This window comes from Comamonas sp. 4034 (assembly GCF_050434545.1).
Taxonomy (GTDB): Bacteria; Pseudomonadota; Gammaproteobacteria; order Burkholderiales; family Burkholderiaceae_C; genus Comamonas; species Comamonas odontotermitis.
Window position 1 is genome coordinate 1 of the sequence record NZ_JBNDIT010000004.1, and the last position, 56,831, is coordinate 56,831.

Here is a 56,831-nt window from a genome sequence, read left to right on the forward strand (position 1 = left end):
TCCAGTTTGTGGTGCGGTACTTGCGCCGACCCCAGTTCGTCTCACTCATCATCCGAGCCTACTACCGCTGCGGCCCGGATTTGTGCAACAAAGCCTCGAATTTCTATTGAATATTGCGAGCCTCATTCCCTGTATCACCGTTCAGAGCGCGCTCAATGTTCACCTGGGCGCAAAGTGCGGCGACTTTGGCGTCTCGCCGCTTGGAGCCGCTAACACAACCCAGCAAATCGTAGATTTGCGGTTAAGACGAGGCGCGAAGCCGCAGACAGTACAGACGTACGACAAGGCTGGGCGCCCCCGGCGAAGCAACGACGTATCAAGGGTTGTGTTAGCGACTCTTAAGAGTGCCTCCGATTTCTGCGACCACCCCGACGCCTTCTGTAAGCTGGCGGTCGAGGGCTGAGGCAATATCCGCGAGAGCGCTGCGGACAATGGAGTCGGATTCGGCTTGCGCGCGATAAGTGGCGGCTCGGCTGTCGGCGCTGAGTTGCAGGTGGTGAGCGCGCTCAAGCTCAGAGCGCACATCAACAGCAATGCCGGTCTTGGGGGCTATCAGGCGGTCGGCGTTGTAGATCGTGTCTTTTGCATGTTTGCTCTCCAGTTGGGCGACTTGGATTTCGTCATCTCTGGCAGCCCCTGCGCGGTTGACCACGTCCTGTGCCTGGGCGATCTCGCACTTGCCTACCTGAGCGGTCATGCCTCACCCGTTCACCAGCGCACTGGGGGCAAACAGGGCAATGCAGGCCAAATTCGCAGAATCAGATTGCAGGCCCTGCTCTATCCGCCCAGCGTTGATGCTATGGACGGCCTCGGGCTGGATCGCCGCACATGACGTGATCGAGGTGGATTTTGATCGCCGCAGCATCAAGGGCGATGCTGAATACCTGAACCCCGCCTACATTGCGCGGCAGATAGGGCACAAAACGCGAAGATGCTTTTCACGGTCTACGCCAAGTGGATTATCGGAGCCGACCTAGGCCGGGAAAAGGCGAAGATGGAGCGGATGCTTGGAAACGAAAAAACCGCCCTGAAAGGCGGCTTGATCTATGGAGAACATTCTGAATGTCCCCCCAATGTCCCTGAAGTTTCCGGAAGCTGGTCTCTTCCGAATGGGAACATTGGTAGGCGCGATTGGACTCGAACCAACGACCCCCACCATGTCAAGGTGGTGCTCTAACCAGCTGAGCTACGCGCCTGTCGTTGAAGACTTGAATTATAGACCGAAAAATTCAGCGTTCTGGTAAACATGGCTACTTTTTCCAAAATCTGCGTTTTTAGCGGCCGGACACACCCGAGGTTACCGCCGCCGCGCCGAACGCACGCCGGAAACTGTGGCTACTGCAGCCAGCACCTTGGCCAGCCGGCCCGAATCCGAGATCTCCACGGTGAAAGTCATCCAGGCCGTTCCTTTGACAGACTGGGTCTGCACGCCGATCACATTCGTCTTGTCTCTGGCAAAGACTTCGGAAATATCGCGCAGCAGGCCCTGGCGGTCGTGCGCCTCCACCGCCACATCCACGGGATACACGGCTTCGCTGGCCGCCTGGCGTCCACCATAGCCCCACTCGACTTCGATCACGCGCTCCGGATTGCGCGCGCGCATCTCCCGGAAATTGCTGCAGTCGCAGCGGTGCACGCTCACACCCTTGCCCCGGGTGACAAAACCGCCAATCACATCCGGAGGCGCGGGCTTGCAGCATTTGGCCAGCTGGGTCATCAGTGAATCGACACCCACCACCAACACCCCGCCCTTGCCAGAGCCATCGCTCGCCTTGCGCGGGCGGTTGAGCAGAAATTCGTCCTGCGGCGCCTGAGGTTCAGGTGGGCGCAGTATGTTTTCGATGGCACGCAGCGATAGCTCGTCTTTGCCGACCACCTCGAACAACGCCTCGGCAGTCTTGAAGCCCAGTTGCTCCGCCAGGTCATCGTGCTTGAGAGACGTCTTGCCCTCCCGCTGCAGCAGTTTTTCCACCAGTTCGCGACCCCGGCTCACGTTCTCGTGGGTGATCTGTGCATTGAACCAGGCGCGCACCTTTGCCTTGGCGCGCGAGCTGACCAGGTAGCCCAGCTCGGCATTGAGCCAGTCACGCGACGGCCGCCCTTCCTTGACAGCAACCACCTCCACCGTCTGGCCGTTCTGCAGCGCGGTGTTGAGCGGCACCATCTGCCCATCGACCTTGGCACCGCGGCAGCGGTGGCCCAGCTCGGTGTGGACGGAGTAGGCGAAATCGACCGGGGTGGCACCCTGGGGCAGCTCAATCACAGCTGCGTCCGGAGTCAGCACGTAGATATGGTCATCAAACAGGCCACTGTCCTGCGTCTGCCCGACCAGATCCTTGCGCCATGCCAGCAGCTGGCGCAGCACGGCAATCTTGGCGTCGTAATCACTGCTGGCAGTGACACCCGCGTAGCCCTTGGCCCCGGCTTCCTTGTAGGCCCAGTGCGCTGCCACACCATTTTCGGCATGGTCATGCATGGCCTGGGTGCGGATCTGGATTTCAATGGCTTTGCCATTGTCATCGCGCACCACGGTGTGCAGCGATTGGTAGCCGTTGGGCTTGGGCTTGGCAATGTAGTCGTCGAATTCAGACTCGATGGGCGCGAATGTTTCGTGCACAAACGACAAGGCTGCGTAGCAATCTTTCACCGTGGGCACCACCACACGCAAAGCGCGGATGTCGAACAATTGCTCGAAATCCAGCGACTTGCCTCGCATCTTCTTGATGATGCTGTAGATGTGCTTGGGCCTGCCCGCCACGGTGGCGCTGATGCTGTGGGAACGCAGCGCCGATTCGAGCCGCTCGCGCAGGGTCACCATGTACAGCTCTCGCTCCACACGGGTCTCGTCCAGCAGCTTTGCTATCTTCTTGTAGGTGTCGGGCTCCAGAAAGCGGAAGGACAGGTCTTCCAGCTCCCATTTGATCTGCCAGATGCCCAGCCGGTTGGCCAGTGGCGCAAACACCTGCAGGCTCTCGCGCGCAATGGCCGGCGACACCGGTCTTTTGCTGGCGGCGTACCAGCGCAGGGTCTGCAGGCGTGAGGTGAGCCGCAGCATCACCACCCGCAGGTCGCGCGAAAACGCCAACAGCATCTTGCGGATGTTCTCGGTCTGGGTGGCAGGGTCGTCCACCAGATGGCCGGCATCGGCCTGGCGTGCCTGAGCCTGCACCTTCATCAGCGCAACGGTCTCGACTGCCAGCGATGCATAGCTTTCGCCAAACACCTTGCCAATGACTTCGCGCGGCTTGTTCAGCTGTTCGCTGGCATGCACCAGATAGGCTGCCGCCTGCATTGCTTCGGAGCCACCAATGTGCTTGAGGATCGCTGCCACCGCATCGGCGTGCTGCAACGCGTTTTCACCCGTATCCAGGGTTTCCTCGGCAATCAGGGGCAACGCGAAGGAGCGCGCCCGGGCCAGCACATCGTCCTGTGCAGGCAGTGCATGGGCGGTTGCAGCCACCAGAGGAGAAACCGGCTCTGCCGGAAGATGTTCTGCGCCGGGCGCAGGCTGAGCGACTGCCGTCAAACTTTTCATGTTGTCACCACACTCTTGCACTCCCCCGCCAGGAATGCACTACGAACCGCACAAAAAGGCCAGCACCGCAGCTACTTGATCAAAAGATACCAGGGTGGGCGCATGGCCGACCCCCGCAAATTCAATGACGCGGGCTCTGGGCCCGCGTTCCGCCATAGATTGGGCTGTTTTGGCAGAAAGCAAGTCCGATTCTGCACCACGCAGCACCAAGGTATCGGCACCAATGCTGTCATACAGTTGCCAGAGAAGCTGCTCACCTGCGGCTGCCATCTCCGACGTCATGGCCCGCATGGGCTCACCAATGGCCGGGTCGTAATGCAGGCGCACTGCCAGGCCGCTTTCAGGCCGAAGCATCGGACGCGACAGCGCGAGCCACTCATCCGGCGTATGCGGACCAAAACCCCGGGACAGTTGCCACAGCGCCTCCACCGCCTGCGCTTCGCTGGCATATACCATGTTCTTTCCGACATAGCCACCGATACGGACGAGCGATGCCGGCTCGATAACCGGCCCCACATCGTTCAGCACCAGGCGCCGGATCGGCACAGGCAGCACCGGCTGAATGCTTTTTTCTCCCGCCAGCCCCATGCCGATCAGGCCACCCATACTCGTGCCGACCCAATCGAGACTGCCAATGGGTGCCGCCTTGTGCACCTGCTGCAGCAGCGCCAGCATATCGGCCACATACAAGGGCACCTGGTAGCCCTGGGGATTGTCGAGCCAGTCGCTGTAGCCCCGCCCTACCACATCAGGGCAGATCACCCGCGCATGCAGCGCCAGTTGGCTGGCCAGTGCATCGAAATCGCGTCCCTGCCGCGTGAGCCCATGCACGCAGACGATGACATGCGGATGCCGCAGATCGCCGGTATGGTTCCATTCCCAATAGGCCATGCGGTGGGTGGCATTGCTCCGCCCTGCCTCCGTATTGCCAGCGACCGCACAGGTGACATATTGCAAGCGTGGTTGTTCAAGCATGGTTTTCCAAGTGGCAGGCCACCCTTGCATTTGGTTTAGGATGGCCGGTGGGAATGAACCAATAGTAACTGGAGATACTGAATGCTGAAAGGTAAAACCGCGCTGGTCACCGGATCGACAAGCGGCATCGGCCTGGGAATTGCGAAGGCACTGGCGCGCCAGGGCGCCCACATCATCCTCAATGGCTTTGGCGACGCCGAAGGCCCGAAGGCCGAAGTACGCGACGCCATGGCCGGGTCTGGCGCTCGCATTGGCTACCATGGCGCCGACATGAGCAAGGCCGCTGACATCGAAGCCATGTTTGCCTACGCCGCGCAGGAGTTTGGCCAGGTGGACATTCTGGTCAACAACGCTGGTATCCAGCATGTGGCCAATGTGCAGGATTTTCCTGTGGAACGCTGGGACGCCGTCATCGCCATCAACCTGACAAGCGCCTTCCACACCAGCCGGCTCGCGCTGCCTGCCATGCAAAAAAGCGGCTGGGGCCGCATCATCAATGTGGCATCGGTGCACGGCTTGGTGGGTTCTGCCGGTAAATCGGCCTACGTGGCGGCCAAGCACGGCATTGTGGGCCTGACCAAGGTGACCGCACTGGAAAACGCAGCCTCGGGCATCACCTGTAACGCCATCTGCCCCGGCTGGGTGCTGACCCCCCTGGTGCAAAAGCAGGTAGACGCCAAAGCCGAACAACTCAAGATCAGCAACGAAGAAGCCAAAAAGCTGCTACTGGGAGAGAAAGAGCCTTCGATGCAGTTCACCACCCCGGAAGAACTGGGCGAGCTTGCGGTGTTCTTCTGCTCCCCCGCTGCCAACAATGTGCGCGGCGTCGCCTGGAACATGGACGGCGGCTGGGTAGCCCAATAAAAACGGTTTCAATCCTGCACACCAACGGCGCGCATTGCGCCGTTTTTTTCACTCTTTTCATGTAATGCATTAATTGCATAACTAATGAAACATTTTTCGCAGACCCATAGCAATCTGAAAAATGAATGAAATTTCACGAAAAATAGAGATAGAAAACGAAAATTGAGAACTTGATAGCCTTTACAGCCATGCATATGTAACGCAAACTTTGTAACTTAGCGTCAAATTTTGGTCCAAAAACGCCTTTTTTCTAAAAAAGAGGTCAAAATGTAAAAGTTACAAATCAGCTGGAGGAAATCACCCATGGTGACTGCAACCAACCGTGTAGACAAAATTCTGGTCGTGGATGACGACGCCCGTATCCGCGACCTGCTGCGCCGCTACCTGTCGCATGAAGGTTTCGAGGTCATGATTGCCGAAGACGGCAAGGGCCTGCAGCGCATCCTGCTGCGCGAAACCGTCGATCTGATCGTGCTGGATCTGATGATGCCCGGTGAAGACGGCCTGTCGATCTGCCGCCGCCTGCGCGCCAGCAACGACCGCACCCCCATCATCATGCTGACCGCCAAGGGCGAAGACGTGGACCGCATCGTTGGCCTGGAAGTGGGCGCAGATGACTACATCGGCAAGCCTTTCAACCCGCGTGAACTGCTGGCCCGTATCCACGCCGTGTTGCGCCGTCGCCCACCCCAGGAAGCGCCTGGTGCACCTTCCGGCGAAAACGAAGTGGTCAACTTCGGCCCCTTCACATTTGACATGAGCACCCGGGTGCTGACCAAGGATGGCGAAGAGCTACCCCTGACCACGGGCGAATTCGCCATGCTCAAGACCCTGGTACGCCACCCCCGCCAACCGCTGTCGCGCGAAAAGCTGGCCCTGCTGGCACGTGGCCGCGAGTTCGAACCCTTTGACCGCAGCCTGGACGTGCAGGTCTCGCGGCTGCGCAAGCTGGTCGAAGTCGACCCCGCAGCGCCGCGCTACATCCAGACCGTGTGGGGCGTAGGCTATGTGTTCGTGCCAGACGGCGCCAACTGATCACGCTCTTCATAGAGAACGAGTTGCCAACCGCCCCCAGAGCCCCTGCGGGCGGTTTTTCTTTGCCGGTGCCCAGATTTTCAGCGTCATCTGCTCCGTTTGCGCATGGCGCACAATGCTGGAAGACTGCACAGCCCTTTTGAATTGATTTCCCTCATGGCATCCAACCCCGCTCACGACGCAGACCACTCCGGCCTGACACCGCTGGAAGGCACGGCCGGTGCCCGAGCACGCGCCAGCAAGCGCACCCGCGTGGGCCTCAACCTGTTCTGGCGCACTTTCTTCCTGCTGGCCATTCTGCTGACCGGCAGCATTCTGGCCTGGGTGCAGACCCTGCGCTCCCTGGAGACCGAGCCGCGCGCCATCCAGACGGCGCAGCAGATTGCCTCGCTCGTCAACCTCAGCCGAGCGGCGCTGCTGCACTCAGACGCGATTGCCCGCGTATCCCTCGTCAAGACCATGGCCGACCAGGAAGGCGTGCGCATCGTGCCGCGCGAGCCCAAGGACACCTACGAGCCCATGGATACCTCCACGCCGCTGGGCGCGCGCCTGACGCAGGAGCTGACACGTCGCCTGGGCCCGGGAACCGTGGTGGCCAGCAGCGTCAACCACGAAGAAGGCCTGTGGGTGGGCTTTACCATCGATGGCGACCAGAACTGGTTCCTCATCGAGCCCTCGCGCTTCAACCCTGCGGGCGGCAAGACCTGGCTGATCTGGGTGCTGACGGCTGCAGCCCTGTCGCTGGCGGGTGCTGCTGTGATCGCAGGCCTCATCAACCGGCCGCTCAAGCAACTGTCAAGCGCCACCAACCGCCTGCGCGAGGGCGATTTCGCCGCGCAGCTGGACGAAGACGCGGTCACCAGCGAAATCCGTGAAGTGAACATCGGCTTCAACCGCATGAGCGAACGCCTGGCCAAGCTGGAGCAGGACCGGGCGGTCATGCTGGCGGGTATCTCGCACGACCTGCGCACGCCGCTGGCGCGGCTGCGGCTGGAGACCGAAATGAGCGTGTTCGACGATGTGGCCCGCGAGCACATGGTGGCCGACATCGTGCAACTCGATGCCACCATCGACAAATTCCTGGATTACGCGCGGCCCGATCACGCTGCCAAGCTCACCCCCGTCAACGTCTATGGCGTCGTGTCGTCCTGCGTCTATGCCGTGCAGGACCACCAGGAGCTGCAGATCAACATGACCGTGCCAGAAGAGCTGATGGCCAGCGCCGATGAGATCGAACTCTCGCGCGTGCTCTCCAACGTGCTGGAAAATGCGCGCCGCTATGGCAAATCGCCCGGCACCAACTACACACGGGTGGACATCACCGTCAAGTTCAGCGATACCACCGTCACCATCCGCATGCGCGACCATGGCCCCGGCGTATCCGCAGACCAGCTGACCAACCTCACCAAGCCCTTCTTCCGGGGCGACACCGCCCGCACCGCTGCAGCGGGTGCAGGCCTGGGTCTTTCCATCGTCGAAAAAACCGTGCAACGCATGGGCGGACGCCTCACCATGGCCAATGCATCCGATGGCAGCACCGGCCTGGTCACCAGCATCTATCTGCGCCGCGCACCTGACCAGCCCCAGGGCAAGGAGCCCAAGCGCCGCCTGCAGCGTCCGCAGATCAAGCGCCATCTGCCCGGCCAGCCCACCAACCTGGGAGACCTGCAGTAACACGGGCACTGCGGGTTGGAGTGAAATCGGGCGATTTCTGTGCGCCCGCCCTTGCTTGCCACCCCGGTGCAAGCTGCGGCCCAACGCATCGAACCCATCCCGATTGCACTCCAACCCGGCTGCGCAGAGATCGCAAACACATTCTTAAGCACCGGCACTCGGGCACCATTCTCATTTGAACAGTTGTGCCGAGCGGCCGACCATGTCTAGAATGCGGGCACACTCCCATTCTCCAAGGAAGCTGCCATGCAAGCCCAGTGCCTCTGTGGCGCCGTTCATGTGACTGCGCCCACCTTTCTCCAGGTTCATGTCTGCCATTGCACCATGTGCCAGCGCTGGAATGGAGGCCCGGGCTTCAGTCTCGAAGGCGGTACCGAAGTGGAAGTGAGCGGCCCCGTCACCCGCTACGCCTCGTCGGAATGGGCAGAGCGCGCCTTCTGCAGCCGCTGCGGCACCCACCTGTTCTACCGCCTGGTGGAGAACAATGCGCACTACCTGTCTGCGGGCCTTTTCCAGGACGAAGACGGCTTGCAGCTCACCCAGCAGATCTACATCGACGAGAAGCCCGCCTACTACGCGCTGGCCAATGAAGTGTGCACCCTGACGGGCGCGCAGTTCATGGCCCGGCATGAGGGCGGCGAGGCTTGAGCAGAACATTCAAGGAAGTGCCCCGCTCCCCACAATAGGATCAGTTGCCGCCAAACCTGATCCACAAGCCGCCAGGGCCTTTCCGGAAAACGCCTCCAGCCACCAAAGCCCTACGATCCCGCGCGCACCAGCAGCACCACGGCACGTGCTTCCATGGCGGCGCCCTGCCCCACCGGCCCCATTTTCTCTGCGGTCTTGGCTTTGACGTTGACCTGGGCCTCGTCGATACCCAAGGCCCTGGCGATGCTGGCACGCATGGCGGGAATGTGTGGCGCCAGCTTGGGGGCTTGCGCAATCACCGTGCTGTCGACGTTGTTCACCACCCAGCCCTGCTCGCCCACGCGGCGCATGGCCTCGGTCAGCAACACGGCCGAATTGGCGCCGCAAAAGCGTTCATCCGTGTCCGGAAAGTGTGTACCGATATCACCCAGGCCCGCAGCGCCCACCAGCGCATCGGTAATCGCATGCAGCAGGGCATCGGCATCCGAATGCCCCAGCAAGCCCGCCGTATGTGGAATGGTGACGCCTCCCAGCACCAGATCGCGCCCTGGTACCAGCGCATGAATATCCCAGCCTTCACCAATCCGCATTGCCAACATCACGCACCTTTTTCATTCAAGTTTCAGTTAAATATTCCATGCATGCCCATCCCATGCGGGGCTTGCTTTCGAAGGCCTCATTGCCTGCAGCACGCCCCAGACAACTCAGCAATCAGCCTCCAGCCCTTATTCATCGCGCGCCGCCTTGCCAAAAATGATAGCAATCTGGCTTTCTCCTGCGGCCATGCGCTGTGTCAACAAGGCTTCTGCCAGCGCAAAATCGTCTGGATAGGTGATCTTGAAATTGAAACTGCTGCCCGCCACCAGGCGCGGGTGCAGGCCGGCGGCTTCAATGGCGCTTGCCTCGTCCGTTACATCCTGGCATTGTGCCAAGGCATCCAGCAAGGTGCCAATCCGGAACATCTGCGGCGTCTGCGCCAGCCACTTGTCGACACGCGGCAAGGTCGTGCTGACACGGCTTTGTCCATGCGCGTCAATTTTTGCGGCTTTGAGCGTGTCGGGCAGCGGCAGGGCCAGCAGGCCACCCACGGCATCGCTTGCACATTCCTGCATCAGCTGCTCGATCTGGCCGGGCTTGATGAGGCAACGCGCCGCATCGTGCACCAGAACCCAGTCATGGCGCTGTGCGCCTTGATCGAGCAGGCTGCGCAGGCCGCCCGCCACCGTATCGGCACGCGTGGGCCCTCCACAGGGGCTGATCGCAAAGCCAGCGTGCGCGTAGCGCTGCAGAAAATCATCACCACTGCTCACACCCACCAGCACGCCGGCGAGCGGCTTGACCGCCATGAAGGCAGCCAGGGTATGCAACACCAGGGGCCAGCCCGCCACCTTCTGGTATTGCTTGGGCACGTGGGCCGGACGCGTGGCATCCACCGCTCGCGCGCCCACACCGGCGCAGGGCAGAAAAGCCCAATACCGGGCAATCACGTCACGGCTTGCCTCGTCCAGCGTCTGCGTGGCCGCACCCGTGTCTGCGGGCAATGGCGCAGGCTGCGGAATCGCTGCAGCAGGTGCGGCTGCGGGCACCACAGGGATCAAATCATTGCGGACAGACTGGTTCATGCGTCTATTTTAGAATGGTCCGGACTTTTGATTTGACGCACGGAGCCTGGGAAGGCTCTGCAAAACCCTCACCGGATGGAATGGACGCGGATCGCCCGAGACCGCGCTCAGGCCATGGCAGCGAGGTTTGCAGAGGCCCCCTTGGGCTTTCCGTGCTTTTGTTGTTCTGCTTCCCGCTGCTAGCCCGCTACCAGCGGGCTCAGCTGTTGTGAAGGTAGCCCATTCGCCAAGATGGGTTGTTGATACCATGGATCTCCCCAAACTCACCGCCGGCAAACGCTTCCAGTCCCCGATGCCGCCCGGCAGCGCCGACGCATTGCTGCTGGCGCGCCTGGCCGAGCGCGAAGCCTCGGGCAAGCGTGTCACCGCCATCGTCACGGCCGATGCGAGCGACGCGCATCGCCTGCAGGACGAGGTGGCCTTTTTTGCGCCCGAGCTGCGCACCGCCCTTTTCCCGGATTGGGAAACGCTGCCGTACGACACCTTTTCGCCGCACCAGGATCTGATCAGCGAACGCCTGGCCACGCTGTGGCGCATCAGCCAGGGCGAGGCGGACGTGGTGCTGATCCCCGCCACCACGGCCCTGTACCGCCTGGCGCCGCCATCCTTCCTGGCAAGCTATACCTTCGCCTTCCAGGCCGGGCAGAAGCTCGACGAGGCCAAGCTCAAGGCGCAGCTCACGCTGGCGGGCTACAACCATGTGTCGCAGGTGGTCAGCCATGGTGAATACTCCGTGCGGGGCGGGCTGATCGATCTGTTTCCCATGGGCTCGCTCGTGCCCTACCGGGTCGATCTGTTTGACGACGAGATCGACTCCATCCGCACCTTCGACCCCGATACGCAACGCAGCCTGTACCCGGTCAAGGACGTGCGCCTGCTGCCTGGGCGCGAGTTTCCCATGGATGACGAGGCGCGTGCGCGCTTTCGCAACCGCTGGCGGGAGCTGCTGGAAGGCGACCCGACCAAGAGCCGCATCTACAAGGACATGGGCAACGGCGTGGCCACGGCCGGCATCGAATACTACCTGCCGCTGTTCTTTGACAGCACCGCCACCGTGTTTGATTACCTGGGGGCGCACGCCACCTTGGTGCTGCATGGCGATCTGGAGCCCGCTTTCCAGCGCTTCTGGCAAGACACCAAGGACCGCTACCGGCTGGTGCAGGGTGACCCGGAGCGCCCGGCGCTGCCGCCTGAAACCCTGTTCCTGACCGCAGACCAGTTCTACACCACCGCCAGGGAAACAGCCCAGTTTGCGCTGCGCCCGCAGGTGGAGGATGTGGAGGACGCAGCCGTTTTCCAGAAACTGGAAGACCTGGCCGTGGTGCGTGGCGCCGAAGACCCGCTTGCCAAACTGCAGCGGCACATTGCATCCGGCAAGGCACGCACGCTGCTCCTGGCGGAAAGCGATGGCAGGCGGGAGAGCCTGCTCGATTTCTTCCGTGCGAGCGGCCTGAACCCGCCAGCCTTTGATTCGCTGGCCGAGTTCCAGCAGACCACGGACGAGAAAATCGGCATCGCCACTGCTGCGCTTGCCAAGGGCTTTCGCTGGGCCGAGCAAGGGATCGACTTCGTCACCGAGACCGAACTGTTCGCCGCCACCGGCAGCGCACGCCGCCGCCGCAGGCAGGAACAGGCCAGCGATGTCGAGGCGCTGATCAAGGACCTGTCGGAGCTCAAGGTCGGCGACCCGGTGGTCCATGCCCAGCACGGCATTGGCCGCTACCATGGACTCATCAACATGGATGTGGGCCAGAAGAACCCCGACGGCTCGCCCGCGCTGCAGGAGTTTCTGCACCTCGAATACGCAGACAAGGCGGTGCTGTATGTACCGGTAAGCCAGCTCGCGCAGATCAGCCGCTACACCGGGGTATCGGCAGACGAAGCCCCATTGCACAAACTGGGCAGCGGCCAGTGGGAAAAAGCCCGGCGCAAGGCCGCAGAACAGGTGCGCGACACGGCCGCCGAGCTGCTCAACATCTACGCCCGCCGCGCCGCGCGCGAGGGCCACGCCTTCCGCTACAGCCCGCAGGACTATGAGCAGTTCGCCAACGACTTCGGCTTTGATGAAACCGCCGACCAGCGCGCGGCCATCCACGCGGTGATTCAGGACATGATCTCGCCCCGCCCCATGGACCGGCTGGTGTGCGGCGACGTGGGCTTTGGCAAGACCGAGGTTGCGCTGCGCGCAGCCTTTGTCGCAGTGACCGGCGGCAAGCAGGTCGCACTGCTGGCGCCCACCACCTTGCTGGCCGAGCAGCATTACCAGACACTGGTAGACCGTTTTTCCAAGTGGCCGATCAAGGTGGCGCTGGTGTCGCGCTTCCGCTCAGGCAAGGAAGTCAATGCCACCATCAAGGGGCTGGATGACGGCACGGTCGACATCGTGGTGGGTACGCACAAGCTCCTGTCGGAGAAGACCCAGTTCAAGAACCTGGGCCTGCTCATCATCGACGAAGAGCATCGTTTCGGCGTGCGCCACAAGGAAGCCATGAAGGCCATGCGCGCCGAGGTGGACGTGCTCACGCTCACCGCCACCCCCATTCCGCGCACCATGGGCATGGCGCTCGACGGGCTGCGCGATCTGTCCGTCATTGCCACGGCGCCGCAGCGGCGCCTGGCCATCAAGACCTTTGTGCGCAACGAAGGCACCGGTGTCATCCGCGAAGCCGTGCTGCGCGAATTGAAGCGCGGCGGCCAGGTCTACTTTCTGCACAACGAGGTCGAGACCATCGAGAACCGGCGCCAGAAGCTGGAAGAAATTCTGCCCGAAGCACGCATCGCCGTGGCCCACGGCCAGATGCCCGAGCGCGAGCTCGAACGCGTGATGCGCGACTTCGTCGCCCAGCGCTACAACATCCTGCTGTGCTCGACCATCATCGAGACCGGCATCGACGTGCCCAGCGCCAACACCATCATCATCAGCCGCGCCGACAAGTTTGGCCTGGCCCAGTTGCACCAGTTGCGTGGCCGCGTAGGCCGCAGCTATCACCAGGCCTACGCCTACCTGATGGTGCCGGACATGGAAGGCCTGACCAAGCAGGCGGCGCAGCGGCTCGAAGCCATTCAGCAGATGGAAGAACTGGGCAGCGGCTTCTACCTCGCCATGCATGACCTGGAAATCCGGGGCGCGGGCGAAGTGCTGGGCGACAACCAGAGCGGCAACATGATGGAGATCGGCTACCAGCTGTACAACGAGATGCTGTCCGAAGCCGTGCGCAGCCTGAAAAACGGCAAGGAGCCCGATCTGCTCTCGCCGATGGCCGCCACCACCGACATCAACCTGCACGCCCCGGCCCTGCTGCCCAACGACTACTGCGGCGATGTACACCTGCGCCTGTCGTTCTACAAGAAGCTGGCAACCGCCAAGACGGCCGACCAGATTGACGGCCTGCTCGAAGAAATCGTTGACCGCTTCGGCAAGCTGCCGGCGCAGGCGCAGACCCTCATCGACGTTCACCGCCTGCGGGTGCTGTGCGAGCCGTTTGGCGTGCAGAAGGTCGATGCGGCGCCAGGTGTGATCAACATCAGCTTCCACCCCAACCCGCCCATTGACCCGATGACCATCATCGGCCTGATCCAGAAAAACAAGGCCATCAAGCTGGCTGGCAATGACAAACTGCGCATCGAACGCGCCCTGCCCGAGGTGAAGGACCGCGTGCAGATGGTGCGCGATGTGGTGCGCAGCCTCGGCAAGCCGCTGGCCAACACCCCCAGAACCGAAGGTGCAACGGCGTAGAGGCAGTGCAAAAAATGTAGCAATATGACCGCTGGCGCCCGCCCATTGGGCGCCAGCACTCTTTTATTCATAGCAAATTCTCCCCGGACCCGCTCCGGTGGCATCGATCCTCGTACCGCACCACGGACGGCGCCTCTGGGTAGAATCAGCGCCAGACGCCCGCAGCGCCCAAGCAGCGGCCCCATCCACGAAAGCATCCACCCCCATGACTGCCACGCCCCCGCCCGCCATCGAAATCAAAGGCACGCTTCCCTTCAACAAGCTGGCTGACTACAAGCTGATCGCGTTCGACATGGACTCGACCCTGATCACCATCGAGTGCATCGACGAGATTGCCGACATCACCGGCAAGAAGGCCGAGGTGGCAGCCATCACCGAAGCGGCGATGCGCGGCGAGATCACCGACTACAAGGAAAGCCTGCGCCAGCGCATGGCTCTCCTCAAGGGTGTGCCGATTGCCGACATCGAGCGCGTGCTGCAGGAGCGCCTGCAGCTGACCCCAGGCGCCAAGACCTTGATCGACGCTGCCCATGCAGCCGGTCTCAAGGTGCTGCTGGTATCGGGCGGCTTCACCTTCTTTGCAGACCATGTCAAAGCCCAGTTGGGCATTGATTTTGTGCGCGCCAACATCTTTGAAGTGCAGGATGGCAAGCTCACCGGAGGCCTGGTGGAGCAAAGCTGGGGCGACATCTGCGACGGCGAGGAAAAGCGCCGCACGGTGCTGGGCCTGGCGTCGCTGATGGGCATTGCACCTGCCCAGGTGATTGCCGTGGGCGACGGCAGCAACGACCTGCCGATGATGCGCGAGGTGGGCCTGTCCGTGGCCTACCATGCCAAGCCTCGCGTACGCGCCGAGGCCAAGGTGGCCATCAATCAGGGCGGTCTGGATCAATTGCTGGAAGTGTTTCCATAAACTCCTCCATGTCCAGCCGCAGGCCCAGCTCGCGGCTGAGCAGGTCATGCAGTTGGCGTGGGTCGATGGGCTTGTGCATCAGGGTGGCGCCCATGGTATTGGCCAGTTGCAACCGCCCTGGCGCGGTGTCGCCCGTCAGGATGATGTAGTGCGGCAGGTGCGTCTGCCATGGCGGGTAATGGGCAATCGCTTCGCGCATCGCCATCACCACCATGCTGCCGTCCTCGGTTTTTGACAGGCGCAAGTCGGTCAGCACCACATCGAACGGGCGGCTTGCACTGTCCTGCGCACGCCGCAGCAGGCGCTGCACCTGGCCAACGGTTGCCGCACTCGCCACCTCGCACTGCCACTGCTCCAGCATGCTTGACAGGCCAATGCGCACCAAAGGCTCGTCGTCCACTACCAGCACCCTCATGCCGGCAAGCGGCTCATACCCCGCATTGTCGGCGTCTTCCCACAGGCCCGACACCAGGCCATAGCCACCCGCAGGCGCGGCCTCTGCCATCAACGCAACGCGGAACACCGAGCCCTTGCCCAGCCGCGATGACAGCGACACCTGCACGTTCAGGATGTCCGCCAGCTCCCGCACGATGGCCAGCCCCAGGCCAAGCCCTTTGCCGCCGGGTCCATGGTCCTCACCGACCTGGCGGAACTCCTGAAAGATCAGCTCATGGTGGGTAGGCGCAATTCCCAGGCCTGTATCCCACACTTCAATGCAGCGCTGCAGGCCGCGCTTGCGCACTGCCAGCAGCACGCCACCCTGGTCGGTATAGCGCAGCGCGTTGGAGACCAGATTGCGCAGCAGCATGAAAAGCAGCGACTGGTCGGTGTAGACCCAGTCCTCGCTGTCCCGCACCCGAAAAAGCAGGCCCGCCGCGTCGGCCTGCGGGCCAAACTCCTTCTCCAGGCGGCGCAGAATGCCGGCAATGGCCACCGGCTGGAGCTTGGCGTCCAGCACACCGGCTTCGATGCGCGAGTAGTCCATCAGCGTATCGAGCATCTCGCGGCTTGCGGCGCTGGCCGCGCGCGCGTGCTCCAGCACACTTGCCTGCGGCGGCGTCAGGCCCGAGCCTCGCAGGGTTTCCAGAAACAGGTTGAGTGCCTGCACCGGTTGGCGCAGGTCATGGCTCACACCGGCAAGGACGCGGTTCTTGTCGTGCACCGCATTCTGCGCATGGCGGGCATGGTCGCTCAGGTGCTTTTTGTACGACGCAATGGCATGCGCCAGCTGATCAATCTCATCGCCATGCAGGTCAGGCGCGGTGTGGATACCGCCGAATTCGTCGTCGCGCACTTCGCGTTGCAGGCTGACAATCCGCCGCGACACCGAGGCATCCATATAGATGCCGGCGGCGATCACAATCAGAATCAACGCAGTCACCAGCCAGTTGAGGCGCTCCTGCTGGTTGGCCACGTCGCGCGAGAGCTGGCGGCCTCTCTCATTGAGCTCGCGGCGCAGGTCTGCTGCCACATGGCTGGCCAGCAAGGAGAGCTTGGTGGCAAGAGCCTGGCTGCCCGCCACCAGCGCGTCGGTCTGCATCGCAGCCTCGCCATTGATCGAAGGCTCGAACACCGCGCCGCTCAATTGGCCCACCTTCACCCGAAGCGCTTCGCGCGCGGTGACCAGTTGCGGCCCCAGATCGCGCAGATCGCCACTCGCCACCAGCTCGGTCACCAGCTTGTCCAGCCACAGCATGCGGTCGGTCAGCTCCATCATGTTCAGGCGCCGTTCGCTCTGGCTGTTGCTCTGCCCCACCAGGCGCGCGTAGCTTGCCACCATCTCGCTTTGCTGCATCAACCGGGTGCTGGCAACCAGTTGCTCCATTTCGACGTTTGCCAGGCGCCGCACTTCCTGGTCAGTCCGCTTGAGCCCCCGGATCGCAAATACAAAGACCAGGGCAATGCCCAGTGCGACTACCGTCAGGATGATCAGCAGCCTGGCAGTGACCGAAGGCCTGGCGAGCTTCAAGGAGCGGGACATGCGCCTACGCCCATGAACACCAGACAGGAAAGACACCCTTGCGCGCGGCGGCCCGAAAGCCCCGCTTGGCAACGCCCGCCTTCATAACCTGGCTGTAGAGATTGAAAAACATGGTGATTCGCGCTTCTGTTCATTGGATTGCATTGAAACCCGTCACACCCCGATACCCTTGGACACCAATCGCTCCATCGCTCTGTTATTGAAAGGGCTTGCAAAGACTGCATGGATTCACTCAGTTCTGCCAACGCAGGTTCTCTATCGCAAACACGGGGACCGGGCAGTGCTCCCACATGCCTGTCAGCTCGCGACGGATGAAATTTCGCTCGGGCCGCAGCTGGATGAAGAGATTGACCGCATCCTCCGTGATCTGGCGCTGAGCCTGCCCCAGCTGTTCGTTGCGTTCGGCGTCGCTGCGCGCGGCGCGGACCTTCTCCCAGATTTTCTTGAAGGCGCGGTTGTCATAGTTGAAGTAGTAGCCGTTGCGGGCGTAGATGTTCAGGTCCATGGGCTCGACGTGCATGATGACGGTCATGTCGTAGTCCTTCTGCTTGAATACCTTGTCCAGCCAGGTCGGCCAGTCCATGGTCACGATTTCGACCTGAATACCGATGGCCTCCATCTGCCGGGCCACGATCAGGCTGCCATAGCGCCCATAGTCCGTGGGCGGCAAGGCCAGCTTCAACACCGTACCCGACGCCACCCCGGCTTCACGCAGCAATGCCTTGGCGCGTTCCACGTCATAGGGGTAGCGGTTCACCAGGTTCACGTACGCAGGGTGGAATGGCGAGAAATGCGAACCGATGGGCACAGCCTGGATCAGCGGCCCATAGATGCCATGGTATTCACGGCGGTCGATGGCATGGCTCAGCGCCCGGCGTACACGCACGTCATTGAGCGGCGCACGGGCATTGTTCAGCGCCACGATCTGCTTGCCCTCGACGCCGCGCGAAGTCATCACGTAGTCGGACCGTCCCGCGAAGGCGCCAGTCAGCCGCGTCACGCTGCTCAGCACATCAATGCGGCCTTCGGCAAGCATGCTCTCCGTCTCGAACGAGGTGGTCATGAAAAGGAACTGCGCCTCACGTATCTGCGGTTTCTGGGAGTTCCACCAGGAGTCATTGCGCACCAGGCTCACCGAATGGCCGCGCTTCCACGGCTGCACCCTGTACGGCCCCGTGCCCACCGGTCGTACGGCATTGGTGTCGGCCGTATCGGGATGCACCATGACGGCGCCCGGCAGCGCCAGCGCATAAGGCAACAGACTGTCAGGTGCGGAAAGGTGGATGCGCAGCATCTGTTCATCCACTGCCTCGACCGACGCGACCTTGTCGAACCATTCGAGGTAGGCATTCATGCCCGTCATCTTCATCATGCGCTGCAGGCTGAAGACTGCCGTATCTGCATTGAATGGTTTGCCGTCGTGGTAGAGCACCTGCTTGCGCAGCTCGAAGTCGACCGTCTTCCCATCCTTGCTGACCTGCCACTGCGTTGCCAGCCGAGGCCGCACCTGACCTTCCCCGTCGATGAAGGTCAGGCCTTCGTAGACGTTGGCATAGGTGATCTCGCTGGCAGTCCCTGCGCTGGTCGTGGTGATGTCCAGCGATGGAGGCTCCAGTTGGATGCCGATGCGCAGGCTGTCCGAGCCAGCCCAGGCGGGCAGCAGACCCAGCCAGCACACCAGTCCCAACAACCATGACCGCCATTGCCGCAGCAGGCTGACAAGCTGCTGGCCCAACCCGCCTGCCGGGTGTCTGCGCTCAACTCCAGTGCCTTGCTCTGCCATACTGCATTCCTCCTGCCCACCGCCCGCGCCATCTGCTGCATGAGCTGGCGCTTGTGTCTACTTGATCGGCATGGCCGGCAGAACGCCACTGCGCTGCGCGTTCAACACGGCCTGGGTACGGGTTTCAGCGCCAAAATGCTTCAACACCGATGCCACCTGGTTGCGGATGGTGTGCTCGCTCAGGCCAAACTGCCTGGCAATTGCCTTGTTGCTATAACCCTTGGCCAGCATCTTGAGCACTTCGTACTGGCGCACCGGTAGTTCGCTCTCTCCTTGCGCCAGCGGTGGCACGGTACAGAGGTTCACGGGTTTGCTGCGGCTGACTGGCTCCATTCCCGGGCTCCTGCGCAACCAGTGCTGAACCTGGGCGCATATCGCATCGGGTTGCATGGATTTGGACATGAAGCCTGACGCCCCCTGGCGCACTGCGTCCTTCATCAGCTCCGGATGGTCATGGCCGGAGAGCATCACCACGAAGGCACGCGGCCAGCGCTTGCGCACATGGTCAATGCCGGCCAGTCCATCGCAGCCGGGCATGCTGATGTCCAGCAACACCAGATCTGCCCAACACTGCAGCGCAACCGCCTCCTCCACGGAACTCGCCTCATGAATATGGGCCTGCACCATGTCGCTGGTCGACAGCATCATTCGCAGCCCCTTGCGGAACATGGGGTGGTCATCAACCAGCACAACCGATGGCAATGGAAGCGTCATGTTCACCCCTCGTCTTTCTCTTTTGATAATTTTTGGTGCAAACGCATACATGTCGTTACCTTACATCCAAACCAATCCGTAACCAATAGTTCATTTGTACTAATTCCGATACAGCAATGACTTTGCCATCAATTTGCCCAACTATGAAAATTAACAAGCAATTGATAAATATATAAAAAACAATCAAATTGAACCATCGACCCGACGCGGCTTAATCGATTTTTCCCGCCGCAGCCTAGTACATCTGAACTATTTACGATTGTTCACCAAAAAATGACGATGCAGCCATGCGAAGGCATTGCTGCAATGCAGTCAGTGCACTCGCACTTCCATCCGCCTGGCCTGCAGCAGGCGGATCCACCAATGCGAGGACGACATGAAAAAAACCACCACCTATCTGGCCGTTGGCTTGCTGACGGCGACCGCCCAGGTCCATGCACAGGGCTGGCTCGGCGAATCCGTGCCATGGCAGTTCCAGACCAGTGCCGACCGTGCCAACCGTGCCTTGGTCAACGATCTGGTAGAGAAGAAAAAAGGCGGCTACTACGACGCCTTCAAAAGCACCTACATCACCAACATCGAGCGGCAGGTCAACTGCAATTTCCAGCCCACCTCGGCTGGCAACAGCAGCGCTGCCGACCAGGCCAACAACGTGGCATCGCCAGTGACCAATGCCTCGTCGGGCACCAGTGCCAGCAGCACCGGCAGCTCCAGCGAGAGCCGCGACAACCTCGGCCGCGGCGGGGTTTCCAACAACAGCCAGAGCAACACGGGGCCCATCACCAGCGGCGTGCAGGGCAGCCCCTCGACCACTACCACGGCGCCCATCAACAGCGATCGCTCCAATGGCCAGCAGGACATGCAGGTCGCGCAGAACAACAGCGGCAACCAGACCACGAACGTGAACGGCAGCTCCGCCTGCCAGTTCAGCTCCAGCGGTGCCATCAACTAAGCGCGGCGGAGGACACCATGCTCACACTCACCAAGCACACAGGTCCCGCACTGCAGGCGGGGCGCAGCAAAGTCCTGCCCCTGTCCACCCTGGCGTCCGCCTTGCTGTTGGGCGGCTGCGCGCTGCCTACCTACCAGCAGGTGCAGATGGCCGAAGGGGAAGCCGCTGTCATGCAAGGCCCCGGACCGCGCCACAACGGCACTCCGCTCGACGGCGTGCTGGCCTGCATGTCGCACCGCATCGTCGCGCAGCAGGGCGGAAAGGCCCCCCTGTCCGTGGCCGTCGGCGACATCAAGGACTACACCGGCAAGTACTCGCAGGGCGATGGCAATGTCGTCACCCAGGGCGGCGCACTGATGGTCTACTCGGCGCTGGGCAAGCTCGGCGGCGCGATTGACGTGCGGGAGCGCTTCGACACCCGCGTGGCCGAGCTGGAGCTGGCCTACACCGACCGGCGCCAACTGGGAGACGGCAACTCGCATGCCCTTGCTGACGACAAGGGCCAGCGCGCCGTGCCCTGGCTTCCGTACTACGGTGGCTCCATCCTCAAGTCCGACTACTACATCATCGGCGGCCTGACCGAGGTGAACTACAACATCCAGTCCGGCGGCATCGAGGCACAGGTCAACCAGATCGGTCCACGGTACCGGGTCTTCACCATGAATGTGGGTGCGGACCTGCGCATTGTCGAGACCCGAACCCTGCGTGTGGTGCGTGCCGTCAGCCTGCAAAAGCAGATCGTGGGCCGGGAAATCGGTGCCGGCATCTTCCGCTTCTTCGGCAGCAACCTGTTCGACATCAACGCCGGCAGCAAGGATCTGGAGCCCGTGCAGTTGGGCGTGCGCACCACGCTGGAGCAAGGCGTGATCGAGCTCATCAGCACCATCACCCAGACACCGGCAGCACCCTGCATGGAAAAACCAGGTACCGCCGAGCAGGCGAAGGCAACCGCCGCAGCACCGGAAGAACCTCCTCCCCCCTCTACCCCGGCCCAGCCCACCACAGTTGCTCCGCAAGCCGCAGTGGCCACCGAGCCGCTGCAGGAAAGCACCGCCGCTGCACTCACTGCACTGGATGTGGTTTTCGAGGAGAACTCCAACCGCATTGCACAGCAATCGGCTACTGCGGCTGAAACCGTCTCCACGCGCCTGCGTGCCGGCCAGGGCGTGCGCATCGCCTTGCTCGCCCGCGAGCGCGAAGCCGACCAGAACCCCACCCGCCGCGACGAATTGACCGACGCGCGCATTCAGGCCTTTCGCGGCCTGCTGTCACAGCATGGCGTACCGCCCGATCAGATCCGTGTCACCTGGCGGCCATCCCCAGGCGACAACACCGTGCATCGCTACGGCGCCGGCTACCGGCTGCTGACAAAGCTGCAGGTAACACCCTGAGGCTTCACCGCATGTGGACTGGTATCAAAAACATAGCTGATAGCGCCCAGGTCAAAAGCGCTTGAGGCCAATTTCATCCCTTTTTCAAGAGTTCCTCCCCCGCCACGCTCCATTTTTCCAAGGAGAGCACCATGTCACGTCACACCACATCCCCATCACGCCGCCTTCCACGGCACCATCTGGCGCCCCTGGCCGCAGCCGTGGCCCTGCTGAGTGCTGCCCTCGGAGCGCAGGCACAGATCATCAGTGCTGGCCCGCCCTCGGTCATCGGGCCCACGCCATCACAAAGCAGCAGTGGCCCCATCACTGCAAATGGCGGTGCAAACCTGGTTCTCGGTACTCTGGACCCGGTAACCACCAACAACAGCAACAACAGCATTGGCGCCAGCGCTCACGGCAATGAGCACCAGTTGGCCCCTGGAGCCACAGAAGCGCTCTCCATCACCAGCCAGGCCGGAGCGGTGAACCCCGTTGTAGCCGCAACCCAGTTGGTCACAGGCGCGGTCACTGCCAATACCACCAACTCAACCATCGGCATCGACACCACCGGCGCTGTGAATGCGCTGGCCAATGCGGGCAGCCGCATCGGCGCCACGGCCAATGTCAGCGGCAACGAGGTGTCCTCTCAGGCCACAGGCAATTCCGACGTCGCAACCATGGCCATCAGCGCCCCAACCCTGGTGCTGGCCACGCCTGCGATTGCCGGCTCCGCACAAACAGCGGCAAGCAACATATCGGCCAACACTGCGGTGCGACTGCTGGGCGCAAGCATTCAGCCCCGCAGCGGCAGCTGGACGGATCTGACGATCAACGTCTCCGGCAACGCGGCAGACACCAACGCCACGGCCAACCAATCCAAAGCCGGCATCAGCGTCACCGCACCGGCAGATCTGACCATCTCCGCCAGCGGCGCGCTCATCAGCGGCGCGACCCAGCAGCAGGCCGGCACCACCAGAGCCATCAGCACCGTAGACACGCTCGGCACCCTGATCCAGGGCACCCTCATCTCGCCCAGCCCCTCGGACAGCAGTTTCAACACCAGCGGCAACCAGGCCACGGCATCGGCACAGGGCAACCAGCAAAGCAACCAGATTGCGGTAGCTGCAGGCTCCGTCCAGCTTGATGGCACACTGCCTGCGTTTGCCAACACGATCCAGACAGCCAGCGGCAGCACCCAGGCGCAGAGCGTCGTAGGGACGCTGGGCGTCAGCAACGGGTCTACCAATTCATCGGGCAACCAATACATCGTCAACGGCAATACCGCAGGCTCCAGCGCCAGCGGCAATGCAGGAAGCACTGGTGTTTCCGTGCTGGCAGACAGCAACATCTCAGGCCCTGCGGCCATGGGCCCCGAAGCCATTGTGACTGTGGGTAACACCCAGACCTTTGCGGGCACGGGGGTCAGCGCTCTCACCAAGGTCACACTGCTGGGCTCCTCCATGGCTCCATCGCCGCTTGGCAACTCCAGCGGCGACACCCAGACCATTTCAGGGAACAAGGTCTACGCCTCTGCCCAGGGCTCGGATGCCACCAATACCGCCACCCTGCAAGCCAGCAGCGGCATCGACAATACCGGCGCTGCAATGACCAACCTGCAAAACCACGTAAGTGGCAATGTCAGCGCCACCACCGAGGTGACAGCACTGGGCAGCCGGGCGCTCTTCTCCCAGGATGGAAGCCAGACGGTGACCGGCAACAGCCTGCAGGCCACGGCGCAAAGCACCCGGGCAAGCAATGCAGTCTCCATTACAGGCGGTGCGCTCGACTTCACCCCTGCAGCCATTGTCAATACCCAGACGCATACAGCGGGCAACACCAGCGCCACCGTGGATGTGGCGCAGTTGGGCAGCGTCCGCACCACGCTGGGCCCCTTGCCCATCAACACCTTCACCCGGGACCAGCAAACGGTGAGCGGCAACACCCTCACCGCCGTCGCCAGCAGCCAGACCGCCAGCAACCAGGCAGCGATCAGCGGCAGCAGCCTGGACAACGCGGGCGCGCTCATCGCCAACGCGCAGACCCATGTCTCGGGCAATGTCAGCGCCACGGTGGCCAACCTCAACCAGGTCAGCCCTGCCCCAACACCAAGCCCCATCATGACAATGGTGGGCGTTGGCGCACTGTCCTTGTCTGGCGGGCAAAGCGTCGTATCGGGCAACAACGCCAGCGCCGATGCCAACATCAACCTCGCGGCCAACAGTGCTGCACTGAAAAGTGACACCAGCATGAACGGCGCTGGCAGCGGTGCCATCCTGGGCAACGTGCAGGATGCGCAAGGCGGTAATGCAAGCTCGCTGGTACAGGTCGATTTCGGGGTGTCGGGCCTGCGCTCGGGCGGGCATGAGGCTATCGTCTCGGACAACAGCGCCAGTGCCAGCGCCAGCCAGAACCAGGCCATCAATGCCATCAGCCTGAAGGCCGGGACCAATCTGGTGGCGCCCACCCTTCAGTTGGGCAGTGACCAGAAGGCCGCTGGCAATACCAGCGCCACGGTCACCACCAACCTGCTGACCGGCACGGGCGCGGGCAACAGTGGAGCCACGACCGTCAGCGACAACCAGGCAAGCACCAGCGCACGCGCCAATGTTGCCAACAACGTACTCGCTCTTGACTCGGTCACCGCCAGCGGCGGCCTTGCAGGCGTGCTGTCGAACGTGCAGGCCAATGGTGGCCAGGTCAATGCCAACACCACCATGACAATCGGAGTGCAGGGCGCCCTCGACACGGGAGCCGTCACCGTCTCCGGCAACGCGGTCGATGCGCTGGGAGCAGGCAATGCCGCGCTCAACAGCATCAACGCTGCGGCAGGCACCGCCTTCAACGGCAACAGTGCCAACCTGTTGAACACGCAGACCAACAACGGCGCCATCACCGCCACTGCCGCGCTGAACGCTCCCGCAGGCCAGCCCATGGTGAGCGGCGGTGCCAGTGGCTCCAATCTGCTGAACAACACGGTCACAGCCACGGCCTATGGCAACAATGCGGTCAACCAGATCAACATTGTCGCCCTGCCCGGCCAATTGGTCGCCAGCACCAACCTGACCTCGACGCAGATCAACACCGGTGCGGTGACCGCCACTGCCGGTGGAAATATCAGCAGCGGCGGTGTGTCGACTGGCAACAATATCTCCGGCAACCGCATCAGCGCCGTGGCCGTGGGCAACAACTCGGTGTCGTCCATGACACTGGGCGTGAAATAAGCGGCACCCTCACTGCCGCCCGGGCGGACGCATCGTCCCTCGCCGTCCGCCCTTTTGCCCACCACCGGTGGGCTCTTTTGCTTCTGCCTTGCTCAGGGCAGCCCGTGATTTTGCACGGCGTCCGAAGCAGCGCAGAAGCACCATGCCCTACAATCAGCTTCAGCTTGCGCTACCCAGAACGAATAACCAAAGCGCAGCCTCCTGGCCACTGTTTCTGCTTGCAACGCGCAGCTTGATATCCGCAGTGGTAGCCCTCATCTCTCCAGGGTCGGCATGACACTGCATTCGCAGGCTGTCACCTGCCTTTGGCTGTTTTTCTTGAATGGGACACTTGTGAATTCTTCGTTTCGTACATCCGCCTCCGTGATCGCTTTGACCGTTGCTGGCCTGGTGCTGCCAGGGCTGGCCCATGCCAAGCGCATGGGTGGCGGTTTCAAATCGCGCCCTGCGGCTACGCAGAAGGCCGCGCCTGCGCCTGCAGCCACGCCCGCTGCCAATACAGCAACCAAGGCTGCGCCCGCCCCTGCTGCACAAACACCCGCCGCTACCAATTCTGCAGCAGCAGCGACGCCAGCCGCTCCTGCCGCTGCCGCCCGCCCCAGCATGATGGGCACCATGGGCGCCGCAGCCGTGGGCGCTGTTGCAGGCACCATGGCAGGCAGTGCCATGGCCGGTGCCATGGGTGGCGATAAGGCCAAGGAAGAGGCCGCCGCCAAGCAAGCCGAAGCCAAGAAGGCAGAAGCCGAGGCAGCCGACTTGCAGAAGAAAGCCGACGAAGCCAAGGCCAAGGCAGAAGCCGCACGCGCTGCTGCCAAGTAAGCAGCCCGCTCGGGCTGTGCAGCCCGGTGGTTCAAAAAAAGCCCGCAATGCGGGCTTTTTTCTCGTTATGGGGCGAGAAAAGAACCCGGTCCCCCGTGCGGTGCGGTAGCTTCCAAGGTGCTACCAGCAACCGCTCAACGCTTTGGCTCAGGCAATTGCTCGGCCAGCGCTGCGCGCAAGGGCCGCAGCAGCTCGCCCAGGCCGTTGTGGTCGATTTCATGCATCAGCGCCAGCAGCCTGCCCAGATCGCCCTTGGGAAAGCCTTCGCGGGCAAACCAGTTCAGATAGTTGCCGGGCAAATCAGCAATCGCGCGGCCCTGGTACTTGCCAAAAGGCATGGTGGTGGTCAGCAGGCGCAGCAACTGTGCAGGATCGGAGCCTAAGGCATTGGCAGAGGTCATGGCAGCAAGCATAGCGGAGCGAAACTGCGTCAATATCATATAAAAACATTAATCCTTATAACCAAATCTCTTTATATTCTTTGGACGAGGCTTTTTTTGCCGCTAGACTTGGCACCCATCTTGGTTCAGTCCCATCAAGAAAGACTTCATGTGTTGCCGGGGCTGGTCTTTTTACTATTGCAAAACACCATGTTCAAAAAAACGCTTTCCGTTCTCGCCATCGCGGCTCTGGCCGTGTCTGCCCACGCTGCCGACGTGGTTCTGAAAGTGGCTGCGACGCCCGTGCCGCACGCCGAAATTCTGAATTTCGTCAAACCCAAGCTCAAGGCTGAGGGCGTGGACCTGCAGGTCAAGGAGTTCAGCGACTATGTGCAGCCCAACGCCGCCGTCGAAGACAAGCAGCTCGATGCCAACTTCTTCCAGCACCAGCCTTACCTCGACAGCTACAACAAGGACCGCAAGAGCAGCATCGTGGCCGTCCCCAATGGCAAGGTGCACGTGGAGCCCTTTGGCGCCTACTCCAGCAAGATCAAGAACATCAAGGATCTGAAGGACGGCGCAACCGTTGCCATCCCTAATGATCCCTCCAATGGCGGCCGCGCCCTGCTGCTGCTGCAAAAGCATGGCCTGATCGAGCTCAAGGACGCCACCAAGCTGACCTCCACCCCGCTGGACATCGCCAAGAACCCCAAGAAGCTGAAGTTCAAGGAACTGGAAGCGCCCCTCCTGCCACGCGCACTGGCAGACGTGGATGTGGCCCTGATCAATACCAACTACGCCATTGAGGCCAAGCTGAACCCGACCAAGGACGCGCTGTTCATCGAAAGCTCGGACTCGCCCTACACCAACATCGTTGCCGCCCGTGCCGATCGCGCCAACGACGAAGCCATCGCCAAGCTGACCCGCGCCCTGCACAGCGAAGAGGTGAAGAAATTCATCCTGGAAAAGTACAAGGGCGCCGTCGTTCCTGCCAACTGAACTGACGCCAGCATCTGCTTGCGGCGACAAACCTATGACCCCGACAAGGATTTAGCTGCCGTTAACAATGCTTGCATTGACCGCTGATTACAAAAGGCACTCATTGAGAGTGCCTTTTGTCTTGGTGGCTCCTGTAACATGAAGGGTCTGCGAAGGGCGATGGCCCCATTGCACCCCGATTCCGCGATTTCTCCCTCTGTATGTCCAAACTCATCGTGCACGGCGGCACACCCTTGCAGGGCCGCATCATTCCCTCGTCCAACAAAAACGCCGTGCTGCCCGTGCTATGCGCCACCCTGCTGACCAGCGAGCCGCTGACCCTGCATGGCGTGCCTGACATCACCGACGTGCGCAAGATTCTCGATATCTTCGAGAAGCTCGGCTCCAGCGTTGACATGGACTACCAGACGGGTGAGCTGAAGCTGCACCACCGCGACACACATTTCGACGCCTGCAAGCACCACCTGCCCGAAGAGATGCGCTCGTCCATCATGCTGGTGCCGCCGCTGCTGGCCCGCTTTGGCGTGGCGCGGCTGGAGGACAACGTCAAGGGCTGCACCCTGGGCGTGCGCGAGATCGATCCGCATATCGAGGTCTTCCGCCGCTTTGGCGGGCGCGTGGAACACGGCGAAGGCTCGCTGATCGTGCGTGCCGACGAGAAACTGCACGCTACCCAGCACTGGCTGGATTACGCCTCCGTCACCACCACCGAGAACTTCGTGCTGTGCGCAGCCACGGCCCAGGGCACCTCAGTGCTGACCAATGCAGCCTGCGAGCCGCATGTGCAGGAGTTCTGCCGCTTCATGGCCATGCTGGGCGCGCAGATCGAAGGCATCGGCACTTCGCGTCTGACGGTGCATGGCGTGCAGAAGCTGGGCGGCGGCGATTTCCACTTCGAGGAAGACTTTCACGAAATCACCACCTTCCTGGCGCTCGGCGCCATCACCGGTGGTGACGTGCAGGTACGCAACCGCACGCCTGATAACTTTCCGCTGATCGACCGCACCTTTGCCAAGTTCGGCGTGCAGATCGAACACAAGGATGGCTGGTCGCGTGCCATCCGCACCGGCCCGCTGAAAGTCGAGACGCCCTTCACCCGCAATGTACTCACCAAGGTCGAAGCGGCTCCCTGGCCTTACTTCCCGGTCGACCTGCTGCCGATCTTCATCGCCCTGGGCGTGCGCGCCGAAGGCAATGCCATGTTCTGGAACAAGGTGTACGACGGCGCTCTGGGCTGGACGGGTGAACTGTCCAAGTTTGGCGCCCACGTCTTCTCGTCCGACCCGCACCGTATCGTGACCCTGGGCGGCAACCCGCTGAGCCCCGCCGTGGTCGAGAGCCCCTACATCATCCGCGTGGCCATCGCCCTGTTCATGGTGGCCGCCAGCATCCCCGGCCGCTCCGAGATTCGCAACGCCGCCCCCATCAAACGCGCGCATCCTCGCTTTGTTGAAAACCTGCAAAGCCTGGGCGCCAAGGTGGAATGGGCTGGCGAAAACTAAAGCTACACTTTAGATAGCAAAAAGCGCTTTCTGCATCTGCGGCAAGCGCTTTTTTATTACCCGTTTCAGCCAAGAAACGCCGTCAGACAACCGCCTGCGTATCTCTTGCGGCCTTCTGCGGCACGGGCGCTGTGGCAGGTGCTGGCCTTGAGGTGAGCGCGCTGCCCATGGCCGCCACCATGATGGCGCCGATGGCCGACCACTGGACCGGGCTCAGATGTTCCCCGAGCACCAGCATACCGGCAATCGCCGCAATGGCAGGTTCTGTGGCCAGCATGGTCGAGAACGTACCGGGCGACAGCCGCTTCAAGGCAAACATTTCGAGCGAATACGGGACCGCACTCGACACGGCGGCCACAGCCAGCCCGTAGAGCAGGATCGAAGGGCTCAGAAGCTCGGCGCCCGCCTCGGCAATGCCAAACGGCACCACCACGAACGCAGCGGCCAACAGCCCCAGCGACACCACCATGCCGCCATGCATATGGCCAGCCCGCTTGCCCAGCACGATGTAGCCGGCCCAGCAGGCGGCAGCAATGCCGGCATACAGCAGGCCCAGCGGATCGAGATGCCCCACCTGCACGCCGAACATCGGCAGAATCAGCAGCATGAACAGACCCGTGGCCGCCAGCCCCAGCCAGAAAAAGTCCAGCCAGCGCCGCGATGTGAGCACGGCCACGGACAGCGGGCCGATGAACTCGATTGCCACCGTCACCCCGAAGGGCAGGCGCTTGATCGCCATGTAGAACAGCAGGTTCATCAAACCCAGCACAGCGCCGAAGATGGCAATCTGCCGCAGATTGGCACGGCTTGGCCCAAAACGCCATGGGCGCCAGATGGCCAGCAGCAGCAATGCCGAAAAGCCCACCCGCAGCGCCGTGGTGCCCTGCGCACCAACGACAGGAAACAAGTGCTTGGCAAAGCTGGTGCCCAGACACAGAGATGTGACCGAAGCCAGGACCGCCACCGATGGCAGCACGCGCTGCCCCAAGGAATTTTGCATGGACGAGATAATATTGCGAAGCTGCCAAGTAAATTGCGCAAAATTGCACTGCAACATGCAACTTCCACTCTGTCCGCCATGGCAATGTGAGCCTCGCCGATGAAAGCCGATCTCGACCCCTTTGACTGGGCCATTCTGGCCATTCTGCAAAGGAACAACCTCACCCCGCAACGCGAAATTGCCGAACGGGTGCATCTGTCGCCCGCCGCCGTGCAGCGGCGCATTCGTCGCCTGCAGGACAGTGGGGTGATCGCGGCCAATACCGCCCAGCTCAACCCCGAAGCCGTCGGCCGGCCACTGACGATTCTGATCGAGGTGCAGCTGGTCAATGAGCTCGATGCACTGACCGCCGGATTTCGTACCCGCGTGGCGGCCGAGCCCGCCGTGCAGCAGTGCTACAGCACCACAGGGCACACGGATTACCTGCTCGTCGTCACGGCCGCCGACATGCAGGAGTACCAGGCCATCACCCAGCGACTGTTCGGCGGCGACCAGAACATCCAGCGCTTCACGACCTCCATCGCCCTGGCTACTCTCAAGCGCAGCCTGCAGATGCCATTGCCAGGCTGAACAAACCGTGTCCGCATCGGAGTCTGAATTCGCTATTCAAAATATAGCAATCCGTATTCACCGGCTGCACGGAATGGCCTGATCCATTGGTATATCTGCAGACTTTGGGCGTCCGTTTTAGGTCCATTTGGCAGCTTTCGCCCGCACTCTACCGAGCATTGCATTTGGCCTTCTCACCACCATCTACTTGCTATCTGTAGCAGGCGGGCAGAAGCCTCCTGCGCTCTCTTCAAGAGGACGCACCATGCAAGACAACCACCCCACCATCATCCTCAGCGCCCAGGCCCTGGACCAACGCCTGCCGGGCATCGATCCGTTCATCTTCGGCATGTACCACCAGGACCGCTATCCCGCAGGCAATGGCCAGTTGGGTCCCGGGCAGGAGTTGCTGCAAGGCCGCGAGATCGGCATGGACTTCAGCGGCAAGGACGGCTTCAGCATGTACCACGGCGAGCAGGTGCCGGGTTTTCCTGCGCACCCGCACCGGGGGTTTGAAACCGTCACCATCGTGCGCAAGGGTCTGGTGGACCATGCAGACTCCCTGGGTGCCACAGCCCGCTATGGCGAAGGTGATGTGCAGTGGCTCACCACCGGCTCGGGCGTGCAGCATGGAGAGATGTTTCCCCTGGTGCACGAGGACAAGGACAACACGCTCGATCTGTTTCAGATCTGGCTGAACCTGCCCGCCAAGAACAAGATGGCGCCGCCCGATTTCACCATGTTCTGGGCGCATGACATTCCGCATGTGCGGCAATCCGATGCCCAGGGCCACCAAAGCGAGGTGGAAGTGATTGCGGGCGATTACGTACCCGTTCATTCAGGCGCTGGCGACAGACCGACGCTGGCAAGGGCGCTGGTACCGCCCACCCATTCCTGGGCCAGCGAGCCGGGGGCTGATGTGGCGATCTGGATCATCCGCCTGGAGCCCGGTGCCAGCCTGGTGCTGCCCGCCGCCAGCAGCCAGGCGCGCCGCGCACTCTATCTGACAACAGGCTCCACCCTGACGGTGGACGGCCAGCGCTTTCACCAGCCGGTGATGGTGGAAGTGCTGCCCGATCACCCTGCGCCGCTGCGCAACGACGGCAACGAGGTGGTCGAAGTGCTGATGCTGCAAGGCAAGCCCATTGGCGAGCCCGTGGCATCTCACGGCCCGATTGTGATGAACACCCAGCAAGAGGTCATTCAGGCGGTGCATGATTTTCAGCGCACCCAGTTTGGCGGCTGGCCCTGGCCCAGCCATGCCCATACCCATGGCACCAGGGGCCGGTTTGCCCAGCATCCCGATGGCCGGGTGGAAACGCCGCAGGCCTGAGCTGCCGCTACTCGAAGAAATGCCGCAAAAGCAGAACCCGCCAATGGCGGGTTCTCTTCGTATTAGTCAGTGCATGGCACCCATCCTGGGTGGAAATTGATATTCATCAAGATCGTAAATTACGCAGCGATCTGATCCAGCCCGCCATACACCCACCAAGCCAGGGTCAGCATCATCACGCCGGTCAGTCCGTCAAGAATGCGCCAGGAAAGCGGATTGGCAAACAGCTTCTGCATGCGCTTGCCCGCATGTGCCAGGGTGACGAACCAGGTGAGGCTGGCACAGGCTGCGCCCAGCACAAACACCCATTTGAGCATGCCGTCCTGGCGGGCGCCGATGGAGCCGACCAGCACGACCGTATCCAGGTATACGTGCGGGTTGAACAAGGTGATGACCACCAGCGCGCCCAGCACGCTCCAGAGGCTGCGACGGGCGGCGGCGGTGGTCTTCTCGGCAGCGTCGCCATCGGCGCTCGCGCCCAAAGAAGCATCAGGCGCCGTCACCATGCGCCACAGCGCCATCAGGCCGTAGGCGAGTAGAAAGATCGCGCCGCCCAGCGTGAGGTAATAGGCCAGCCTGGGCGAATCGCCCAGCACCTGCGCCATGCCAGCCACACCGATACCGATCAGCAGGGCATCGGCCAGCACGCACCAGGCCACGCAGGCTCGGATGTGCTGCCCATTGACGGCCTGGCGCAGCACATACAGGTTCTGCGCGCCGATCGACACGATGAGGGACAGGCAGACGGTAAAGCCTGCCAGCCAGGTAGAAGTCATTGTTGTAGTCCACATAGGCGGTGATTGTGCGCCGCCGCAATAATTAAGTAAAATTAAATAATCTGAATCATATGAAGCAATGCTAAATGCTGGACTACCTGGGATTGGCCGCTCTTGCCGCCGTGGTGCGCGAAGGCAGCTTTGAGCGCGCCGCCAAGAAATTGCATGTCACGCCTTCGGCGGTGTCGCAGCGCGTCAAGCAGCTCGAAGAGCGCACCGGCCAGGTGCTGGTGCAGCGCGGGAACCCTTGCACCGGCACCGAGGCGGGTCGGCGCCTGTGCCTGCATCTGGAGCAGGTGGCACTGCTGGAAAACGAGCTGCGCCGCAGCAACCCCGATCTGCTGCCCGAGGCGCCGGTGGCACCCACGCTCAAGCTGGCGGTGAACGCGGATTCGCTCTCCACCTGGTTCATGGACGCCATGGCCGAATTCACAGCGGGCGGCAATGAGCTGCTTGATCTGCGCATCGACGACCAGGACCACACGGCGCAGGCCCTGCGCGAGGGCGCCGTGATTGGCGCGGTCACCGGCACCAGCAGCCAGATCCCCGGCTGCAATAGCTGGCCACTGGGAACCATGCGCTATGTTGCCGCTGCCAGCCCTGGCTTTGTAGCGCGCTACTTTGCGAACGGGGTGACCGCAGAGGCGCTGGCCCGTGCACCGATCATGACGTTCGACCGCAAGGACCGCCTGCAGGACCAGTGGATGCAGGCCAACGGTCTGGCCTCGCGCAACAGCGGTCCACGCCATTTCCTGCCGTCCAACTACGGCTACGTGCGCGCCTGCGAGATCGGCATGGGCTGGGGCATGCACCCGGAGGTGCTGATTGACGAGCAGTTGGCGCGCGGCCGCCTCGTGCCCTTGATTGCGGGCACGCCGCTGGACGTGCCCCTGTTCTGGGCCTTGCCGCGCAGCGCGCAAACCAGCCTTGGGCGGCTGACCGACTGCGTCATGCGGGCGGCGGCAGAGGTGCTGACGCCCGCTTGAACAGCAGCCGCAGTATCGAAACTGTAGCAACTATGCCGCACTACCTTTGACCGCCTGACGCAAAATTCTGGTAAACCGCGGCAAGCACTCCTATCATTGCGGAAATAAAAACATCCACATCCTTGAGGGGCAGCGCCAGGCTGAGCGCGAGAAGGATGCCGCCCTCCACTGCGGCATGCCCAGCGGCCCCTGCAACACACTGCATGCCATGGCCTTATCCACCGATTTCACGCCTCTATCACTGGCCGTGCTGCCCCGCCGCAAGCGCAGCCTGCTCAAGCGCCTGCTGAGGCTTTTCGTGATTGCCTTGGTACTGCTGGCAATTGCAGGCGCCGCCGCCTGGTGGCAGTTGACCTACCCCGGCGTCAAAGCCCGTACCCTGCCCGCAACGGCGCAATCGCTGCGTGGCTCTGGGGGCGCCTCGGCGGAACGCCTGCAAGCCCATGTCAGAGCGCTGAGCGAGAACTTTCCCGGCCGCAGCTTTGACCAGCCCGCACAGCTCGATCTGGCGTCCAACTACATCCACGCCCAATTGCAAGCCCTGGGCGCCGCGCCTTCTCGCCAGCCCGTACGGGTGGATGGACAAGCGCACTACCACAATATCGTTGTGCGCCTCGGCCCCAAAAAAGGCGAGGCAGGGGGCGATGCGCCGCTGCTGGTGATTGGCGCGCATTACGACGCAGTGCGCACCAACGGTGTCGCAGCAGACTCTGCCCCAGATGCCCACAGCCACACGCCCGGTGCAGACGACAATGCAAGCGGCGTAGCGGGGTTGCTGGAACTCGCTCGCCTGTTGGTCGCCCACCCACCCCGGCAACCTGTGGAGCTGGTGGCATACACCTTGGAAGAACCACCCCAGTTCCGCACTCCGCAAATGGGCAGCTACCAGCATGCAGCTGCATTGGCCAACGCCAGGCAGCCGCTGCGCATGATGCTGTCGCTGGAAATGATTGGCTACTTTGACGACCGACCTGCCAGCCAGCACTATCCGGTGCCTGGCATGACAGCCATCTACCCCAGCGCAGGCAATTTTCTGGCGCTGATCGGGCAGTTGAGCCACTTTGCAGCAACGCGCGAAACCTATGCCCAAATGCTGGGTGGCGCACAGATCGACGCCGCCGACACCGCGCCGCTGCCCGTGCGCGCACTCAGCGCGCCTGCGTCGCTGCGCGGCATCGATTACTCCGACCACCAGAATTATTGGCGCCTTGGCTACCCCGCACTGATGGTGACGGACACCTCGTTCATGCGCAACCCGCATTACCACCGCAGCACGGACACCTGGGACAAACTCGATTACCGCCGCATGGCACAGGCGGTGAACGCCGTGCTGGCCGTGGCCCTGGCCGAACCGGCAGACCCCGGCCAGGGCGTCGTGCCCCGGGCCGGTGATTTTTTACGCTAAATTGCATAGCTTGGGCAAAGCAGGCCCGCGCACAGGAACGGCATGGAGCGCACCACCTGCCATGCATTGGACAGCAATGGAATTTTCTGCAGAACAGGCACCATGATTGAGGTACAGAACCTGATCGTTGACTACCCCGGCCACCGGGCATTGCATGGCATCAGCCTGCAGATTGCCGCGGGGACGGTCACGGCGCTCGTCGGCCCCAACGGCGCGGGCAAATCCACCTTGTTACGCTGCATGGCCGGGCTGGAATCACCGCTCGCTGGCAGCGTGCATGTGGCTGAAGTGGATGTGCAGGAAAATCCGCGCCGCGCCCACCAGCACATGGGCTATCTGTCCGATTTCTTCGGCCTGTACGAGGCCTTGTCTGTTGCCCAATGCCTGCAGTACGCGGCAGAAAGCCAGGGACTGAGCCGCCAGGCCGCCGCCCAGCGCGTGCAGGCCGTGGCCCGCCAGTTGGCACTGACCGACAAGCTCGGCAATGCAGCGCGCAACCTCTCTCGCGGCCAGCGCCAGCGGGTGGCCATCGGTCAGGCCATCATCCACCAGCCGCAGGTGCTGCTGCTCGACGAGCCCGCCAGCGGGCTCGATCCGGAGGCGCGCAGCAGCCTCTCGGCCCTCTTTCGCCAGTTGCACGCCCAGGGCATGACCCTGGTGGTATCCAGCCATATCCTGAGCGAGCTGGACGAGTACTGCACGCACATCCTGTCGATCCGAGAGGGCCGCATCACCAGCCATGAGGCGCTGAATGCGGCCCCGCACACCAGCGGTACCGGTGCGCAGGCGGGCGAACTGGTGATGCAGGTCGAGCTGGCTGCACCATTGGCAAACAGCAGCACGGCCCTGAATGGCTACCGGCTCATGGACATGCGCGCCACTGGCGAGGCGAGCCATGCGCTCTGGATTGCCCTGCCCACCAACAGCGACGCCGCACGCGTGCAACTGCTGCAACAACTGGTCGCCCACGGAGCCCAGGTGCTGAGCTACCACCCGGCCCGAACCAGCCTGCAGGAACGCTACCAGCAGAGCCTGCAGATGGGTACCGCCCCCATCCCTGGTGCGCCTGTCGATCTTTTTGCCAAGGAGCCGGAATGAACCCGGAACTGCGCCGCCAGCTCTCGCTGGAGCTCACCTCGTCGCGCCTGGTGCTGATGCCCGCCATTCTGCTGCTGATGGCGGTCTGCGTCTTCATGATCGAGCAGCAGGAGCCGCTGCTCTACCTGCACCAGGGTGCGCTGGTCGTCATGGGCCTGCTCGCCGCCTGTGTAGGCACATTCACGGCCCTCTCCAGCATCAATGACGAGGTGAACGAACGCACCTGGGACCAGCAGCGCATGAGCGCCATGGGCCCCTGGCGCATGGCATGGGGCAAGTTACTGGGCGGCCCGAGCTACGCCTGGTACGGCGCCCTGCTGTGTGCGGCGGCAGCCTTTGCAAGCGGCGTGCTGCTGGGCCGCACCGGCCACACACTGCAGACCGTGCTGCTGTGTGTGCTGTGTGTGCTGGGTGTGGGTGCGCTGCACTGCGCACTGATGGCCAGTCGGCTGTATGGCATGGACCCGGCCAAACCTGCAGGCAGCCGCAGCACCTGGGGGCTGGTGATCATCGTGTTCATTCTGGTGCAGATGGTTGGCGGCCTGGTCGTCGGGCTCGACAGCCTGCTCGGCAATCGGGAAGCGGTGCGCTGGTGGGGCATGCCGGTGGCAGCCCCTCGGCTGGCGCTGTTTCTCGCGGCATTCGCCCTGCTGCTGGGCCTGCTGGCGCTGTGGCGCGCCATGGCCATGCAACTGTCGGTGCCCACCACGCCGTGGGCGTGGGCGCTGGGCAATGCGGCCGCCTGTGTGCTGCTGCTCGGCCTGGTACCAGACAACACGGCCCGGGTGCTCGGCGCCATCGCCTTGCTGGTGCTCGCCACCTACTATGCTGCGGCTCTGGAGAACCAGGTGGCCCAACGCTGGCGCAGCGTGCTCTACAACGCCCGCCATGGCCGGTGGCGGCGGGTCTTGCAAAGCCTGCCGCTATGGCCCGTGAGCTGGTGCATGGCTTTTGCGGTGCTGCTGCCCGCCTATATCCTGTGGAATGCAGACCCACTGGCGGCACGCGACCACCTCGGTCCCTTTGTGCTGATGGTATTGCTGCATGTGCTGCGCGACTGCGGCATCCATCTGTTCTTTGCGCTGCGCAACAGCTACCGCTCCCCGCTGGGCATGACGATGCTGGTATTGCTGGTACTGGGAGGCATCCTGCCCGCCATGCTCTGGTCCACCGGCCTAGCCCCGCTGTTCGAGCCCTTGTTTGGGGCCTTGGCCGCTCCGCTGCGCCACACCATGACCAATGCCCCCGCCCTGGGCTGGCTGGCCTGGATCGGCATGCTGGTGCAGTTGGTAGCCGTGGCTGCGGCCATCCTGTGGCGCTTTCGACAGCTCGCCCCCACAGCGCAGGGCACGCAGTGGCCGCTACAGGCAACCGGCCGTTGAGCGCCAGGAGTCACCATGGCGCAGGCAAGGCCTGCGCCTGGCCTCCGTCCAGTCCGGCACATCAGGTTTTTTCGCAAAGCAGGCTCGGTGCCCACCTTGCAATGGCCTGAAGCTGCGTATCTGCCAGCAAATACCCTAATGCATCACCCAATGCATCAGAACGCCGAAGATCGGCCCTCTTCGGCCTTAGCTGCCTGCCGCAACGGATGAAAGTTCAGCAGCCGGGTTGCCATCATGGTCTCGATCATGAAGCAGCACAGCGCCGACACGAAGCTCACCACCCCGAGGCCAAAGCTGATCATCGCCGCCATCGACCAGGCCCGCGCATCGATTTCCGCCGCCGCCGTCTGGCCGATGAACAGCAGGATGATGGTCAGCGCAATCAGCGCGCCACACCCCGTAAGCAACCCGATGCAGACATTGGCCAGGCGCCCGCGCCGGCGCAGGAAACCCAACTCCAGCATGGAGCGCTGGATGTAATCCGCATCCTTGGAGGCGCTCATGCGGTCTTCGAGCACACGGCCACGGTCGATGATGCGCGCCAGCCGCCCGGCCACCGCACCGATCATTCCGGCCACGCCGGTCAAAAAGAAAACAGGAGCCACAGCAAGCTGGATGCTGTGGGTGATATTGCTGACGTCGAGGGCCATGGTTGCGATAAAAACTCAGGGAAAACCAGTATTGCCAAACAATTTTAAAGATCAAGGCAATACCTGTCTCAGCTATCGCAAGAAACGGGCCAAATAGAGGGCACTAAAGTGGTGCCTAAGCGACGCCCTTTGGACTCACTGGGAGAAATGGCGTCTGAATCTCATCCAGCATGCGCTATTAGCTACAAATTAAATAGCACAGTGCAGTGGCTCCTGGCAAAGTGGGAGGCCTCAATAGTGCGGCGGCAGCTCATCCCGCAGATTGCGTACGCTGGCGCCACCGCCCTGCTCGGGCAGGCGCTGCTGCACATCCAGCAGCATTTGCTGCAGGCGGTCAATCTGTTGCTGCTGCTTGTAGATCGTCAGGTTCAGATCTTCCAGCAGGTCTTCGGCGTAGGCCGATTTGATCTCCAGCGCTTCAACGCGGGCCTGGAGCTGTTCGGTAGTGGTCATGGCAAATCCTGCAAGTGCAAGTGCGTTCCGGAACGATAACGCCGGTGTGTGAAACCTCACACACCGGCGTCAGGAACGAAACGTGTTTATAAAATCAGAACGCCTTGGCCAGACGTGCCATGCCTTCTTCGATCTTGGGGATATCAGCCGTGGCAAAGGACAGGCGCAGGGTGGAAGGGTCGGGGTTCTGCGCAAAGAACGGCGTGCCGGGCACAAAGGCCACACCTTGCTCGATGGCCCGCTTGGCCAGAGCGTTGCCGTCCTTCTCCTGACCGTTGGCTCCGGTCAGTTGCACCCAGATGAACATGCCGCCTTGCGGCTGCACAAAGCGCACCGCATCTCCCAGGTGGCTGCGCAGCGCATCGCCCATGGCCTTGCTGCGTGCCGCGTAGGTTGTACGCACACGTGCCAGCGTGGCTGGCATGCGGCCCGCCTTGAGGTACTGCGCAGCGGTGGCCTGCGTGAAGGTACTGGTATGCGCATCGCTGAACTGCTTGCACATCACACATTTGGCCAGCAGCTCGGCCGGTGCGATCAGCCAGCCCAGGCGCAGGCCAGGGCTGAGCACCTTGCTCATGCTGCCGCAGTGGGCGAGATACTCGCGGCTGCCCGGCACGGTGTGGGAGAGCGCCAGCATGCTGGGGGGCGGGGGAGCGTCGAAGTACAGGTCACCATAGGGATCGTCTTCCACCACCAGGGTCTGGTGGCGCACGGCCATCTCCAGCACCTGCTTGCGGCGCTCCAGGCTCAGCAATGCACCGCTGGGGTTGCCAAAGGTGGGCACCAGGTACACCAGCTTGGGTTTGTGCTGGGCGATCAGCCGGTCCAGCTCTTCTGTGATCACGCCATGCTCGTCGATCGGTGCGCTGATGACTTCAGCCCCGTAGAGCCGGAAACACTGGATCGTGGCGAGAAAGGTCGGCCCTTCAACAATCACCTTGTCGCCGGGCGAGATCATGGTCTTGCCCAGCAGATCCAGCGCCTGCTGGCTTCCGGTGGTGGTGATCAGCTGCTCGGGCGCAAGATTCTGCACGCCCTTGCCAGCCATGAAGCTGGCAATCTGCTCGCGAAAAGGCTGGTAGCCCTCGGTGGCGCCGTACTGCAAGGCCGCGCCCGGCTCTTCCTTCAGGGCAGCATTCGCCGCCTGCTGCACACCATCCACATCGAACATGGCGGCATCTGGAAAGCCCCCGGCAAAGCTGATGATGCCGGGTTTGCCCAGCAGCTTGAACAGTTCACGGATGGCGGACGTCTCGACATTGTCGAGGCGAGAGGCGAAACGCAGTGTCATGGAGCTTTCTCTCAAAGATCAAAAACAGGACGGTCCGGCACCTGAGCCGGTGGCCAGCGCCGCAAATTCAGAGGTACGCGGCATGGCAACTCTGCCATTTTGCAGCTTTTTGCCGCCCACAGGCGTCGCTCTGGCATCGGCCGACAACCAGCTCAGTGCCGGCGCGCCCCTGCGGGTGGCAGTTTTGAACAGGTTCTTGGGTTTTGCATACCCGCGCATCGTCTATGCTTGCAGCCAGACAAAATCTGCGGACGGGCGCTCCCGTTCTGCAGCCACAAAGCCTACGCCCCCTGGGCATGAATGACATGCGGATTGCCGGTTTCTTTTTTGCCATTGCCAAGCTGATCGCCTCGCTGCTGATGCTGGCCGGTGTGGTCTGGGCCTGCGGGGCTCTGTGGTTTCAATTGGCGCAAACAGTCAAATCTGGCTCGGCGCGGGGCCTGATTCTGGGCATCTGGGTCGGCTTTGGCCTCTACAGCATCTATCTTTTGTGGCAGCAGCGCGTGCCCAAGGGCCTGCTGATCTACGGCGTGCTGCTGGGCGCCATTCTCGTGTGGTGGAGCACCATCCACCCCTCGAACACGCGCCGTTGGGCGCCCGATGTGGCCCAACAGCTATCCGGCAGCATCAGCGGCGACATCGCCACGCTGCACAATGTCCGCAATTTTGACTGGCAGACCGCCACCCGCGCCACCCCGCGCTGGGAAGACCGCAGCTATGACCTGAACCAGCTGGTATCGGTGGACATGGCCACCTCGTACTGGATGGGACCGGCCATTGCGCATACCCTGGTGTCGTTTGGCTTTGACGATGGCAAGGGCCCGCGCAGGTACCTGACGTTCTCGGTCGAAATTCGCAAGGAGGCGGGCGAGTCCTTCTCGGCCATTGGCGGCTTCTTCAAGCAGTTCGAGCTGAGCCTGGTTGCCGCCGAAGAGCGCGACATTCTGCGCGTGCGCAGCAACCTGCGCGGCGAAGAGGTCTACCTCTACAGCATTCAGATGCCGCGCGCCGCCATGCGCTCGCTGTTTGCCGCCTATGTCGACAAGGCCAACGCCCTGGTGGAGACGCCTGCGTTCTACCACACGGTATTTGCCAATTGCACCACCATCGTGTTCGACATGGTGCGCAGCATCGTTCCCGGCCTGCCGCTCGATTGGCGCCTGCTGGCCAGCGGCTATCTGCCGCAGTATGTGGACAGCCTGGGCGCGCTGGCCCGCCCCCATGATTTCGAGGCGCTGCGCAGCGCAGCGCATATCAATGACCGCGCCAGGGCAACGCTGCCCGGCGAGGATTTTTCAGCAGCCATCCGCAAAGGCGTGCCGCAGGCGCCCGCCCTGCCCTGATCCGCTGCACAAATCTTGATGCGAATCAAGAATCAAGCGCTTGTCCGGCCATACAGCCGCGTCAGGCGCCTTGCAGCAGCGGGCTGCGCAACTGGCTGTAGCCGCTGGCCTGGTCATAGGCGTGGCCGAGCTGCAGCACCGGCCAATCTGCCCGCAGGCCGCCCACGATCTGGATACCTGCCGGCAATCCCTGGGCGCTGATGCCGGCAGGCACGGCAAGCGCGGGCAGGCCCGCCATGGTGGCGGCAATCACCACTTCCATCCAGCGGTGGTAGGTGTCCATCTCGCGCTCGCCCACCATGTGCGGCCAGTCCAGCTCCACCGCGAATGGGTAGACCTGGGTGCCGGGCATCGCCAGATAGTCAAAGCGCTGCAGAAGGCCGTGCAGCTGGAGGTACCAGCTGCTGCGCACCTTGGCAGCCTCGTAGATGCGCATGCCTGACAGGCGCATTCCACGCTCGATCTCCCACACCGCTTCGGGCTTGAGCAGGCTGCGCTTGGCCGGATCGGTGTAGAGCGCCAGATTGGCACCCGCCACCTGCAGGCTGCGCACATCCAGCCAGGCCTCCCACAATTGCTCCAGATCAAAGTCGAGCACGGCAGGCTCCACCACCGCCCCCAGGCTGCGAAAGTGCTCCAGCGCCGCCTCCTGCTGCGCCAGCAGGCCGGGCTCCATGGCCAGATGGCCGCCCCAGTCGCCCAGCCACCCGATGCGCGCGCCCTGAAAATCGCGCTGCAGGCCGTCCACCGCAAAGGCACCGGTGGGCCACTCGCGCGCCAGCGGGGTGCGGGTGTCGGCGCCAGCCATCACCTGCATCTGCAGGGCCAGGTCGGGCACATTGCGGGCCATGGGGCCGTTGGTGCTGTACTGCTGCAGGAACAGTTCCTCAGCCGGGCCATAGGGCACGGCCCCCAGCGATGGCCGAAAACCAAACACGTTGTTGAAGGCCGCTGGCGTGCGCAACGAGCCCATCATGTCCGAGCCATCGGCAAACGGCAGCATATGCAAGGCGGTGGCAACTGCCGCGCCGCCCGAGCTGCCTCCGGCCGAGCGCGTGGGCGCCCAGGCGTTGCGTGTGGCGCCGTACACCGGGTTGTAGGTATGGCCGCCGAGCCCGAATTCGGGTGAATTGGTGCGGCCGACAAACACCGCACCGCTGGCGCGCATGCGCTCGAAGTGAATGGCATCGGCCTCGGACACCTGGCCTGCAAACAGTGGTGAGCCTCGCGTTGTCACCATGCCCTGCACCGGCAGAATGTCCTTGGGGGCCTGCGGAATGCCATGCAGCAGCCCGCGCGAGCGGCCCTGCGCCAATTCCAGATCCAGCCGCTGCGCCTGGGTCAACAGGGTTTCGCGGTCCTGCAGGGCCACAATGGCATTGACCTGCGGGTTGAGCGCATCGATCTGCGCCAAGTAGGCATGGAGCACATCCACGCAGGAGACTTGGCGCGCCTGGATGGCGGCAGACAGCGCAACACCCGATAGTTCGGTGATCTGGGCGGGTAGGTTGGGCATGGCGGCTCCTTGATGGCTTGGCACCCATACTAACCAGCGCGCGCAAATCCCCGGCAAGTCGGCTGTCGCCTCCGTGCATGGCGATAATCGCGGTCAAACCCATCAAAAACGGATGCAGATCAGGCGCAGGCCAGAGGCTTTATTGTCAGAGGCTCCCCTGGGCACCTCGGCTTTGCGCCAGCACATGCATCAAAACAAGTTGTCCCCCATGAAAACCGCCGATATCGAACCGTTTTTCGCCACGCTGAAAGCCGCCAACCCTTCGCCGCAGACCGAGCTGGAATACACCTCGGTGTTCGAGCTGCTCACCGCCGTGCTGCTGTCAGCCCAGGCCACCGATGTGGGCGTGAACAAGGCCACGCGCAAGCTCTTTCCGGTTGCCAACACACCGCAGGCCATTCTGGACCTGGGCCTCGACGGCCTGGAGAGCCATATCAAGACCATCGGCCTGTACCGCAGCAAGGCCAAGCACCTGATGGAAACCTGCCGCATGCTGGTGCAGCTCCATGGCGGCAAGGTTCCCGACAACCGCGAAGCGCTGGAGGCCCTGCCAGGCGTGGGCCGCAAGACGGCCAATGTGGTGTTGAATGTGGCATTTGGCCAGCCCACCATGGCGGTCGATACGCACATCTTCCGCGTCGGCAACCGCACGGGTCTGGCACCTGGCAAGAACCCGCTGGAAGTGGAAAAGCAGCTGATGAAGCGCGTACCCGACGAATACGCCGTCGATTCGCACCACTGGCTGATTCTGCTGGGCCGCTATGTGTGCCAGGCGCGCAAACCGCGCTGCTGGGAATGCGTGGTGGCGCCCTACTGCGATTTCACGCCAAAGACGCCTGCGCCAGCTTCGGGCAAGCGCTGAGCAGAAAACGCTACCAAAATAATAGCGAATTGCGCTTTCCCATTGGGCGCGAGCAGCCTCTTTTGATCAACTCTGCTGGCTGACCCCGGCAGATGCAAAGCTCGCCATCTCGCACGGGATGGCGCAGGCCGACTGCAACAGCGGCCAGACCAGTGCAGCGCCCGAGCCTTCGCCCAGCCGCAGCTGCCAATCGAGCAGCGGCTGCGCCTGCAGATGGGCCAGCATGCGCGTGTGGCCCGGCTCACCCGAGCGGTGGGCGTAGACGCAGCGCTCCAGCACGGCAGGCTGCAGGCGGCTGGCCACCAGCACGGCCGCCGTGGTGATGAAGCCATCGACCACGATCACGCGGCGCTCCACGGCAGCCTGCAGCACGGCACCCACCATGGTGGCGATCTCCAGCCCGCCCATCGCGCACAGTACATCCAGCGGCTCCTGCGCGCCAGCATGCAGGTCCAGCACCTGGCGCAGCACTTCCACCTTGCGCGCAAGGCCTGCCGCATCGAGCCCGGTGCCGACGCCAGTCACCGCCTCGATCGGTTCATTGCACAAACGCGCCAGCAGCAGCGAAGCGCTGGAGGTGTTGCCAATCCCCATCTCACCCAGCAGCAGTGCATTGCCCGGCAATTGCTGCACCAGCACCATGCCATTGCGCAGGGCCATCGCGCATTGCTCTGCCGTCATCGCCGGGCCCGCGCTGCAATCGGCGGAACCGTAGGCAATCTTGCGGCGCCACAAACGGGGCTCGCCAGGCACGGGCAGCTTGTGCGCCGGGTCCTGCTCGCGCGCGGCAAAATCCCTGGCCACGCCGCAATCCACCACATTCAGTGCAATGCCGTTGTGCCGCGCCAGCACGCTGACGGCAGCGCCTCCTGCCAGAAAGTTCTCGACCATCTGCCAGGTCACATCGACCGGATATGCCGACACCCCCCGCGCAGCCAGGCCATGGTCGGCCGCAAATACCAGCATCTGCGGCGCCTGCAGCACAGGCCGCTCGTCTCCCAGAATGCAGGCGATGCGCAGCGCAAGCTGCTCCAACTGGCCCAGAGAGCCCACCGGCTTGGTCTTCTGATCGAGCAAATGCTGAACCCGGCCTTGCAGGCCAGCGTTGTGAAGCGAGGAAACGGAAGGGATGGATGCGATCGTGCGGATATCAGACATGGTGCGAAATGCTGGGGACAGGCTTGGGGCACAGCGGCGCAAGCCATCCAAGCCAGAGGCGCATAGTATCGCGCGACCGCCAACACGTTGCAGGGCCTCTGGTTCATACCAAAAGAAAACGCTCCGACCGGTTGCCCGGCCAGAGCGCAAATTCGGATGGGTGCACTGGCGTGTTACACACCCGTCCGAGAGAGCTAAGGCGTGATTGGATGCGTGCAGACGCACCTACGCGCTGCCTCAGAACGTGTTTACGATCTCAGGGCTTGGCCGGAACGGTGTAGGTGTATTCGCGCAGAATACCGCCGCCCTGCACGGAGCCGCTGTCCTGGCCGTTGGTCACTCGGTCCACGCAGGCACGCCTGTCTTCTTCGACCCGAAACACGCCGCAGCGGGCCACGGCGTTGCCGGCGTACTGGTCACTGCTGCGGTCGGTCAGTTGTCCCTGTCGGCCGGCCTGAAGGGCTGCGGCGGCCTCTCGGGCACTGGAGTTGCCATCGGCCACGTTGCGATCCGCGCGTTGATGGGCTTTGCCGCCCTTGTGCGGATGCTGGGCGTGTTTGGTGGGGGCCTTCTCGGGCGCGGCTGGCTGTGCAGACGCAAAACCGGTCACACCCAAGGCAACCGCGGCAATGGCAATTTGCAAGGATTGGCGGACAACATTTTTCATGGTGATCTTCCTTCTGTCTGGTAATGGGCAATTGCAACCCACAGCATGCGTGTGATCCCTGGCTGTCGTTATCGGCCCAGCCCGCCAGACCATGCAGTCCATGGCCTACAGACCGCCATGACGAACATGTTGCTCATGCGCTCCCTCTTTTCAACGTGTTCCACCCAGACGCCCAGCCCCGCCCAGGCCACGGTGTTCACACATACCTAGTTTTGTTGTGATTTTTAAACACAGCCGAAACCAAAATATTTGTTGTTAATTAAATTTCATTTATTAATTAATAATATAAATAAATTCTTTACAACAGAGGACAGGGATGAGAACCACAAGAGGAACATTGGGGCTGTGCGCAGCCTTGCTGGTATGCATTGCGGCGCGCGCGGAAACGCCGGTGGCGGCCAATTCACAGTATTTCACCGGCTGGAAAATGGCCAAGTTTGTGACGGCGGTTCCCACGCCCACAGCAGGCGTGCCGATCAATGCAACGATCGGCGGGACTCCGTTCACGATCAACACCGTGGGCACACCGCCCACCACCTGGGCGACCTGGGGCAGCGGACAAAGCAACGCGCTCATGAGTTCTACCGATCTGCCGGCCAATATCGGGCTTCCGACGGACCCGGGCAATGTGTGGGAAGTGGGCGCGGGCGAGGTCTCGATGAAGTTCCAGGCGCCGATGGTGGTGGGAACGACCCTGTTCAGCCATGATTTCGACTCAACCGATGCCATGGAGTACCGCTTCTACCGCTGCGACGGCACGCAGGTGGATGCAAGCCTGGTCGAATACCTGCAGATCGCCACGGCCAACAACCCGGTGCAGACGCCTCCGGTGGCCAATGCCACCGATTCCTTCTGGAAACTGGCAAGCCCCACCACCGGTGCGCTCAATGGCACCACGGTGGGCCTGGTGGTGAAAGCTGCAGATGTCTGCGAAATCCGGGCCAAGGAACTGGGACTGCCAAGGCATTCCACCATTGACATGATGCTGGGCATTCCGCCCACCCCCAACCCGGTTGCCGACACCAGCAATACCTTGCAGGGCCAGCCCGTCACCATTGATGTGCGTGCCAATGACTCCACCTCTTCGCCACCGGCAACCCTCGCGCCGCCCACCATTGCGCAGCCGCCTGCGAATGGCACGGTTACTGTCGATGGCTCCGGCAATGTCGTCTATACCCCCGGTGCAGGTTTTTCGGGCACCGATACATTCACCTACCAGGTGTGCGTGCAGACGGCCCCCACCCAGTGCAAAACGGCTACGGTGAGCGTGAACGTGCTGGGAGCAACCGCCACGGCAGACTCTGCCGCCACCAAGGTGGATACGCCAGTGACCGTCAGCATTCTGGCCAACGACGCTTCTTCCGATCCTGCCAATGCCCCGCTGGCTGGGCCCGCCACAGCGGTTTCTGCCCCCGCGCATGGCACCGTCGTCTACAACGCCGATGGCACTGCCACGTATACCCCTGCGGCAGGGTTTACGGGCACCGATACCTTCCAGTACCAGATCTGCACCGCGCAAGGTACTTACCCTGCACCGGCGTGCGCGACGGCACAGGTAACGGTGGTCGTAGCTCCCACCGTGACACCGCCAGTGCCCGGTGCGACCTCATCCGTTCCGGTGGACAGCCCCTGGGCACTCTTGCTGGCATCGATGGGCCTGATGGCTCTGGCCGTGCGCCGGACCAAACGCTGATCTGACACGATCCGCATCGCCCCGTAACGGTAAAAGCGCCAGCGCATGATGAATGTGCTGGCGCTTTTCATTAGGTCAGACAGAAGGGCAGGTTTTACCGGAGCGCGAGAGCCTCCGCTTCAAACCACTCGCCAACGCCCTGCGCCAGCCGATCGAAAACCTGCTCCAGGCTGGGCGCGTCATGGCCGAACAGGGCATGAATGACCTCCCCGTTCTCGAACAAGCCATGCAGATAGGTGCCCAGCACCGCTGGGTTTCCACCCTGCCACAACAGGCCCGGCAGCAGCTCGTGTGCGGGATAGCTGGTGCCCGCCTGCATGTCGGCTCGCAGTTGGGTCTGTCCATGGTGGATTTCATAACCGCGCACCTGCACGCCGCCCAAAGCCTGCCACGGCGCCTGCAAGGCAGGCAACGCGAACGCAGTGGGCTGCACCGTCTTGTCCTGCGCAAACAGGGTGGCCAGCGGCAGCAGGCCCAGACCGGCTGCGTTGCCATCGACGCCATGCAGATCGATCAACGCCTCGCCCAGCATCTGCAGGCCTCCGCAAATGCCCAGCACCCGCTTGCCTGCCTGGGCGTGCGCCGTCACGGCGGCATCCAGCCCCTGCGAGCGCATCCAGGTCAGATCGGCGGCCGTGGCCTTGCTGCCCGGCAGGATGATCCAATCGGCACCCGCCAGCTGCGAGGGCGAGCGGGCCCAGACCACCCGCACGCCCGGCACCTGCAACAGCGGCTGAAATTCATCCAGATTGCTGATGCGCGGATAGGCAATGATGGCGATGGTGGTGTGCACCGCCTGCCCCGCGCCGGCGCTGCCACGGTCGTCAAACACGCCGTCTTCTTCCGGCAGGCCGTGCGCAAACTGCATGGGGATGCAGGCCACGGTAGGCACGCCGGTTCTCTCTTCCAGCATCTGCGGCGCGGGCGCGAGCAGGCTGGCATCGCCCCGGAACTTGTTGAGCACAAAGCCTTTGATGAGCGCCTGCTCCTCGGGAGGCAAGAGGGCCCAGGTGCCATAGAGGTGCGCAAACGCGCCGCCCCGGTCGATGTCGGCCACCAGCAGGCAGTGCGCGTCGCAGTGCCGCGCCACGCGCATGTTGACCACGTCGCTCGCGTGCAGGTTGATCTCGGCGGGCGAGCCCGCCCCTTCGATCACCACCACATCGTTTTCGGCGCGCAACTCATCCAGCGCCTGGGCGATCTGCGGCCAGACCCGGGCACTGCGGCCGCGCCAAGGCATGGCCGTCAGCTCGTCATTCACCTGGCCGAATAGCACGACCTGGCTTTTGGTATCGGCCTCGGGCTTGAGCAGCAGCGGGTTCATGCGCACATCGGGTACGGCGCCTGCGGCCAGCGCCTGCAGGTACTGCGCGGTACCAATCTCGCCCCACTGGCCATCAGGCGTGGCCACCACGCGCGCGTTGTTGCTCATGTTCTGCGCCTTGAAGGGCGCCACCTTGTAGCCTTGCGCCCGGTACCAGGCACACAGCGCCGTGGCCACCCAGCTCTTGCCTGCACCGCTGCTGGTGCCGAGCACCATCACACACCGGGCGGTCATGCGTGCACCTTGGGTTGCAGGGGCAACACCATGCGCTGCAGGATGCGCTCCAGCGCATGGTCGCCATGCAGGCACAGGCCCGTGTGCACAGCCGAGGTCTGGATGATGCTGCTGCGCTTGGCAGTAAGCCAGTGAAAACGCGCGCGGAACGGCAATTGCGCAATCGGCCCGCCTTCAGGCCGGCCCTCGCAGATGGCGATGATGCTGCCCAGGTGCCGGTACACCATCTCCAGATCGGCCTGCGGGTCCAGCGCCAGCAGCCGCGCCTCATCCAGCGCCATGGCAGCCTGCAGGTAACCGCTGCGCTGGCAGGAGACGATCACCCCGGCGTTGATGAATTCCTCGCGCTCCACCCGGGGTACCACGCGCACGACAGCGTAGTCATATACATCATGCGCGTGCATCGATGGCTCCTTGCAACCAGCGGCCACGGTCCTGCAGACGGGCCAAAAAGTAATTCACATAGGCGGCGCGGTGGGCCTGCGGATCGGCCAGCGCATCGCTGTGGCGGTCTTGCGCCGCCTGGTTCAGAAAGCAGTCGGGCACGGCCGCCACAATGGCTTCCAGCACCGGGGCAGTCAACTGCCCTGCCATCGCCGCGTCCACCTGTGCGAGCTGCGAGGCTTGCGGCAGCAGCACATGGTCCGCAATCGGGGCATAGGGCTTGCCAGGGTCAGCGACCACCCCTTCCCAGGCGTGGTGAAAGGTGAGCGTAGCCCCATGGTCGATCAGCCAGGGGCGGCGCTGCCACATCAGCAGATTGGTGTTGCGCGCCGTGCGGTCAACGTTGCTGACCAGGGTGTCGAACCACACCAGGCGCGATGCAAAGCCGCTGTCCACCACATCGACTGCGGGGTCGAAATTCACCGACCCGGGCAGGTAATCCAGCCCCACGTTCAGGCCGTCACTGGCACGTATCAGGTCCTGAATTTCAGGATCGGGTTCTGTCTGCGCCAGCTTGGCATCCAGCCGGGCCAGCACGATCTCGGGAATGGGCAAGCCAAGCGCCCGGGCAATGCCGCCCGAAATCAGCTCGGCCATCAGGGCGCGCACGCCCTGCCCCGCGCCGCGGAACTTGAGCACGTACAGGCCCAGATCGTCCGCCTCGACCACGGCAGGCATCGAGCCGCCTTCGCGCAAGGGGGTGACATAACGCTCCACCACAACGGAGCGCAGGGAAGGAATTGGTGAGTCCATGCGAAATGGTAGCGCCGGATGGATGCCCTCAGCGCTGGCCGCGCTCATTCTCTTTAGGGGAACGCACTCCAGGCCTGCTCCAGCGCGGCCTGCGACGCAGGCGGAAGCACGCCCAAGCGCACGTGGCCGGGCAAGCCGAAACTGGCGCAGTCGCGCAGCTTGATGCCCTGCGTACGCAGGCGGGCCAGGCGTTGCACGAGTGCTTCTTCGTCCAGAGGTGGCCGCGCCACAAAGTAATTGGCCTGGTGGCCGGGCTCCACCGCCCAGCCCAACCGCTCACACAGCGCCAGTTGCTGTCGCTTCCAGATTCGCAGGCTTTGCAGGCCCAGGGCCAGCCATTGCTGCACTTCGCCAGTTGTCCAGGCTTCCAGCATGGCCACACCGTGCGCGCCCACCACCCAGGATGGCGCCAGCGCACGCAGCGCGCAAAGCGCCTCATCCGTGGCCTGGAGCGGCGCAATCGCGTAGGCGGCGCGCACCCCCGTCATGCCCAGGGCCTTGTTGGGCGTCCACAGCTGCCACAGGCCATCCAGGTTGCGCTGAGGTGCTTCACCTTCCAGCCACAGGGGGCGGTAGGCGCAATCCAGAACATGCCAGCCCCGCCCTGCAGACGCAGAAACGGTATCCAACTGGCCAAGCGGGCTCGATGGCTCACAGAACCAGTGCAGATCGCCATGCCCCATGCCAGCCTCTGCGCTGTCGCGCCGCTGCAGCGCCAGCCCCCACACCTGTGCGGCATGCGCATAGTCGCCGTAGTGGTGGCGGGGCAAGGTAACGGCCGATGCACCATTGCGCGCCGCATATTGGGTGATCCGGTGAATCAGCTCGCTGCTGCTGCCGCCGATGACGATGCGCCGCTCCTCCACCGCGTGAAAGGCCGCCAGTCGCCCCCGCAGCCCCGTATAGAGCGGATCGGGGTACTGCGCCACATGCGCAGCCTGCAGGGCCGCCACCGCCGCAGGGCACGGCCCGAAAGCGTTGCGATTGGTGGAAAAATCGTGCGCGGGCACACCCAGCGCGTCGGTACCGCCATGGAGGCCTTCAAGCATGACGTGCCCCCATCCACAGCACTACTGAAAAAATAGCAAAAAGCACGCATACCACCTGCGCCACAATCACTTTGGAGGACAGATTTACGGCCTGCTGCAGGTGAGGTTCCTCGGGCGCCATGCCCTGCGGATTCAGTTGGTACACCCCCGGCTTGGACAGGTGTACGCCCAGCGCCAGCGCCATCGCACCCATGGGCCAGCCGCCATTGGGCGAAGGCGTCACGCGCGCATCACGCCGCAGTGCATCCCAGGCAATGCCGCCTGCCAGCAGCGCCAGCCAGGCGGCGGTAAGGCGTGCAGGCACCCAGTTGAGCACATCGTCCGCCCGCGCCGCCCATTTTCCAGCCCACTGCCAGTAACGGCGATCTTCGCCCTGCCCGCGCCAGCCGGGGTAGCCCCACATGGCATCTGCCGTGTTGGCCAGGCGGTACACCGCCGCACCGGGCAGGCCAGCAATGGCAAACCAGAAGAGCGGCGCAATGACGGAGTCGCCCAAGTTCTCGGCCAGGGTTTCGATGGCACTTTCACGCACGGTGGCGGCATCCAGTTGGGAGGTATCGCGGCTCACCAGCCACGACAGGCGCTCGCGGCCCGCTGGCAATGACTGCTGCAGCGCAGCTTCAACGGCCAGCACCTCGTCCCTCAGCATGCGCCAGGACAGCAGCGGCTTGAGCAGCACCCCCATGAACACACCAGCCAGCCACCAGGGCTGGTGGGGCAGCAGAAAGAGAATGACCCAGTAGATTACAAAAACAATAGCTGCCAGCGCGCACCATGCAACCATTCCTAATACAAATCGCATCCAATCTTGCGACTGCTCTGCGCGGGGTGCTATGTATTTTCCGATCACGCCCAGCAGCTTGCCCATGTAGACGACCGGGTGTAGCCAGGCAGGTGGCTCGCCCCACAGCCGGTCCAGCGCCAAGGCCACCAGCACGGCAATCAAGGCGCACAGCAGATTCTGCGACCACAGCACCGCCGCATCTGGCCCGGCCGTGAGCGCCCGGTACAGCCAGCCCAGCGGGCTGAAGGACCAGGCGAGCAGTTCCGACCAGGTGATGGCCGTCATGCCGCAGGCGGCCCCTCGGTCCAGACATCGTCCATCAGCATGTCTTCCAGCGGTGCACGGCAGGCCCACTTCTCCTGCTGGAGCATCGGCTCGGCATAGTAGGCGGCAACAGGCCCCAGGCACAGCACGCCCAGCGGGTGGGCGCCTGCAGGCATTTGCAGCAGTTGCGCCAGCGCCTGCGGATCGAAAATGGATACCCAGCCCATGCCCAGCCCTTCGGCGCGCACGGCCAGCCACAGGTTCTGGATGGCGCAGGCCGCGCTGGCGATGTCCATCTCGGGCAGGGTGCGGCGGCCAAAGATGTGAGCCTCGCGCCCTGGCGGCATGGCCACCACCAGCACCTCGGCGGCATCCAGCACGCCCTGCACCTTGAGCTTCATGAAATCTTCCTCGCGCTCGCCCAGTGCGCGGGCGGTGCGCACGCGCTCCTCTTCGACCAGTGCATGGATAGCCTGGCGCAAGGCAGCGTTTTTCACGCGGATGAAACGCCAGGGCTGCATGAAGCCCACGCTGGGCGCATGGTGCGCCGCGCGCAAGAGGCGCAGCAATACCTCTTCAGGCACAGCGCCACCGGCAAAGTGACGCATGTCGCGCCGCTCGTAGATGGCCCGGTAGACAGCCGCGCGCTCCGCCTCGGTGAACGGCGTGGCGGCGATCATGGCCGGCGCTGGGGGAGGAATCGGTGTATCGGGCATGGTTCGATTGTGGACCTTTATGTCACCGCCGGGTCAGCAGGGCAACAGGACTGGAGTCCGTTAACGCTCAATCCTCAATGCCCCGTTGGGCAGGAATACCCGCCTGGAAGGCATGCTTGATGAGCTTCATCTCGGTTACCGTGTCGGCGATGTCGATGATCTCCTGCGGGCAGCGCCGGCCCGTGAGGCAGACGTGCACATCCTTGGGTCGCGCAGCCAGCGTATCGAGCACCTCCTGCAACGGCAGCCAGCCGTAGATCAGCGGGTAGGTGACTTCATCGAGCACCACGAGGAAGTACTCGCCCGACAGGATGGCCGCCCGGGCCTTTTCCCAGCCGTCGCGCGCCAGTTGGCCCGACTGTTCCAGATCCTTGCTCTTCCAGCTAAAGCCGTCGCCCAGGCCTTCGATGGGCAGCCCCACCTGATCGGCCAGCCGGTGCTCGCCAAAGCGCGCCGTGGGCACCTTCATGAACTGGAACACCTTGACGGCCTTGCCTCGGCCCGTGGCACGGAAGGCCAGGCCAAAGGCAGCCGTGCTCTTGCCCTTGCCGTCGCCGGTGTTGACGATGACGAGGCCGCGGCGTTCACCCTCGGGCTTTTCGTAAGGTTTTTCGGTGGGAGGAGTTTCGATCTGCATGTTTTTCCTTCTCAGGGTTGCAAGCGGCACACACCACCCACAGCTTTAAAAAATTTGACGCATCCGGGATGAGACACGCCGGACATGTCCGCCCAGGCAGCGGGATTCTTCATTTCGCCATACGCGGCAACGCCATCCACAGGCCATCGATGCTGCGCACCTGGATGCGGTCGTCAAACACCGCTTCGAGCGCCGCATGGGTAGCAAGATCGCTGCAGGCGCCCTGGTGTACCACCCGGCCCTCCTGCAAGATCAGCATGTCATCTGCCAGCAGCGCCACCGAGATTTCATGCAGCACGCTGATGACTGTGGTGCCCTGGCTGGTGAGCGCGCGCACGCTGTCCACCCAGTCGGTCTGGTGCGGCGGGTCGAGGTTGGCAAGCGGTTCATCCATCAGCAGCACCTGGGCCTGCACCGCCAACGCCCGGGCCAGCAGCACCCGCTGGCGTTCACCGCCCGAGAGTTCCACCACCGGGCGGTGGCGCCACTCCCAGGCCTGGGTCTGGCGCAGGCAGCGCTCCACAATGGCGTGGTCTTCGTGGCTGGGCGCCGCCAGCCAGGGCTGGTGCGGCAGGCGGCCGAGCAAGGCCACATCCAGCACCGTCAAGTCTTCGGTGGTCACCTCGCCCTGCCCCAGCCAGGCCAGCGTCTGGGCGCGCGCCTTGCGCGGCCACGACTGCAGCGGTTTGCCCAGCAGATGCACTTGGCCCTGCAGGCCATGCGCGGGCCACAGGCCGCTCAGGACCTTCAGCAGGCTCGATTTACCTGCGCCATTGGGGCCGACGATGCTGGTCCACCGGCCCTTGGCGAACCCGGCAGACAGGCCATGCAATATCGGCTTGGAATGCACGCTGGCGCATATCTGACGCGCAGCAATAGCTATGATTTCGGTAGTATTTTGCAGCATCACATGGCTCCTGCCGCCCGGGTACTGCGGTGCATGCGCCACAGCAGATAGGTGCCGCCCAGTGCAGCAGTCAGCACGCCTACCGGCAACTCCTGCGGCGCCACCAGCCACCGCGCCAGAATGTCTGCGGCCAGCAGCAGCGTGCCGCCCATGGCAGCAGCCAACAAGGTGCTGCGGCCGTGGCCGATGCGCACCAGGCTGCGCACCAGGTGCGGTGCAGCCAGCCCCACAAAGGCAATCAGGCCAGTCTGGGCCACAGACGTTCCCGTCGCCAGCGCCAGCACCGCCACCAAGCCGTAGCGCAGTTGCGTCAGCGGCAAGCCCAGGCTGGTGGCCGTGGCTTCGCCCAGCGTCAGGCCATCGAGCACCCGCGAGCAGGCCCAGGTGGCCAATGCACAGACCAGCAGTACCCCGCCCATCAGTGCGCAGCCCTCCCAGCCCACAAAGGCCGAAGTGCCCAGCGTGAAGGCCTGCATGGCTTGCAGGATGTCAGGGTGCTTCAATTCCAGCAGATCGCGCACGGCGCCCAGCACCACGCCCACAATCACACCCGCCAGCAAGAGGCGCAAGGTGTTTTGCACATTGCGCGCCAGCACCACGGTCAGGCCCACGGCGCAGGCAGCGCCGGCAAAGGCCATGCCCGTCATGCCCAGCCGGTAGACGAGGCTCAGGCTGGTAAGGGACGAGCCCATCAGCACCAGGCCCACGGCACTGCCCAGCGATGCACCCGATGCGCTGCCCAACAGGTACGGATCTGCCAGCGGATTGCGAAACAGGCCTTGCGCCACCGCCCCGGCAAGGCCAAGCAGCGCGCCTGCCAGCCAGGCGCCCAGGGAGCGCGGCAGGCGGATGTCCATCACGATCTGCCAGGCCATGGCGTCGTCCCGCATGCGCAGCACGCTCTCCCAGCCGGTGCTGCCCACGCTGGCGCCCACCATCAACAGCGCGACGGAAAGCAGCAGCAACACCAGCGCCAGCCAGCCGCTGCGGCGCTGGCCGGGGGCGCATTCGTGCCGTAGCGCCTGCTCTGCCGAAGCCGCCATCAACGCTGCCCTCCTTCGGTCGGCTTTTCTGCGCCTTGCTTTTTTGGCGCCTTGTCAATCAGGCACTGCGCAATCAGGTGGGCGGCCTCTGCCATGCGCGGGCCGGGGCGCACAATGGTGTAGGAGTCCTGGTCGTTGAAGACACACAGGTTCCCGCCCTTGATGGCCTTGAGGCTGTTCCAGCCCGGGTAGCTGGTGGCAGCCTGCATGCTGCGATTGCCCAGCATGATCACGTCGGGCTGGGAGCGCAGCAGAAACTCGGGGCTCAGGCGCGGAAACGGCCCCAGTTCGGCAGGCACCACGTTGTCCACCCCCAACTGGGCCAGAATTTCTCCGATGAAGGACTGCGGACCTGCCGCATACGGGCCCCGGCTCACTTCAAAATACACCCGGCTGTGCCTGGCAGAGGCAGGTACACGCTGCGCTGCATCGGCCACGCCCGCCTGCAGCTCGCGCCACACCCGGTCGGCACCTTCTGCTGCAGGCACGCCCAGCACCTGGCCCAGTTGTTGCAGCACCTTGTGCACACCGGCCTGCGATTTCACTTCCAGCGCCGCCACTTTCACGCCCAGCGCTTCCAGCCGCTCGGCCACCTTCGAGGCATGCGACATCAGCACCAGGTCAGGCTTGAGCGCCACGATGGATTCCACGCTCGGATCCAGCCCTCCGCCCACTATCGGCAGTTTCTTGACGGCCAGGGGCCAGTCCGAATAGCGATCCACCCCGACCAGCCGATCGCACAGGCCCAGGGCGCAGGTGCTTTCGGTCAGCGAAGGCAGCAGGCTGACGATGCGCTGCGGCGGCCGTGCCAGTTGCACGGTCTTGCCACGGTCGTCGGTGATGGGCTGGGGAGCGAGGCGCGCGGATTCGGCCAGCACCGGAATGGCTGCGGCACGCCCGGCGGTGGGCAATTCCTTCGCGCTGGCCGCTGCTGCGCCCAGCAATGCTGCTGCCACTGCGGTACTTGCGGTACGCACGGCACGCAGCAGGAGGGAGGAGTTTGGAAAATGCATAAAACGGGCCATCATTTCATGTGCAGAGGCAAACCTGCGGCCATCAGTGTGACGCGGTTGCACACCGCAGCCGTTTGTTGGTTGAGCACGCCCAGCGCATCGACAAAGGCGCGTACTTCGCGGCCCATGGGAATCACGCCCAGGCCGATCTCGTTGCTGACCAGGATGACCGGGCCGGGCGCACGCTCAATCGCTCCTAAAAAAAGAGCTTGTTGCGCTTGCCAGTTGTGCGTTGAAGCCTGATTTTTCTCAAGTTCTGGTGCAGGCATCAGCCAGTTGGTCAGCCACAGCGTGAGGCAATCGATGATCAGCAGGTGCTGCGGCCCGCTGCATGCGGCTATCGCCTGCGCCACATCGCGCGGCGCTTCCACCGTGGCCAGTTGCGGCACGCGTGCGGCGCGGTCGCTCTGGTGGCGGGCAATGCGGGCTTTCATTTCATCGTCGTAGGCAGTGCCGGTGGCGATCAGACTGGCGGTGTAACCCGCGCCCTGCTGCAGCCATTGGCGCGCCAGCAGCTCTGCCTGCCGTGATTTACCGGATTTCTGCCCGCCCAGCAGCAAGAGCTTGAGCGCTGCACCATTCACTGAAAACGAAGGTTCTGCCATGGCTGCCATCTTATGCAGTCTCGGAGGCCGATGCGGCACACGCACCTGGCCAGTCCTGCTGTGCGGTCTGCTGCAAGGTCTGCAGTACATCCGCCCCCAGCAGCGCTGCCACGGCCTGCGGGCAGGAAGGGAACCAGGCATGGAAATAGCTGGCATGAATGCTGCCATGGCAG

At 63.1% G+C, this 56,831-nt stretch carries 50 protein-coding genes and 1 tRNA gene (1 of these 51 running past the window's edge); 21 read left to right on the plus strand and 30 right to left on the minus strand.

Annotated features, from left to right (window positions below; all coding sequences use genetic code 11):
• Positions 1-328 precede the first annotated feature (328 nt).
• The 4 genes from ABIE32_RS05565 to ABIE32_RS05580 all read right to left on the minus strand — a co-directional run bounded on the left by ABIE32_RS05565 (position 329) and on the right by ABIE32_RS05580 (position 4,510).
• Positions 329-697: a hypothetical protein gene (locus tag ABIE32_RS05565; protein WP_429014627.1), complete on the minus strand. Its 369-nt coding sequence runs from the start codon at positions 695-697 to the stop codon at positions 329-331.
• A 422-nt stretch (positions 698-1,119) separates the two neighbouring features.
• A tRNA-Val gene (locus ABIE32_RS05570) sits at positions 1,120-1,196 on the minus strand.
• A 101-nt stretch (positions 1,197-1,297) separates the two neighbouring features.
• Positions 1,298-3,535, minus strand: a complete 2,238-nt coding sequence (locus ABIE32_RS05575) for a RelA/SpoT family protein (protein WP_429014629.1) — start codon at positions 3,533-3,535, stop codon at positions 1,298-1,300.
• Between the two features lie 39 nt (positions 3,536-3,574).
• A complete protein-coding gene (locus ABIE32_RS05580) occupies positions 3,575-4,510 on the minus strand; it encodes an alpha/beta fold hydrolase (protein ID WP_429014631.1) in 936 nt (311 codons plus the stop codon).
• A gap of 81 nt (positions 4,511-4,591) precedes the next feature.
• Here ABIE32_RS05580 and ABIE32_RS05585 point away from each other — a divergent pair, with 81 nt between their 5' ends.
• The 4 genes from ABIE32_RS05585 (at position 4,592) to ABIE32_RS05600 (ending at position 8,731) form a co-directional block, all read left to right on the plus strand.
• The gene (locus ABIE32_RS05585) at positions 4,592-5,374 is read left to right on the plus strand and encodes a 3-hydroxybutyrate dehydrogenase (protein WP_429014633.1); all 783 of its coding nucleotides are present in this window, start codon (positions 4,592-4,594) and stop codon (positions 5,372-5,374) included.
• A 303-nt stretch (positions 5,375-5,677) separates the two neighbouring features.
• Positions 5,678-6,409, plus strand: a complete 732-nt coding sequence (gene ompR / locus ABIE32_RS05590; protein ID WP_021027409.1) for a two-component system response regulator OmpR — start codon at positions 5,678-5,680, stop codon at positions 6,407-6,409.
• 156 nt (positions 6,410-6,565) lie between these two features.
• A complete protein-coding gene (locus tag ABIE32_RS05595) occupies positions 6,566-8,083 on the plus strand; it encodes a sensor histidine kinase (RefSeq protein ID WP_224149859.1) in 1,518 nt (505 codons plus the stop codon).
• A 246-nt stretch (positions 8,084-8,329) separates the two neighbouring features.
• Entirely contained in the window at positions 8,330-8,731 is a 402-nt protein-coding gene (locus ABIE32_RS05600) for a GFA family protein (protein WP_224149860.1), read from the plus strand.
• Positions 8,732-8,841: 110 nt separating this feature from the next.
• Here ABIE32_RS05600 and ispF read toward each other — a convergent pair whose 3' ends face one another.
• Positions 8,842-9,321 carry a 2-C-methyl-D-erythritol 2,4-cyclodiphosphate synthase gene (gene ispF, locus ABIE32_RS05605; RefSeq protein ID WP_429014874.1) on the minus strand — a complete coding sequence of 160 codons (480 nt, stop codon included), beginning with the start codon at positions 9,319-9,321 and terminating at the stop codon, positions 8,842-8,844.
• Positions 9,322-9,456: 135 nt separating this feature from the next.
• The gene (locus tag ABIE32_RS05610) at positions 9,457-10,353 is read right to left on the minus strand and encodes an IspD/TarI family cytidylyltransferase (protein WP_429014637.1); all 897 of its coding nucleotides are present in this window, start codon (positions 10,351-10,353) and stop codon (positions 9,457-9,459) included.
• 247 nt (positions 10,354-10,600) lie between these two features.
• On the opposite strand from ABIE32_RS05610, the gene mfd reads away from it, so the two are divergent.
• Together mfd and serB are read left to right on the plus strand one after the other, a co-directional pair.
• Positions 10,601-14,089 carry a transcription-repair coupling factor gene (gene mfd / locus ABIE32_RS05615; RefSeq protein WP_429014638.1) on the plus strand — a complete coding sequence of 1,163 codons (3,489 nt, stop codon included), beginning with the start codon at positions 10,601-10,603 and terminating at the stop codon, positions 14,087-14,089.
• Positions 14,090-14,294: 205 nt separating this feature from the next.
• Complete coding sequence (gene serB / locus ABIE32_RS05620) at positions 14,295-15,002, plus strand: phosphoserine phosphatase SerB (protein WP_429014640.1); 708 nt, start codon at positions 14,295-14,297, stop codon at positions 15,000-15,002.
• Here serB and ABIE32_RS05625 read toward each other — a convergent pair.
• The 3 genes from ABIE32_RS05625 to ABIE32_RS05635 all read right to left on the minus strand — a co-directional run bounded on the left by ABIE32_RS05625 (position 14,959) and on the right by ABIE32_RS05635 (position 19,480).
• Positions 14,959-16,983: an ATP-binding response regulator gene (locus tag ABIE32_RS05625; RefSeq protein ID WP_429014642.1), complete on the minus strand. Its 2,025-nt coding sequence runs from the start codon at positions 16,981-16,983 to the stop codon at positions 14,959-14,961. The genes serB and ABIE32_RS05625 overlap by 44 nt on opposite strands.
• Positions 16,984-17,215: 232 nt before the next feature.
• Positions 17,216-18,766: an ABC transporter substrate-binding protein gene (locus ABIE32_RS05630; protein ID WP_429014644.1), complete on the minus strand. Its 1,551-nt coding sequence runs from the start codon at positions 18,764-18,766 to the stop codon at positions 17,216-17,218.
• Between the two features lie 57 nt (positions 18,767-18,823).
• Positions 18,824-19,480, minus strand: a complete 657-nt coding sequence (locus ABIE32_RS05635; protein ID WP_224149867.1) for a response regulator — start codon at positions 19,478-19,480, stop codon at positions 18,824-18,826.
• A gap of 376 nt (positions 19,481-19,856) precedes the next feature.
• Between ABIE32_RS05635 and ABIE32_RS05640 the strand changes: the two genes are divergently transcribed.
• The 4 genes from ABIE32_RS05640 to ABIE32_RS05655 all read left to right on the plus strand — a co-directional run bounded on the left by ABIE32_RS05640 (position 19,857) and on the right by ABIE32_RS05655 (position 25,842).
• A complete protein-coding gene (locus ABIE32_RS05640) occupies positions 19,857-20,432 on the plus strand; it encodes a hypothetical protein (protein WP_429014646.1) in 576 nt (191 codons plus the stop codon).
• A 17-nt stretch (positions 20,433-20,449) separates the two neighbouring features.
• Positions 20,450-21,823 (plus strand): CsgG/HfaB family protein, encoded by a 1,374-nt coding sequence (locus ABIE32_RS05645; protein WP_429014647.1) that lies wholly within the window; start codon positions 20,450-20,452, stop codon positions 21,821-21,823.
• A gap of 131 nt (positions 21,824-21,954) precedes the next feature.
• Complete coding sequence (locus tag ABIE32_RS05650; RefSeq protein WP_429014648.1) at positions 21,955-25,023, plus strand: beta strand repeat-containing protein; 3,069 nt, start codon at positions 21,955-21,957, stop codon at positions 25,021-25,023.
• A 273-nt stretch (positions 25,024-25,296) separates the two neighbouring features.
• A complete protein-coding gene (locus ABIE32_RS05655; RefSeq protein ID WP_224149871.1) occupies positions 25,297-25,842 on the plus strand; it encodes an ABC transporter substrate-binding protein in 546 nt (181 codons plus the stop codon).
• 134 nt (positions 25,843-25,976) lie between these two features.
• On the opposite strand, the gene ABIE32_RS05660 is transcribed toward ABIE32_RS05655, so the two are convergent.
• Positions 25,977-26,243, minus strand: a complete 267-nt coding sequence (locus tag ABIE32_RS05660) for a DUF3820 family protein (RefSeq protein WP_224149872.1) — start codon at positions 26,241-26,243, stop codon at positions 25,977-25,979.
• 189 nt (positions 26,244-26,432) lie between these two features.
• Here ABIE32_RS05660 and ABIE32_RS05665 point away from each other — a divergent pair, with 189 nt between their 5' ends.
• Positions 26,433-27,221 (plus strand): MetQ/NlpA family ABC transporter substrate-binding protein, encoded by a 789-nt coding sequence (locus tag ABIE32_RS05665; RefSeq protein WP_377780134.1) that lies wholly within the window; start codon positions 26,433-26,435, stop codon positions 27,219-27,221.
• Between the two features lie 200 nt (positions 27,222-27,421).
• Positions 27,422-28,723, plus strand: coding sequence for a UDP-N-acetylglucosamine 1-carboxyvinyltransferase (locus tag ABIE32_RS05670; protein WP_377780133.1), 1,302 nt, complete (start codon positions 27,422-27,424; stop codon positions 28,721-28,723).
• Positions 28,724-28,805: 82 nt separating this feature from the next.
• Here the strand turns inward: ABIE32_RS05670 and ABIE32_RS05675 are convergent, their stop codons facing one another.
• Positions 28,806-29,723 (minus strand): EamA family transporter, encoded by a 918-nt coding sequence (locus ABIE32_RS05675; RefSeq protein WP_429014649.1) that lies wholly within the window; start codon positions 29,721-29,723, stop codon positions 28,806-28,808.
• A gap of 99 nt (positions 29,724-29,822) precedes the next feature.
• Here ABIE32_RS05675 and ABIE32_RS05680 point away from each other — a divergent pair, with 99 nt between their 5' ends.
• Both ABIE32_RS05680 and ABIE32_RS05685 read left to right on the plus strand, forming a co-directional pair.
• Complete coding sequence (locus tag ABIE32_RS05680; RefSeq protein WP_224149876.1) at positions 29,823-30,293, plus strand: Lrp/AsnC family transcriptional regulator; 471 nt, start codon at positions 29,823-29,825, stop codon at positions 30,291-30,293.
• A 244-nt stretch (positions 30,294-30,537) separates the two neighbouring features.
• The gene (locus ABIE32_RS05685) at positions 30,538-31,605 is read left to right on the plus strand and encodes a pirin family protein (RefSeq protein WP_429014651.1); all 1,068 of its coding nucleotides are present in this window, start codon (positions 30,538-30,540) and stop codon (positions 31,603-31,605) included.
• Positions 31,606-31,724: 119 nt separating this feature from the next.
• Here ABIE32_RS05685 and ABIE32_RS05690 read toward each other — a convergent pair whose 3' ends face one another.
• On the minus strand, positions 31,725-32,396 hold the full coding sequence (locus ABIE32_RS05690) for a LysE/ArgO family amino acid transporter (protein ID WP_224149878.1): 672 nt from the start codon (positions 32,394-32,396) through the stop codon (positions 31,725-31,727).
• Positions 32,397-32,467: 71 nt separating this feature from the next.
• On the opposite strand from ABIE32_RS05690, the gene ABIE32_RS05695 reads away from it, so the two are divergent.
• The 4 genes from ABIE32_RS05695 to ABIE32_RS05710 all read left to right on the plus strand — a co-directional run bounded on the left by ABIE32_RS05695 (position 32,468) and on the right by ABIE32_RS05710 (position 37,252).
• Entirely contained in the window at positions 32,468-33,367 is a 900-nt protein-coding gene (locus ABIE32_RS05695; protein WP_224149879.1) for an HTH-type transcriptional regulator ArgP, read from the plus strand.
• Between the two features lie 208 nt (positions 33,368-33,575).
• Positions 33,576-34,772, plus strand: a complete 1,197-nt coding sequence (locus tag ABIE32_RS05700; protein WP_429014654.1) for a M20/M25/M40 family metallo-hydrolase — start codon at positions 33,576-33,578, stop codon at positions 34,770-34,772.
• A gap of 102 nt (positions 34,773-34,874) precedes the next feature.
• Entirely contained in the window at positions 34,875-35,870 is a 996-nt protein-coding gene (locus ABIE32_RS05705; protein WP_429014655.1) for an ABC transporter ATP-binding protein, read from the plus strand.
• Complete coding sequence (locus ABIE32_RS05710) at positions 35,867-37,252, plus strand: hypothetical protein (RefSeq protein ID WP_429014657.1); 1,386 nt, start codon at positions 35,867-35,869, stop codon at positions 37,250-37,252. The genes ABIE32_RS05705 and ABIE32_RS05710 overlap by 4 nt, the downstream gene beginning before the upstream one ends.
• A gap of 155 nt (positions 37,253-37,407) precedes the next feature.
• On the opposite strand, the gene ABIE32_RS05715 is transcribed toward ABIE32_RS05710, so the two are convergent.
• From ABIE32_RS05715 to ABIE32_RS05725, 3 genes are all read right to left on the minus strand, one after another.
• The gene (locus ABIE32_RS05715) at positions 37,408-37,902 is read right to left on the minus strand and encodes a DUF2721 domain-containing protein (RefSeq protein WP_429014659.1); all 495 of its coding nucleotides are present in this window, start codon (positions 37,900-37,902) and stop codon (positions 37,408-37,410) included.
• Between the two features lie 231 nt (positions 37,903-38,133).
• Positions 38,134-38,355, minus strand: coding sequence for a SlyX family protein (locus ABIE32_RS05720; protein ID WP_429014661.1), 222 nt, complete (start codon positions 38,353-38,355; stop codon positions 38,134-38,136).
• Positions 38,356-38,449: 94 nt separating this feature from the next.
• Complete coding sequence (locus ABIE32_RS05725) at positions 38,450-39,646, minus strand: PLP-dependent aminotransferase family protein (protein WP_224149885.1); 1,197 nt, start codon at positions 39,644-39,646, stop codon at positions 38,450-38,452.
• Between the two features lie 296 nt (positions 39,647-39,942).
• Here ABIE32_RS05725 and ABIE32_RS05730 point away from each other — a divergent pair, with 296 nt between their 5' ends.
• The gene (locus ABIE32_RS05730; protein ID WP_429014663.1) at positions 39,943-40,989 is read left to right on the plus strand and encodes a DUF4105 domain-containing protein; all 1,047 of its coding nucleotides are present in this window, start codon (positions 39,943-39,945) and stop codon (positions 40,987-40,989) included.
• A gap of 61 nt (positions 40,990-41,050) precedes the next feature.
• Here the strand turns inward: ABIE32_RS05730 and ABIE32_RS05735 are convergent, their stop codons facing one another.
• Complete coding sequence (locus ABIE32_RS05735; RefSeq protein WP_429014664.1) at positions 41,051-42,505, minus strand: amidase; 1,455 nt, start codon at positions 42,503-42,505, stop codon at positions 41,051-41,053.
• Between the two features lie 208 nt (positions 42,506-42,713).
• On the opposite strand from ABIE32_RS05735, the gene nth reads away from it, so the two are divergent.
• Positions 42,714-43,367 carry an endonuclease III gene (gene nth, locus ABIE32_RS05740; RefSeq protein ID WP_429014665.1) on the plus strand — a complete coding sequence of 218 codons (654 nt, stop codon included), beginning with the start codon at positions 42,714-42,716 and terminating at the stop codon, positions 43,365-43,367.
• A 66-nt stretch (positions 43,368-43,433) separates the two neighbouring features.
• Here the strand turns inward: nth and cobT are convergent, their stop codons facing one another.
• Both cobT and ABIE32_RS05750 read right to left on the minus strand, forming a co-directional pair.
• The gene (cobT, locus tag ABIE32_RS05745; RefSeq protein WP_429014666.1) at positions 43,434-44,525 is read right to left on the minus strand and encodes a nicotinate-nucleotide--dimethylbenzimidazole phosphoribosyltransferase; all 1,092 of its coding nucleotides are present in this window, start codon (positions 44,523-44,525) and stop codon (positions 43,434-43,436) included.
• A gap of 256 nt (positions 44,526-44,781) precedes the next feature.
• Complete coding sequence (locus ABIE32_RS05750; protein WP_429014667.1) at positions 44,782-45,192, minus strand: hypothetical protein; 411 nt, start codon at positions 45,190-45,192, stop codon at positions 44,782-44,784.
• Between the two features lie 316 nt (positions 45,193-45,508).
• On the opposite strand from ABIE32_RS05750, the gene ABIE32_RS05755 reads away from it, so the two are divergent.
• Positions 45,509-46,885 carry an Ig-like domain-containing protein gene (locus ABIE32_RS05755; protein WP_429014669.1) on the plus strand — a complete coding sequence of 459 codons (1,377 nt, stop codon included), beginning with the start codon at positions 45,509-45,511 and terminating at the stop codon, positions 46,883-46,885.
• A gap of 94 nt (positions 46,886-46,979) precedes the next feature.
• On the opposite strand, the gene ABIE32_RS05760 is transcribed toward ABIE32_RS05755, so the two are convergent.
• The 12 genes from ABIE32_RS05760 to ABIE32_RS05815 form a co-directional block, all read right to left on the minus strand.
• On the minus strand, positions 46,980-48,443 hold the full coding sequence (locus ABIE32_RS05760; RefSeq protein ID WP_429014670.1) for a cobyric acid synthase: 1,464 nt from the start codon (positions 48,441-48,443) through the stop codon (positions 46,980-46,982).
• Positions 48,440-48,847, minus strand: coding sequence for a DUF3037 domain-containing protein (locus tag ABIE32_RS05765; protein WP_184708430.1), 408 nt, complete (start codon positions 48,845-48,847; stop codon positions 48,440-48,442). The genes ABIE32_RS05760 and ABIE32_RS05765 overlap by 4 nt, the downstream gene beginning before the upstream one ends.
• The gene (locus tag ABIE32_RS05770; RefSeq protein ID WP_429014671.1) at positions 48,834-49,640 is read right to left on the minus strand and encodes a HipA family kinase; all 807 of its coding nucleotides are present in this window, start codon (positions 49,638-49,640) and stop codon (positions 48,834-48,836) included. The genes ABIE32_RS05765 and ABIE32_RS05770 overlap by 14 nt, the downstream gene beginning before the upstream one ends.
• Before the next feature lie 53 nt (positions 49,641-49,693).
• On the minus strand, positions 49,694-50,689 hold the full coding sequence (locus ABIE32_RS05775; protein ID WP_429014672.1) for an aminotransferase class I/II-fold pyridoxal phosphate-dependent enzyme: 996 nt from the start codon (positions 50,687-50,689) through the stop codon (positions 49,694-49,696).
• The gene (cbiB, locus tag ABIE32_RS05780) at positions 50,682-51,758 is read right to left on the minus strand and encodes an adenosylcobinamide-phosphate synthase CbiB (protein WP_429014674.1); all 1,077 of its coding nucleotides are present in this window, start codon (positions 51,756-51,758) and stop codon (positions 50,682-50,684) included. The genes ABIE32_RS05775 and cbiB overlap by 8 nt, the downstream gene beginning before the upstream one ends.
• Positions 51,755-52,453, minus strand: coding sequence for a 5,6-dimethylbenzimidazole synthase (gene bluB / locus ABIE32_RS05785; RefSeq protein ID WP_429014675.1), 699 nt, complete (start codon positions 52,451-52,453; stop codon positions 51,755-51,757). The genes cbiB and bluB overlap by 4 nt, the downstream gene beginning before the upstream one ends.
• A 67-nt stretch (positions 52,454-52,520) precedes the next feature.
• Positions 52,521-53,090 carry a cob(I)yrinic acid a,c-diamide adenosyltransferase gene (cobO, locus tag ABIE32_RS05790; protein ID WP_224149897.1) on the minus strand — a complete coding sequence of 190 codons (570 nt, stop codon included), beginning with the start codon at positions 53,088-53,090 and terminating at the stop codon, positions 52,521-52,523.
• A 109-nt stretch (positions 53,091-53,199) separates the two neighbouring features.
• A complete protein-coding gene (locus tag ABIE32_RS05795; RefSeq protein ID WP_429014677.1) occupies positions 53,200-53,997 on the minus strand; it encodes an ABC transporter ATP-binding protein in 798 nt (265 codons plus the stop codon).
• On the minus strand, positions 53,997-55,040 hold the full coding sequence (locus ABIE32_RS05800) for a FecCD family ABC transporter permease (protein WP_429014678.1): 1,044 nt from the start codon (positions 55,038-55,040) through the stop codon (positions 53,997-53,999). Before ABIE32_RS05800 ends, ABIE32_RS05795 begins: the two co-directional genes overlap by 1 nt.
• Positions 55,040-56,053, minus strand: coding sequence for an ABC transporter substrate-binding protein (locus tag ABIE32_RS05805; RefSeq protein ID WP_429014679.1), 1,014 nt, complete (start codon positions 56,051-56,053; stop codon positions 55,040-55,042). Before ABIE32_RS05805 ends, ABIE32_RS05800 begins: the two co-directional genes overlap by 1 nt.
• 11 nt (positions 56,054-56,064) lie before the next feature.
• Complete coding sequence (locus tag ABIE32_RS05810) at positions 56,065-56,658, minus strand: bifunctional adenosylcobinamide kinase/adenosylcobinamide-phosphate guanylyltransferase (RefSeq protein ID WP_429014681.1); 594 nt, start codon at positions 56,656-56,658, stop codon at positions 56,065-56,067.
• Between the two features lie 10 nt (positions 56,659-56,668).
• Positions 56,669-56,831, minus strand: the 3' portion of a protein-coding gene (locus ABIE32_RS05815) for a cobyrinate a,c-diamide synthase (RefSeq protein WP_429014683.1). Its footprint extends 1,292 nt past the window's final position; 163 of the gene's 1,455 nt are visible here — the last part of the coding sequence; the start codon falls outside the window, past its right edge; its stop codon occupies positions 56,669-56,671.

Bases quoted from the DNA above. Each gene is read 5' to 3' on its own strand.
- ABIE32_RS05565 (WP_429014627.1), bottom strand. From the start codon at position 697: ATGACCGCTCAGGTAGGCAAGTGCGAGATCGCCCAGGCACAGGACGTG.
- ABIE32_RS05575 (WP_429014629.1), bottom strand. From the start codon at position 3,535: ATGAAAAGTTTGACGGCAGTCGCTCAGCCTGCGCCCGGCGCAGAACAT.
- ABIE32_RS05580 (WP_429014631.1), bottom strand. From the start codon at position 4,510: ATGCTTGAACAACCACGCTTGCAATATGTCACCTGTGCGGTCGCTGGC.
- ABIE32_RS05585 (WP_429014633.1), top strand. From the start codon at position 4,592: ATGCTGAAAGGTAAAACCGCGCTGGTCACCGGATCGACAAGCGGCATC.
- ompR (WP_021027409.1), top strand. From the start codon at position 5,678: ATGGTGACTGCAACCAACCGTGTAGACAAAATTCTGGTCGTGGATGAC.
- ABIE32_RS05595 (WP_224149859.1), top strand. From the start codon at position 6,566: ATGGCATCCAACCCCGCTCACGACGCAGACCACTCCGGCCTGACACCG.
- ABIE32_RS05600 (WP_224149860.1), top strand. From the start codon at position 8,330: ATGCAAGCCCAGTGCCTCTGTGGCGCCGTTCATGTGACTGCGCCCACC.
- ispF (WP_429014874.1), bottom strand. From the start codon at position 9,321: ATGCGGATTGGTGAAGGCTGGGATATTCATGCGCTGGTACCAGGGCGC.
- ABIE32_RS05610 (WP_429014637.1), bottom strand. From the start codon at position 10,353: ATGAACCAGTCTGTCCGCAATGATTTGATCCCTGTGGTGCCCGCAGCC.
- mfd (WP_429014638.1), top strand. From the start codon at position 10,601: ATGGATCTCCCCAAACTCACCGCCGGCAAACGCTTCCAGTCCCCGATG.
- serB (WP_429014640.1), top strand. From the start codon at position 14,295: ATGACTGCCACGCCCCCGCCCGCCATCGAAATCAAAGGCACGCTTCCC.
- ABIE32_RS05625 (WP_429014642.1), bottom strand. From the start codon at position 16,983: ATGTCCCGCTCCTTGAAGCTCGCCAGGCCTTCGGTCACTGCCAGGCTG.
- ABIE32_RS05630 (WP_429014644.1), bottom strand. From the start codon at position 18,766: ATGGCAGAGCAAGGCACTGGAGTTGAGCGCAGACACCCGGCAGGCGGG.
- ABIE32_RS05635 (WP_224149867.1), bottom strand. From the start codon at position 19,480: ATGACGCTTCCATTGCCATCGGTTGTGCTGGTTGATGACCACCCCATG.
- ABIE32_RS05640 (WP_429014646.1), top strand. From the start codon at position 19,857: ATGAAAAAAACCACCACCTATCTGGCCGTTGGCTTGCTGACGGCGACC.
- ABIE32_RS05645 (WP_429014647.1), top strand. From the start codon at position 20,450: ATGCTCACACTCACCAAGCACACAGGTCCCGCACTGCAGGCGGGGCGC.
- ABIE32_RS05650 (WP_429014648.1), top strand. From the start codon at position 21,955: ATGTCACGTCACACCACATCCCCATCACGCCGCCTTCCACGGCACCAT.
- ABIE32_RS05655 (WP_224149871.1), top strand. From the start codon at position 25,297: ATGACACTGCATTCGCAGGCTGTCACCTGCCTTTGGCTGTTTTTCTTG.
- ABIE32_RS05660 (WP_224149872.1), bottom strand. From the start codon at position 26,243: ATGACCTCTGCCAATGCCTTAGGCTCCGATCCTGCACAGTTGCTGCGC.
- ABIE32_RS05665 (WP_377780134.1), top strand. From the start codon at position 26,433: ATGTTCAAAAAAACGCTTTCCGTTCTCGCCATCGCGGCTCTGGCCGTG.
- ABIE32_RS05670 (WP_377780133.1), top strand. From the start codon at position 27,422: ATGTCCAAACTCATCGTGCACGGCGGCACACCCTTGCAGGGCCGCATC.
- ABIE32_RS05675 (WP_429014649.1), bottom strand. From the start codon at position 29,723: ATGCAAAATTCCTTGGGGCAGCGCGTGCTGCCATCGGTGGCGGTCCTG.
- ABIE32_RS05680 (WP_224149876.1), top strand. From the start codon at position 29,823: ATGAAAGCCGATCTCGACCCCTTTGACTGGGCCATTCTGGCCATTCTG.
- ABIE32_RS05685 (WP_429014651.1), top strand. From the start codon at position 30,538: ATGCAAGACAACCACCCCACCATCATCCTCAGCGCCCAGGCCCTGGAC.
- ABIE32_RS05690 (WP_224149878.1), bottom strand. From the start codon at position 32,396: ATGTGGACTACAACAATGACTTCTACCTGGCTGGCAGGCTTTACCGTC.
- ABIE32_RS05695 (WP_224149879.1), top strand. From the start codon at position 32,468: ATGCTGGACTACCTGGGATTGGCCGCTCTTGCCGCCGTGGTGCGCGAA.
- ABIE32_RS05700 (WP_429014654.1), top strand. From the start codon at position 33,576: ATGGCCTTATCCACCGATTTCACGCCTCTATCACTGGCCGTGCTGCCC.
- ABIE32_RS05705 (WP_429014655.1), top strand. From the start codon at position 34,875: ATGATTGAGGTACAGAACCTGATCGTTGACTACCCCGGCCACCGGGCA.
- ABIE32_RS05710 (WP_429014657.1), top strand. From the start codon at position 35,867: ATGAACCCGGAACTGCGCCGCCAGCTCTCGCTGGAGCTCACCTCGTCG.
- ABIE32_RS05715 (WP_429014659.1), bottom strand. From the start codon at position 37,902: ATGGCCCTCGACGTCAGCAATATCACCCACAGCATCCAGCTTGCTGTG.
- ABIE32_RS05720 (WP_429014661.1), bottom strand. From the start codon at position 38,355: ATGACCACTACCGAACAGCTCCAGGCCCGCGTTGAAGCGCTGGAGATC.
- ABIE32_RS05725 (WP_224149885.1), bottom strand. From the start codon at position 39,646: ATGACACTGCGTTTCGCCTCTCGCCTCGACAATGTCGAGACGTCCGCC.
- ABIE32_RS05730 (WP_429014663.1), top strand. From the start codon at position 39,943: ATGAATGACATGCGGATTGCCGGTTTCTTTTTTGCCATTGCCAAGCTG.
- ABIE32_RS05735 (WP_429014664.1), bottom strand. From the start codon at position 42,505: ATGCCCAACCTACCCGCCCAGATCACCGAACTATCGGGTGTTGCGCTG.
- nth (WP_429014665.1), top strand. From the start codon at position 42,714: ATGAAAACCGCCGATATCGAACCGTTTTTCGCCACGCTGAAAGCCGCC.
- cobT (WP_429014666.1), bottom strand. From the start codon at position 44,525: ATGTCTGATATCCGCACGATCGCATCCATCCCTTCCGTTTCCTCGCTT.
- ABIE32_RS05750 (WP_429014667.1), bottom strand. From the start codon at position 45,192: ATGAAAAATGTTGTCCGCCAATCCTTGCAAATTGCCATTGCCGCGGTT.
- ABIE32_RS05755 (WP_429014669.1), top strand. From the start codon at position 45,509: ATGAGAACCACAAGAGGAACATTGGGGCTGTGCGCAGCCTTGCTGGTA.
- ABIE32_RS05760 (WP_429014670.1), bottom strand. From the start codon at position 48,443: ATGACCGCCCGGTGTGTGATGGTGCTCGGCACCAGCAGCGGTGCAGGC.
- ABIE32_RS05765 (WP_184708430.1), bottom strand. From the start codon at position 48,847: ATGCACGCGCATGATGTATATGACTACGCTGTCGTGCGCGTGGTACCC.
- ABIE32_RS05770 (WP_429014671.1), bottom strand. From the start codon at position 49,640: ATGGACTCACCAATTCCTTCCCTGCGCTCCGTTGTGGTGGAGCGTTAT.
- ABIE32_RS05775 (WP_429014672.1), bottom strand. From the start codon at position 50,689: ATGCTTGAAGGCCTCCATGGCGGTACCGACGCGCTGGGTGTGCCCGCG.
- cbiB (WP_429014674.1), bottom strand. From the start codon at position 51,758: ATGACGGCCATCACCTGGTCGGAACTGCTCGCCTGGTCCTTCAGCCCG.
- bluB (WP_429014675.1), bottom strand. From the start codon at position 52,453: ATGCCCGATACACCGATTCCTCCCCCAGCGCCGGCCATGATCGCCGCC.
- cobO (WP_224149897.1), bottom strand. From the start codon at position 53,090: ATGCAGATCGAAACTCCTCCCACCGAAAAACCTTACGAAAAGCCCGAG.
- ABIE32_RS05795 (WP_429014677.1), bottom strand. From the start codon at position 53,997: ATGCTGCAAAATACTACCGAAATCATAGCTATTGCTGCGCGTCAGATA.
- ABIE32_RS05800 (WP_429014678.1), bottom strand. From the start codon at position 55,040: ATGGCGGCTTCGGCAGAGCAGGCGCTACGGCACGAATGCGCCCCCGGC.
- ABIE32_RS05805 (WP_429014679.1), bottom strand. From the start codon at position 56,053: ATGCATTTTCCAAACTCCTCCCTCCTGCTGCGTGCCGTGCGTACCGCA.
- ABIE32_RS05810 (WP_429014681.1), bottom strand. From the start codon at position 56,658: ATGGCAGAACCTTCGTTTTCAGTGAATGGTGCAGCGCTCAAGCTCTTG.